This is a genomic window from Caldalkalibacillus thermarum (assembly GCF_014644735.1).
Classification (GTDB): domain Bacteria; phylum Bacillota; class Bacilli; order Caldalkalibacillales; family Caldalkalibacillaceae; genus Caldalkalibacillus; species Caldalkalibacillus thermarum.
On sequence record NZ_BMKZ01000026.1, the window covers coordinates 1 to 44,770 of the forward strand.

Annotated in this window: 35 protein-coding genes, 2 tRNA genes, 4 pseudogenes, 1 CRISPR repeat array and 1 riboswitch; of the genes and pseudogenes, 31 read left to right on the forward strand and 10 right to left on the reverse strand. The window is 48.0% G+C overall.

Annotated elements, in window-relative coordinates; all coding sequences use genetic code 11:
* Nucleotides 1-247 precede the first annotated feature (247 nt).
* A riboswitch (cyclic di-AMP (ydaO/yuaA leader) is annotated at nucleotides 248-379 on the forward strand.
* Between the two features lie 87 nt (nucleotides 380-466).
* Together IEW48_RS10790 and IEW48_RS10795 are read left to right on the forward strand one after the other, a co-directional pair.
* Nucleotides 467-1,141, forward strand: coding sequence for a potassium channel family protein (locus IEW48_RS10790; RefSeq protein ID WP_188623759.1), 675 nt, complete (start codon nucleotides 467-469; stop codon nucleotides 1,139-1,141).
* Nucleotides 1,142-1,266: 125 nt separating this feature from the next.
* Entirely contained in the window at nucleotides 1,267-2,706 is a 1,440-nt protein-coding gene (locus tag IEW48_RS10795) for an amidase (protein WP_229704018.1), read from the forward strand.
* 36 nt (nucleotides 2,707-2,742) lie between these two features.
* Here IEW48_RS10795 and IEW48_RS10800 read toward each other — a convergent pair.
* The 3 genes and pseudogenes from IEW48_RS10800 to dacB form a co-directional block, all read right to left on the reverse strand.
* A pseudogene (locus tag IEW48_RS10800) lies at nucleotides 2,743-2,958 on the reverse strand (peroxiredoxin); the annotation flags it as partial.
* Nucleotides 2,959-3,037: 79 nt separating this feature from the next.
* Nucleotides 3,038-3,604: a ferritin family protein gene (locus IEW48_RS10805; RefSeq protein WP_188623762.1), complete on the reverse strand. Its 567-nt coding sequence runs from the start codon at nucleotides 3,602-3,604 to the stop codon at nucleotides 3,038-3,040.
* A gap of 161 nt (nucleotides 3,605-3,765) precedes the next feature.
* The gene (dacB, locus tag IEW48_RS10810) at nucleotides 3,766-4,710 is read right to left on the reverse strand and encodes a D-alanyl-D-alanine carboxypeptidase/D-alanyl-D-alanine endopeptidase (RefSeq protein WP_188623763.1); all 945 of its coding nucleotides are present in this window, start codon (nucleotides 4,708-4,710) and stop codon (nucleotides 3,766-3,768) included.
* Here dacB and IEW48_RS10815 point away from each other — a divergent pair.
* Nucleotides 4,640-4,795: a hypothetical protein gene (locus IEW48_RS10815; protein ID WP_188623792.1), complete on the forward strand. Its 156-nt coding sequence runs from the start codon at nucleotides 4,640-4,642 to the stop codon at nucleotides 4,793-4,795. The two genes, dacB and IEW48_RS10815, sit on opposite strands and share 71 nt — an antisense overlap.
* A gap of 104 nt (nucleotides 4,796-4,899) precedes the next feature.
* Here the strand turns inward: IEW48_RS10815 and IEW48_RS10820 are convergent.
* Nucleotides 4,900-4,975 (reverse strand) — tRNA-Val (locus tag IEW48_RS10820).
* Between the two features lie 159 nt (nucleotides 4,976-5,134).
* On the opposite strand from IEW48_RS10820, the pseudogene IEW48_RS10830 reads away from it, so the two are divergent.
* A pseudogene (locus tag IEW48_RS10830) lies at nucleotides 5,135-6,421 on the forward strand (ISNCY family transposase).
* A gap of 644 nt (nucleotides 6,422-7,065) precedes the next feature.
* Here IEW48_RS10830 and IEW48_RS10835 read toward each other — a convergent pair.
* Nucleotides 7,066-8,307 carry an MFS transporter gene (locus tag IEW48_RS10835; RefSeq protein ID WP_188623765.1) on the reverse strand — a complete coding sequence of 414 codons (1,242 nt, stop codon included), beginning with the start codon at nucleotides 8,305-8,307 and terminating at the stop codon, nucleotides 7,066-7,068.
* Between the two features lie 644 nt (nucleotides 8,308-8,951).
* Between IEW48_RS10835 and IEW48_RS10840 the strand changes: the two genes are divergently transcribed.
* From IEW48_RS10840 to IEW48_RS10870, 8 genes are all read left to right on the forward strand, one after another.
* A complete protein-coding gene (locus IEW48_RS10840; protein ID WP_007504597.1) occupies nucleotides 8,952-9,632 on the forward strand; it encodes a zinc metallopeptidase in 681 nt (226 codons plus the stop codon).
* Nucleotide 9,633: 1 nt separating this feature from the next.
* Complete coding sequence (locus IEW48_RS10845; RefSeq protein ID WP_188623766.1) at nucleotides 9,634-9,927, forward strand: hypothetical protein; 294 nt, start codon at nucleotides 9,634-9,636, stop codon at nucleotides 9,925-9,927.
* A 55-nt stretch (nucleotides 9,928-9,982) separates the two neighbouring features.
* Nucleotides 9,983-10,105 (forward strand): hypothetical protein, encoded by a 123-nt coding sequence (locus tag IEW48_RS17440; protein WP_268236563.1) that lies wholly within the window; start codon nucleotides 9,983-9,985, stop codon nucleotides 10,103-10,105.
* A gap of 75 nt (nucleotides 10,106-10,180) precedes the next feature.
* A complete protein-coding gene (locus IEW48_RS10850; protein ID WP_188623767.1) occupies nucleotides 10,181-11,005 on the forward strand; it encodes a YihY/virulence factor BrkB family protein in 825 nt (274 codons plus the stop codon).
* A 163-nt stretch (nucleotides 11,006-11,168) separates the two neighbouring features.
* Nucleotides 11,169-14,669, forward strand: a complete 3,501-nt coding sequence (gene addB, locus IEW48_RS10855; RefSeq protein WP_229704019.1) for a helicase-exonuclease AddAB subunit AddB — start codon at nucleotides 11,169-11,171, stop codon at nucleotides 14,667-14,669.
* Nucleotides 14,653-18,534: a helicase-exonuclease AddAB subunit AddA gene (addA, locus tag IEW48_RS10860; protein ID WP_188623768.1), complete on the forward strand. Its 3,882-nt coding sequence runs from the start codon at nucleotides 14,653-14,655 to the stop codon at nucleotides 18,532-18,534. Before addB ends, addA begins: the two co-directional genes overlap by 17 nt.
* A 32-nt stretch (nucleotides 18,535-18,566) precedes the next feature.
* The gene (locus IEW48_RS10865; protein ID WP_188623769.1) at nucleotides 18,567-19,739 is read left to right on the forward strand and encodes an exonuclease SbcCD subunit D; all 1,173 of its coding nucleotides are present in this window, start codon (nucleotides 18,567-18,569) and stop codon (nucleotides 19,737-19,739) included.
* The gene (locus IEW48_RS10870; protein WP_188623770.1) at nucleotides 19,736-23,206 is read left to right on the forward strand and encodes an SbcC/MukB-like Walker B domain-containing protein; all 3,471 of its coding nucleotides are present in this window, start codon (nucleotides 19,736-19,738) and stop codon (nucleotides 23,204-23,206) included. Before IEW48_RS10865 ends, IEW48_RS10870 begins: the two co-directional genes overlap by 4 nt.
* Nucleotides 23,207-23,274: 68 nt before the next feature.
* Here IEW48_RS10870 and IEW48_RS10875 read toward each other — a convergent pair whose 3' ends face one another.
* A complete protein-coding gene (locus tag IEW48_RS10875; RefSeq protein WP_188623771.1) occupies nucleotides 23,275-24,597 on the reverse strand; it encodes a M28 family peptidase in 1,323 nt (440 codons plus the stop codon).
* Nucleotides 24,598-24,743: 146 nt separating this feature from the next.
* Between IEW48_RS10875 and IEW48_RS10880 the strand changes: the two genes are divergently transcribed.
* The 5 genes from IEW48_RS10880 (at nucleotide 24,744) to pcp (ending at nucleotide 29,369) form a co-directional block, all read left to right on the forward strand.
* Nucleotides 24,744-25,685, forward strand: coding sequence for a tetratricopeptide repeat protein (locus IEW48_RS10880; protein ID WP_188623772.1), 942 nt, complete (start codon nucleotides 24,744-24,746; stop codon nucleotides 25,683-25,685).
* A 268-nt stretch (nucleotides 25,686-25,953) separates the two neighbouring features.
* Nucleotides 25,954-27,618, forward strand: a complete 1,665-nt coding sequence (locus tag IEW48_RS10885) for a nuclease-related domain-containing DEAD/DEAH box helicase (RefSeq protein ID WP_229704023.1) — start codon at nucleotides 25,954-25,956, stop codon at nucleotides 27,616-27,618.
* Nucleotides 27,615-27,860 carry a helix-turn-helix transcriptional regulator gene (locus IEW48_RS10890; protein WP_188623774.1) on the forward strand — a complete coding sequence of 82 codons (246 nt, stop codon included), beginning with the start codon at nucleotides 27,615-27,617 and terminating at the stop codon, nucleotides 27,858-27,860. Before IEW48_RS10885 ends, IEW48_RS10890 begins: the two co-directional genes overlap by 4 nt.
* Nucleotides 27,860-28,129 carry a hypothetical protein gene (locus IEW48_RS10895; protein ID WP_188623775.1) on the forward strand — a complete coding sequence of 90 codons (270 nt, stop codon included), beginning with the start codon at nucleotides 27,860-27,862 and terminating at the stop codon, nucleotides 28,127-28,129. The genes IEW48_RS10890 and IEW48_RS10895 overlap by 1 nt, the downstream gene beginning before the upstream one ends.
* 607 nt (nucleotides 28,130-28,736) lie before the next feature.
* Nucleotides 28,737-29,369, forward strand: a complete 633-nt coding sequence (gene pcp, locus IEW48_RS10900) for a pyroglutamyl-peptidase I (RefSeq protein WP_188623776.1) — start codon at nucleotides 28,737-28,739, stop codon at nucleotides 29,367-29,369.
* A gap of 18 nt (nucleotides 29,370-29,387) precedes the next feature.
* Here the strand turns inward: pcp and IEW48_RS10905 are convergent, their stop codons facing one another.
* Both IEW48_RS10905 and IEW48_RS10910 read right to left on the reverse strand, forming a co-directional pair.
* Nucleotides 29,388-30,704, reverse strand: coding sequence for an aspartate aminotransferase family protein (locus IEW48_RS10905; RefSeq protein WP_188623777.1), 1,317 nt, complete (start codon nucleotides 30,702-30,704; stop codon nucleotides 29,388-29,390).
* A 15-nt stretch (nucleotides 30,705-30,719) separates the two neighbouring features.
* Complete coding sequence (locus IEW48_RS10910; protein ID WP_188623778.1) at nucleotides 30,720-32,114, reverse strand: YjiH family protein; 1,395 nt, start codon at nucleotides 32,112-32,114, stop codon at nucleotides 30,720-30,722.
* Nucleotides 32,115-32,446: 332 nt separating this feature from the next.
* Here IEW48_RS10910 and IEW48_RS10915 point away from each other — a divergent pair, with 332 nt between their 5' ends.
* From IEW48_RS10915 to IEW48_RS10945, 7 genes are all read left to right on the forward strand, one after another.
* Nucleotides 32,447-32,953, forward strand: a complete 507-nt coding sequence (locus tag IEW48_RS10915; RefSeq protein ID WP_188623779.1) for a hypothetical protein — start codon at nucleotides 32,447-32,449, stop codon at nucleotides 32,951-32,953.
* A gap of 223 nt (nucleotides 32,954-33,176) precedes the next feature.
* On the forward strand, nucleotides 33,177-34,148 hold the full coding sequence (locus tag IEW48_RS10920; protein ID WP_229704020.1) for a helix-turn-helix transcriptional regulator: 972 nt from the start codon (nucleotides 33,177-33,179) through the stop codon (nucleotides 34,146-34,148).
* Nucleotides 34,149-34,380: 232 nt separating this feature from the next.
* A complete protein-coding gene (locus tag IEW48_RS10925) occupies nucleotides 34,381-34,641 on the forward strand; it encodes a metal-sensitive transcriptional regulator (protein ID WP_007504567.1) in 261 nt (86 codons plus the stop codon).
* 64 nt (nucleotides 34,642-34,705) lie between these two features.
* Entirely contained in the window at nucleotides 34,706-34,852 is a 147-nt protein-coding gene (locus IEW48_RS10930; protein WP_268236564.1) for a 2-oxo acid dehydrogenase subunit E2, read from the forward strand.
* A 389-nt stretch (nucleotides 34,853-35,241) separates the two neighbouring features.
* The gene (locus IEW48_RS10935) at nucleotides 35,242-35,385 is read left to right on the forward strand and encodes a hypothetical protein (protein WP_188623781.1); all 144 of its coding nucleotides are present in this window, start codon (nucleotides 35,242-35,244) and stop codon (nucleotides 35,383-35,385) included.
* Nucleotides 35,372-35,860, forward strand: coding sequence for a glutathione peroxidase (locus IEW48_RS10940; RefSeq protein WP_188623782.1), 489 nt, complete (start codon nucleotides 35,372-35,374; stop codon nucleotides 35,858-35,860). Before IEW48_RS10935 ends, IEW48_RS10940 begins: the two co-directional genes overlap by 14 nt.
* 95 nt (nucleotides 35,861-35,955) lie before the next feature.
* Nucleotides 35,956-36,031: transfer RNA gene (locus IEW48_RS10945), tRNA-Arg, on the forward strand.
* A 144-nt stretch (nucleotides 36,032-36,175) separates the two neighbouring features.
* Here the strand turns inward: IEW48_RS10945 and IEW48_RS10950 are convergent.
* The gene (locus IEW48_RS10950; RefSeq protein ID WP_188623783.1) at nucleotides 36,176-37,240 is read right to left on the reverse strand and encodes a bis-aminopropyl spermidine synthase family protein; all 1,065 of its coding nucleotides are present in this window, start codon (nucleotides 37,238-37,240) and stop codon (nucleotides 36,176-36,178) included.
* 458 nt (nucleotides 37,241-37,698) lie between these two features.
* On the opposite strand from IEW48_RS10950, the gene IEW48_RS17075 reads away from it, so the two are divergent.
* On the forward strand, nucleotides 37,699-37,839 hold the full coding sequence (locus IEW48_RS17075) for a hypothetical protein (protein WP_192807185.1): 141 nt from the start codon (nucleotides 37,699-37,701) through the stop codon (nucleotides 37,837-37,839).
* 13 nt (nucleotides 37,840-37,852) lie between these two features.
* Nucleotides 37,853-37,951 (forward strand): annotated as a pseudogene (locus IEW48_RS17080) (hypothetical protein); the annotation flags it as partial.
* A gap of 81 nt (nucleotides 37,952-38,032) precedes the next feature.
* Here IEW48_RS17080 and IEW48_RS17085 read toward each other — a convergent pair.
* On the reverse strand, nucleotides 38,033-38,755 hold the full coding sequence (locus IEW48_RS17085; protein ID WP_229704021.1) for a PIG-L deacetylase family protein: 723 nt from the start codon (nucleotides 38,753-38,755) through the stop codon (nucleotides 38,033-38,035).
* Nucleotides 38,756-39,296: 541 nt separating this feature from the next.
* Here IEW48_RS17085 and IEW48_RS10960 point away from each other — a divergent pair.
* The 5 genes and pseudogenes from IEW48_RS10960 (at nucleotide 39,297) to cas6 (ending at nucleotide 42,587) form a co-directional block, all read left to right on the forward strand.
* Nucleotides 39,297-39,902: a hypothetical protein gene (locus tag IEW48_RS10960; RefSeq protein ID WP_188623784.1), complete on the forward strand. Its 606-nt coding sequence runs from the start codon at nucleotides 39,297-39,299 to the stop codon at nucleotides 39,900-39,902.
* Nucleotides 39,903-40,107: 205 nt separating this feature from the next.
* Entirely contained in the window at nucleotides 40,108-40,269 is a 162-nt protein-coding gene (locus tag IEW48_RS10965) for a hypothetical protein (protein WP_188623785.1), read from the forward strand.
* Between the two features lie 432 nt (nucleotides 40,270-40,701).
* Nucleotides 40,702-41,193: pseudogene (locus IEW48_RS10970) on the forward strand (RNA-guided endonuclease InsQ/TnpB family protein); the annotation flags it as partial.
* Between the two features lie 111 nt (nucleotides 41,194-41,304).
* A complete protein-coding gene (locus tag IEW48_RS10975) occupies nucleotides 41,305-41,592 on the forward strand; it encodes a hypothetical protein (RefSeq protein WP_188623786.1) in 288 nt (95 codons plus the stop codon).
* Nucleotides 41,593-41,846: 254 nt separating this feature from the next.
* Entirely contained in the window at nucleotides 41,847-42,587 is a 741-nt protein-coding gene (gene cas6, locus IEW48_RS10980) for a CRISPR-associated endoribonuclease Cas6 (protein ID WP_188623787.1), read from the forward strand.
* Between the two features lie 216 nt (nucleotides 42,588-42,803).
* Nucleotides 42,804-44,596: a CRISPR direct-repeat array (repeat unit 30 nt; unit sequence GTTTGGATCTTAACTATGAGGGATTGAAAC).
* Nucleotides 44,597-44,770: the final 174 nt, after the last annotated feature.

Below are 44,770 nucleotides of genomic sequence, written 5' to 3' on the forward strand. Positions count from 1 at the left end.
CAACATCCCTTACTTGAAAAATAAGGCCAATCTGCCAGTATACCGGGCGCTGAAGGGATTGGTTGGTTTTTAAAACAGGATAAGAAATGACCAAGAGAGTACCCTCAAACAATGAATCCGCTTACATACATGATGGGGATAAAAAACTCTGCCCGGAAATACTTGACTCACACGTTGGGGATATTGTAGTTGAATTTTTAACAGTAGGGGAGTATAATTTCGTTAAAATGAAATACGTTATAGGTAACACCTGCATGCGCTGAATTCCATTAGGAAGCGGGGGAACCATCTTTTTGGGGTGAACCTCATGGATTATGAGGAGGGAGACTCTTTCTTCCTAACCCGTCAGCTAACCTCGTAAGCGTTAAAGAGGGGTGGTTTTTTTGTGGGGCACAGAAATCCAACCCTTCTGTGCTTTTTTATTTTGGAAAGACTTTGGAGAAGAGACTGAGAAAAGGGGATTAAAATGAAACAAGCGAAACGTTCATTTCTGGTCATTGGCTTAGGCCGTTTTGGAGAGAGTATCACCAAAACATTGGCTTCACTTGATCATGAAGTGATGGTTATCGATAAAGATGAAGCTAAAGTAAATAAAGTGGCTGATTTGGTGACTCAGGCTGTCCACGCGGATGCCACCGATGAAAGTGTCCTGAAGGAACTTGGTGTCTCTAATTTGGACGAGGCCATTGTGGCTATCGGGGATGACATTCAAGCCAGCATCTTAACCACCTTGATCTTAAAGGATATGGGATTTGAGCGAATTGTTGTCAAAGCAAAAAATGACTACCACGGCAGAGTGTTGGAGAAAATTGGTGCTGATGTGATCATTCACCCCGAAAAAGACATGGGGATTCGGGTTGCTCACAGTATTTTGTCCGGTAATATCATAGATTTTATTGAGCTTTCTCCTGATTACAGCTTGATCGAGGTTGCTGCTTCTCAAACCATGAACGGCAAGTCTTTAAAAGAATTGAATTTGAGAGCGAAATTTGGTTGTACTGTGCTGACGATCAAACCAAAAGATGAAGAAAAGATCAATATCTCTCCAAGTGCCAATGATGTGGTCAAAGCAGGGGATGTTCTGGTTCTTGTCGGTACCAACCGGGCTCTCAGCAAGTTAGAACAGGAGCTCACGGATTAATTGGACCACCTCCACACTAAATGTGGAAAAAGTGGTGAATGATCCAAAAAAGCCGATTCAGCTAAATTCAGATAAAAATCTGTATCATATCTATATTTTTGCACATTCGATGAACAGTAACGGGAGTGATCGATTTGGATACATCCCTGTTGGAACTGGATGCGCTGGCACAAGCCGAATTGGTCCGCAACAAGCAGATTCATCCTGAAGAGCTGCTGGAAGCATACTTGAAGCGCTTTGAACAGCTCAACCCCCGTTTGAATGCTGTTATCACCCCAATGGTTGATGAGGCCAGACAGATGATTCGGGAGGGAGTTCCTCCAGGTCCCTTTCAGGGAGTGCCATTTTTGCTTAAGGATTCGGGCGTAGCTTATCCAGGCGTGCCCTTATCTTCAGGTTCTGCTATGTTAAAGCGCTACGTTCCCACGTATGAAAGTGAACTGGTGACCCGCTACAGACAGGCTGGGTTGGTTATTGTGGGCAAAACAAACACGCCGGAGTTTGGTCTGCTGGCCACCACTGAACCGCTGGCGTTCGGTCCCACGCTTAATCCATGGGATGAGACGCGGTCAGCGGGAGGTTCTAGCGGCGGTGCAGCAGCAGCGGTAGCTGTCGGCATGGTTCCCATGGCCCACGCCAGTGATGGAGGAGGGTCCATTCGAATTCCGGCGGCAGCATGTGGCGTATTTGGTTTCAAGCCCACCCGGGGCCGCACCCCATTGGGCCCGGCTGTTGGCGATGTAATGAATGGCTTGGTCAGCCACCATGCCGTGACCCGTTCAGTCCGGGACAGCGCTGCTTTGTTGGATGCCACCGCGGGTCCGGCGCCTGGTGATCCTTATTGGGCTCCGCCTGTTACGCGTCCTTATTTGCAAGAGACGAAGAGGACTCCCGGCCGGTTGCGGGTGGCGTTTACCCTGCGCTCGCCATTCGGGCATCCGATCCACGAAGAGTGTATCAAGGCGGTGCAAAGAGCGGCAAATTTGTGCCAGGAATTGGGGCATGAGGTGGAGGAGAGCATGCCCGACATCGACTATGAGGCTTATAAGGATGCTTTTCTGACCATCTGGAAAGTGGGGTGTGCGTTCAGTGTGGAAAGTTTGGCCCAGGCCAGCGGCTGCCGCCCAGCTGAGAACATGATCGAGCCGTTAACCCGGGCACTGTGGGAAGCTGGAAAACGAATCAGCGGTGACCAGTATTTGTCAGCGGTCACTGTCTTGCAACGCCTGGCCCGGCAAGTGGCTCACTTTTTCTCCCGCTATGATGTCTGGCTGACACCGACCATGGCCGAACCCCCCGTCCCTTTGGGAACATTTGATTCATCTTCCACCGACCCGGATAAGGTGATTAACCGCGGTTTTCATTATGTTCCGTTTACGCCACTGGCCAATGCGACTGGACAGCCGGCCATGTCCGTGCCATTGTACTGGAGTTCTTCGGGACTGCCCATTGGAACGCATTTTATCGGGCGGTTCGGCGACGAGGCAACGTTGTTCCGCCTGGCGGCACAGCTGGAACAAGCAGCACCCTGGTCTAACCGATTTCCTCCTTGTTTAGTGATGTAGAGAGCATCCCTATTCAGAATCCGAAATATATTAATTTTATATTCTCCCAATGTCTTCCGTTCGTCTTTGAATGCCGGGCATTCCTGGAACCCAGTTAGCTGGAATACCCAGGCCTGTTTGACGACTGAATTGCAGTCCTTGGATGAGGCGAACAATCTCATGGGTGTTTCGGCCGACTTCACGTGGATAAATAAGTTTGGCAACAATCATGCCGTCAGGATCCACAATGACAGTTGCCCGAAATGCCGAGCCAGGGAGGGGACAATGGTCCAGTTGTTCCACTGAAAGAGCTTCACTACGATTATCTCTTTCCAATTCAATTCACCCCAAATCATAACTTCTGGTCAAAAAACAAAAAGCTAAAACGGATCGCGTGTTCAATTTCGTCTGTAAAGGCTCTTAAAAAAACGTCTCTTACGCGCTGATCCATCGTGAATAAGTACACATTCCGGTATTCTTCATAAGCCTCTAATTCCCCTTCATAGGCCTTGTATAACCCTTCTTGATATGTCTGAAATTGAACCGGGTTAAATGTATATTGGGGTTGTTGACCGCTTAAGTCAGTATAAAGCTGAGAAAACAGTTCTAAATGCACCTTTTCATCATCTAATGCATGCTGAATTGCCTGTCTGTGTCTTTCATTTGGCGCCATCTGTATTAATCTCGAGTAAAAATCAATGGCTTGAGCTTCTCCTACAATTCCATTCATGATGGATGCTAACAAGGTTTGAAACTCGCCTTGTATCCTGTAGTCTGGCATGGGGTATGACATAGAAATGGGTTGCGAGGTTGAATAGGTCATTTGGGGATGTAACGGTTGAGAGGGATAATGGGACGGGTTCTGAGGACTTGAAGCAAGCCAATAGTTAGTGTTTGGATACGCATGTTGGTGGTACATCTGTATTCTCCTCCCCTGACTTAACATTTTCAATGCCAGTATATTCGTCTATTTCTATTATGTCCGCCCAATAATAGGCATTTGTGTTGATGGAATGACATGCCTCCGTAACATCTGGTGGAGGCATGTCAGCTTGGAAAAAAGTTATGGATGTTCACTGTTCATTGTTCAAAAGAAAACTCCGCCAGCCTGATCGCAATTTCATCTTCAAGATCCTTTGGACTACTGCCCATATAGTTATTCAATAAAATGGCAAACGTTAATGGATGTCCATCAGCTGTGGTCACATAGCCGCATAATGATGTTTTGGCCGTCAATGATCCTGTTTTGGCCCTCACATTGCCAGCAGCAGCTGTATCCCGCATACGATTGCGCAGGGTTCCGCCAACCATTCGTTCACTTATGCCAGCAACTGGCAACGACCCAAGAAATACATCGAACCATGGCTCCTCTTGCACCATATAGAGCAGATGAGTTAAATCTTTGGCCGCAATCATGTTCAAATGAGACATTCCAGAACCATCTCTGAGCCGGATCGCTTCATTTTTAAGTCCAATTGAGGCAATATAATTAGATACGACCTCTAATCCTTTTGACCAGCTTCCCTCATCATGGATCACTTTACCCATCTCTTTGACCAAAATTTCGGCATGTCCGTTATTGCTTAACTTCATAAAAGGAATAAAAAGCTCAGATAGAGGCATAGATTTCCTGGTGATTAAAGGAGTTGCATCTTCTGGAGTGGCTGCATAAACTTGATCATCTCCAAGTATGCGAATTCCAGTTTGTTGAAGAGACTGTCTGAGTAAATCCAAAGCATATCCAGTCGGCTCCCAAACGTTCACCCAGGTTCTGTACTGCAGACCGTTGTGCGGTATGGTTCCCTCGACTACGATGTGATTATGTCCGTGTTGCCGCTGGATTGAAATGCTCCTGGGTCCGCCTTGTTCTACCGTTTCAGTATTGTTTATGATGGTGACGTAATTTGTTTCACTTACCTCCGACAGAAGTCTCCCACTTCTAAGCGAAGCGAAAGTGGGAGATGAATGTCGGTTTGATGTAGCCCTCAAAATGAAATGTTTCGCTATCCTAACGACCATGAACATCTATGCCCATGCCTTAGAGGAAGCCGACAGGGCAGCAGCGGAAAAGTTTGACACGCTGTTTAAAACAAAAAAAGAACAGGCTTAGTGGTGGCAGCATTTTCTGCCACCAATTTGCCACCAATCAGCCTGTTTCACAAGATTTATGTAACTGTATTATAACAAAAAATCCTTGATATCAAGCGGTTTTTATGGTGACTCGGGGCGGGCTCGAACCGCCGACCCCCACCCTGTCAAGATGGTGCTCTCCCGACTGAGCTACCGAGTCACATCATTGATTTTTAATCTGCCTTGCGGCGACATTGAATATATTAGCACGCAAAAATGAAGTTGTCAACACCTTGACTAAGATTTGTTGTTCGTCTGTGATATTGTCATATTGTAACGCGTCAGTGAAAATGTCACTATGGGACAGGAGAAGATTACAATGAGCAAAAAAGAACTGATGCGTTACAAGGTCGTTAGTCGGTGGATTGATGGTCTCATAACAGGGAGTGAAGCTGCTGAACTGTTGAATTTAAGCTATCGCCAGGTTTGCCGCCTGAAAAAACGCATACTTGAGGAGGGAGAAACTGGGGTCATACACAAAAACAAAGGGCGCAAACCGGCTCATGCCTTGGATGATGAAGTCCGCCAAAGGATTCTATAACTTCATCAAAGTGAACGATACAAAAACTGTAATGATGTTCATTTTGCTGAATTATTGGCCAAATATGAAGGGATAGAGGTTAGCCCTTCTACCGTACGTCGCATACGCCTTGCGGCCCGGATCAAAGCCAAGCGCAAACGCCGGCCTGCAAAGGCCCATCGTCCGCGAAAAAGGAAACCCCAGGCCGGCATGCTGGTTCAGATGGATGGCAGTTTTCATCGTTGGCTGGAGGACCGGGCCGAACCCATGTGTCTTTTGGCCGCTATTGATGATGCCACAGGAAGAATTGTGGCCGCTGTTTTCCGTCCACAGGAGGACACTGAAGGATATTTCCTCTTAACCCGGCAAATGATTGAACGGGAGGGCATCCCAATGAGTATCTATTCCGATCGGCACATGATCTTCCGTTCCCCTCATGACAAGCTCACGATTGAGCAAGAACTGGCAGGGGAGTCCAAGCCATTGTCGCAATTTGGCCAAGCACTGAGAGATCTTGGCATTGAACACATCCAGGCCCATACCCCACAAGCCAAGGGACGGATAGAACGGCTGTTTGAAAGACTGCAGGACCGCTGGGTGATTGAATTACGTCTTCGAGGTGTGGATTCCATTGAGAAAGCCAATCGTGTTTTGCCCGAGCTCATCGAGGAACACAACCAAGCTTTTGCTGTTGAACCGACGGATCCCCATAGCGCTTTTGTTCCGCTGGAACAACCCCAACCAGATTTAGATCTGATTTTATGCTACCGTCATTGGCGCACTTTAGGAACGGGGCACACACTGTCCTTTGATCACAAAACCTATGTCGTTGCTGAGGACAGTCAGAAAACCGTTATTCCACCCAAATCACGCGTAGAGGTGCGCCAGACACTGGATGGAAGACTCTTTTTGTGGTACAAGGGCAAAGCCTGTGCGCTGAAGGAAATACCCAAACCTAAACGCCAGGCTGCCCCGTCAAAACAAAAAGCGGGCTCAGAGCGAAAGCCCCATAAGCCTGACGAAAATCATCCTTGGCGGAAACCACTGTTTAACTCAAATAAAAGCACCAGAGACTGCCAGGTGTAGTCAGACAGCGCCAAGCTGATACAGGGACCTTCATCCCTTAATGACCATACAGCCTGAGCAGCGAACGAAATCAAGGGCGAGTGCAACGAGGGCGAAAGCCTTTACCCTTGATTTCGTGAGCGTAACAGGCTAGTCTTGTGCAAGGGATGAAGGTATCAATATGACATTTTCACTGATGCTTGACACTAATCCTTTACTAGGGTAGTAAAAATTAAATGATTTAATAAAACAGTTATTTTTTTAGGAAGGCACAACCTTGTGTTTTCCCTTTAGATATATCTAGTCCTACGACGGGTTTCATCTTAATCTCCTTTCTGATTTATTGCCGGTAGGCCCACTCATAATTCCAGTTCCACAGATTCGCACTAGATACGAGATCATTGTCTCAACCAGCTCAAACATGGTAACTACAATAGTGAGTGAACAGTTTGTGTAACGGGATCTTGGTCCCTAATATTTTATCGTTCTGCCCGGCTATTGTAATCTTATATCAATTAATAAGGGTCAACCAGCATAAAACTGGTTAACCTGATGATACGAAAACATGTTTATAAACTCTTTATTGGTTACCATAGTTTGTTGTGGTCAAACACCAGTAATTTAAAAAACGGCTTCCGATTTTGGCAGTGTCTAAATTTTGAAAATTACATTGATGATGAAGCTTGTTGTTGGTTAAACTTGTATGAACGTAATGATTTTTGTTGGAACGCTATTAGTCCTGCAACTAGGTATAACACTCCGCAAAGTAAGTAGATATTTTGAACACCGATTAAATCTGCTAAATAACCAACGATAAGTACGTTAATGCTTTGCCATGGTGTTAAGAAAGCGTTACGTGCGGCCATAATTCCGGCTCTACGTTGAGCAGGAATAGCATCCTGCAATACTGTAACTTGGAAAATTGATCTTGCTTGGTATATTGGCCCCATAAGAACACATAAAAGTACAGCAATTATAGGTAATGAATTTATGGAGAAAAGAATGGTAAATACCCCCATTGATAAACCAGATAAACCAATCATTAATCCAATACTATTTGAGAACGTTCGCGCATTAAATGTTACAATGAAACTGCCTATTATAGCACCTAAAAAGTAGCTAGCATTGAGAAAACCCCACCACTCTTCTCCGGCATCTAGAATAACAGTTGCAAACGCTAATAGTAATGCCGAAGTCCAAATAGCATTTGAAAAGCCTTCTATGGTTTCCATTATAGTGATACTTCTAACAACCGGTATTCTCCATACCTCTATCCATGCAGGTACCTTATTTTCCTGGGATTGGTCTTTGTTTTCTTTTTCATCAAGCTTTATAAAGTAGACGGTAATCCCCGACGAAATATATGCAAGGCAAATTATTAAAATGATGTAGGGGAACCATATAAAAGCAATTAATATACCACCTAGTGCCCACCCCGCTGCCATTAACATTTGTTGAATCATAACTAACGTTCCATTGGCTTTTACATATTGATCGTTTGAAACAATTAAAGGTAGGAGGGCGAATCTAGCTGGATTATACCAGGCATTTATAAAAGAATTAATAATAATCGCCCCAAATAATCCTATCAATCCGACATATGTTTCAATAGTTAAGAAATATCCTATTAAAGCTGATAAAAACGCTCTCGCCCATCCAGCAAAATGAATTATGTTTTTCATTGAATAGCGGTCAATAATTTTAGACGCAATTAATCCGCTTATAAATAGTGATAGTGACATTATTGCAAGAACAGAAGCAGATCCCACAATTGAATTAGTCATTTTATAAACTTGTACCATTACAACGACTTGTAATAAAATATGTGCTAATGCATTAAATGTTTGTGATAACCACAATTTTACGAAGTTTACTTGTTTCCATATTGGTATTTGCGTGTTTTCCATCCATATCCTCCTAAAAGCCACACATGAATTTGGACAGCAGCGCATTCAATCAAGCAGCCGTTATATGTCTCCAGAGAAATTTTTGAGAAGCACAAACAAGGATTTAAACTCTGCACAAGAAGTGCATGATAATCCGCAATACAATCGTTTTGTTTCGTCATAAAAACCCTGAAGTTTGTCCGGGAGCTAATCAAGGACGTGGATACGTTACTCTTGATGAAATGGACTCCAGTATGACGAAACAATGTGAATTTCATGGACACATCTTAGTTAAGTCCCTTACAATAAAACTAGGAGAGGATGTGTCCGTGATTAAACGTAAGAAAAAACCATCGTTGATCTCTATACACAGGGACCCCAGTAAAAAGAATATATAGTCGTCTGGGATACTTAACTCCCCAGGCTGTTGAAGATCGATTGAAACAATCTGCTTAATACTTAACTTAATTGTATCCAAGATATTGACTCAATTCCAAGGTATCAATATGACATTTTTTCTGACGAATTAATATGACATTTTCACTGATGCTTGACAACACCTTGACTAAGATCTTTTTATTTCAATAGTCAACTGCTCTGACATATAATTCGTCAGTTTTGGTGTTATACTAACAAACAGAATGTTTGACAAAGGAGAATGAACGGTGATCTTTCACCCCTTGGATTTTTTAATCTTTGCGGCCTTTGGAGTGGCAATGTGGGCCCAAACACAGGTACAGGGCAAGTTTCAACACTACGCCAGAATACAAGCGTCTGCCGGATTAACAGGGGCGCAAGTCGCCCGCTACATTTTGGACAGGGAAGGACTCCAGCATGTAGCCGTGGAGCAATCCCCGTACGGCCCGCTTTCAGATCATTACGATCCCACTGTGCGCAAAGTGCGGTTGTCTGAACCTGTTTATCATGGCCGTTCCATTGCTGCGTTAGCCGTTGCAGCCCATGAAGTGGGACATGCGATTCAACACCGGGCCCGTTATCCCATGCTGGTCTTACGGCACCGGTTATTCCCCATAGCCAACCTGGGATCCAGAGTGGCTCCGTTTTTGCTTCTCGCCGGATTTTTACTGTACATCACTGAGTTAATTGGGCTAGGCATTATTTTCTTTTCTGGGGCAGTCCTCTTTCAAGTGGTGACATTACCTGTTGAGTTTAATGCCAGTGCCAGGGCAGAGAACAAACTGCTGGAAATGGGCCTGATTCGTCAGGAAGAAGTGCGGGGGGTCAAAAAGGTATTGCGCGCTGCAGCCTTAACTTATGTGGCCAGTACCCTCATCGCGGTTTTACAGCTGCTTAAATTTATTTTGATCTTCCGCGGCAGGCGGTAAAGTGCGCTTCATAAACTGTTTTTATTTATTCAAAGCTTTAGTCACTGTGATTCAGGACAAGCTGAACATCAGACTGGAAGGGATGTTTGATGCCGACAATGTATATCATGGTGGCATTGCCCCGTTCAGGAAAGTCAACCTACGTTGCCCAACATTTTCAGTCTTTGCCCAAGGTGTCGGCCGATCAGCTCAAAGTGTTGATTCATGGCCGACGGTCATCCAAACTGAGGTGGAGATACGTCAACAACGGGCCATACAAACGAACCAGGCAGACCTGATTCCCGTGATCGGGTGATAAGAACAACAAATGAGGCACATACTATTAGCACATAAAAAAACCAGAGGTGAGTATGTGGCGACCCAATGAACATTTTGCCCAGTTTGGGGGCGTTCATTTTATTAATAACGTTCCTCCAGAGGAGATTAACCGATTTGTGCGGGAACTTCCTGAAGCAAAAAGACAGCCTGTTTGAAGTGATCCTTTCAGAATCCAAAGCAGCCGGTTCTGGTATAAATTAAAGTAAGCTGATCAAGCCTTTAAAAGAGGAATGATCCCTATGTGGTCCTTTATCAAAACCCTGTTTGAGCGCTTTATGCGCCATGAGATTCCCGATCTGGCTGCCCAGCTCTCTTTTTATTTTTTATTGTCCCTGTTTCCGTTTTTGTTGTTTGCTATTACCTTGTTGGCTTACTTGCCCCTTTCAACAGACTATGTGCTGTTCATGATCGGTCAGTATCTTCCTATGGAGTCCACGGATCTGGTGGAAGAGAATATCCGGCGTGTCCTGGATGTGCAGCGACCCGAACTGCTCTCCTTCAGCTTGCTGTTTGCCTTATGGTCTGCCTCTCACGGCAGTTATGCCATTATGCGCGCCTTAAACAGGGCCTATGATGTGGAAGAGGAACGTTCGTTCATCAGGGCCAGAGTCGTGGCGGTTTTACTTATTTTAGGGATGTTTGTTGTTTTTCTTGTCGCTCTGATTCTCCCGGTCTTTGGCCGTGCGTTGGGGCTGGCTTTGTTCCATGTCGTGGGTTTGTCGGATGAATTTTTAAGGATGTGGCATGTGATCCGCTGGTGGATCAGCTTATTTGTCATCGTACTGGTTTTTATGTATTTGTATATACTCGCTCCCAACACAACCCTCCGTTTGCGTGAGGTGTGGATCGGAGCGGTGGTGGCTGCCATGGGCTGGCATCTGATTTCACTGGGTTTTTCCTACTATGTGGACAATTTTGCCAACTTTACAGCCATGTACGGCGGGATCGGCGGTGTTGTGGTCTTTATGTTATGGTTGTATCTGGCCGGGATGATGCTGCTCTTGGGTGGAGAAATTAATTCAACATTAAAGCTGATCAGAAGAAGCGGTTCATAACAAAGAAGATGAGACAGGGTCATGGTTTCCGTTTTTCCCCTTGCAGAGCAAGGGGTTTTTTTCGTTCGAAAATATGTTCCCTGACAAATTGGTGTCGTCATGGTATGGTTTAATATAGAAGGCTAAGAGATCGTCAAGGGAGGGAGCAGCCATTTCTCTGCGGTTGATTCTTGGCCGGGCAGGAAGTGGGAAAACCACATTTTGCCTGGAAGAAATCAAAGGAAAATTACTGGAAGATCCGGCAGGCAGTCCAATTATTTATCTGGTCCCGGAACAAATGACTTTCCAATCGGAGTATAAATTAATCCGCTCCAAAGCGGTCAAAGGAATGATCCGGGCCCAGGTCTACAGTTTTACCCGGCTGGCCTGGCGGGTGCTGCAAGAGACAGGCGGTTTGGCTCGTTACCACTTGAAGCAAACAGGAATACATATGCTCTTGCGCAAAATTGTAGCACATGAGCAAGAACGCCTGCACATCTTTGCTAAATCAGCTAAGACGAGCGGCTTTATCCAGCAGCTGGAGGAGCTCTTGACTGAGTTTAAACGCTACACCATCACCCCGGAGTTGCTTGAGGCACAGCGCGAAACCCTGCTGGCCAAAGAGGAACTGGCGCCCCATGAGGTGGCGCTGGCGGATAAGCTGCATGATTTATACCTTATTTTTAAACGTTTGGAAGCAGAGTTGCGAGGCCGGTATGTGGACTCAGAAGATTATTTGCGCTTATTGGCGGAAAACGTTCCCCGTGCCGCTGGTTTACAGCAAGCAGAAATCTACGTGGATGGTTTCCACAGCTTTACACCCCAGGAACGGCTGGTCTTAAAAGCGCTCATGGGCACGGCCCGGCGGGTGACCGTGGCATTAACCCTGGACAAGGTCCGGACAGAGGTCCCCGATGAGCTGGATTTGTTCCATATGACGGGCACCACCTGCTGCCAATTGCTGGACGCAGCGCGAGAGACAGATTGTGAAGTTGAGACGCCGGTGGTGCTTCCGGCTGGTTCGCGGTTCGTCAATCCTGCGCTGGCCCATGTGGAAGCGCATTACGACAGCCGCCCTGCCGTTCCGTTTACTGGCCGTGAACGGGTGGAAGTGCTGGCAGCAGTCAACCGCCGGGCTGAAGTAGAAGGGATAGCCCGGGAAATCTTACGGCTGGTGCGGGATGAACACTACCGCTGGCGAGATTTTGCAGTGCTGATTCGCAACCAGGAAGACTACTATCCGTTGATCGAAACCATTTTTGAAGATTACGGAATACCTGTTTTCCAGGACCATAAGCGGTCCATGCTGAACCACCCCCTGATTGAGTTGATCCGTTCCAGCCTGGATATTATTCACGGCAACTGGCGCTATGAGGCTGTGTTTCGCTGTTTGAAGACAGAGCTGTTATTTCCGGTAAATACCGACCGGCTGGCTATGCGGGAAGCGGTGGACCGGCTGGAAAATGTGGCCTTGGCTTACGGGATTCAAGGTGAGCGCTGGTACCGGGATGAACAATGGCGGTACCGTCTCAAGGCCATGTTGGGGGAGCAAGGCGGGCCGCAGAAGGAAGAGGAGCGGCAGCTGGAGGAAGAGCTCAACCGCCTGCGCTTCATGCTTGTCGAGCCCTTGCGCAAGCTGGAGCAGGAGATGGCACAGGCGGTTACCATCCGGCAGCGGTGCGGAGCCTTGTACCGGTTTCTGGCGGAATTGGACGTACCACGCAAAATTGAAATCCTGCGTGATGAAGCGGTGGAGCACGGGGAGCTGGACAAGGCACGGGAACATGATCAGGTGTGGGACGCTGTGGTTGACCTGCTGGATCAAATGGTGGAAGTGACCGGAGAGGAACCGTTGTCCTTTGATCTATTCCGCCAGATGATGGAGACTGGTTTGGAGAGCATGCGTTTTGCGATCGTCCCACCGGCCATGGATCAGGTGCTTGTGGCCAACATGGAGCACTCCCGTTTTTCCGATGTGAAGTGCACTTTCATTTTAGGGGTGAACGACGGGATCATTCCGGCCAAGCCTCAGGAAAAAGGCATCATCTCTGAAGAAGAGCGGGAATGGCTGACAGGACGGGGCATCGAACTGGCCTCCGGCAGCCGCAAGCAACTTCTGGATGAGCAATTTTTAATCTATCTGGCCCTGGCCAGTCCTTCGGAACGGCTGTATCTCAGCTATCCGCTGGCCGATGAGGAAGGGCAGTCGCTCCTGCCCTCCGTGCTGATCAAACGGATGAGAGATCTCTTCCCTGATCTGGAAGAGACGTTGATTCTGAACGAGCCCAATGAGGAGGGTGAACAGAAGCAGCTCACCTATGTCAACCATCCGTCTAAAACGCTGTCTTATTTAGCCAGTGAGTTGCAAGCCTGGAAACGGGGGTATCCGGTACATCCCTTATGGTGGGATGTGTACAACTGGTATATGGCCGACCCTGAGTGGCACAAGCAGGCCCGGCGGGTATTGGACAGCCTGTTTTACCGCAATGAAGCCAGACAGCTGTCCAAAGAGGTTAGCCGCTCCTTGTACGGCTCGCGCCTTTTGCTCAGTGTTTCGCGCATGGAAAAATTCCAGTCCTGCCCGTTCAGCCAGTTTGCCGCATACGGCCTTAAACTGGGTCAGCGGCAGATTTACCGGCTGGATGCGCCGGATATTGGCCAATTATTCCACGCCGCACTCAAAATGATGGCTGACGAGCTGCGGGAAAAGGGAGTCAACTGGGCTTCCCTGGACAGGGAACAGTGTGAAGAGCTGGCCAAAGAAGCAGTGGAGCGTTTGGCCCCTGTGATCCAGCGGGAAATCTTGTTCAGCTCCAACCGCTATCAATACATGAAAGGCAAGCTGCAAAAAGTGGTCGGAAGGGCTTCCTTTATCCTAAGTGAACATGCCAGAAGGAGCGGTTTCTCCCCTGTGGGCTTGGAAGTGGGGTTCGGCCCCCAGGAAACCTTGCCCCCCTTGCGCTTTACATTGAAAAACGGGATCACGCTGGAAGTGATTGGCCGTATTGACCGGGTGGACAAGGCAGATTCCTCCAAGGGGACGCTGTTAAGGATTATTGATTATAAATCAAGCCACAAAACACTCAATCTAGCCGAGGTGTTTTTTGGCCTGGCCTTGCAGATGCTTGCTTATCTGGACGTGGTGCTGACCCATGCCCAAACATGGCTGGGAACGGAAGCCTTGCCGGCCGGGGTGCTTTACTTCCATGTCCACAACCCCCTCGTTCAGGCGCAAGGCAGGCTGCTCCGTGACGAAATCGAACAGGAACTGTTCAAAAAGTTTAAGATGAAAGGACTGCTTTTGGCGGATACAGAAGTGGTGCAGCTGATGGACACCACCTTAACGAGGGGTTACTCAGAGATCATTCCTGTCGCGTTGAAAAAGGATGGCAGCTTTTACAGCAATTCATCTGTCATTTCCAGGGAAGATTTTGAACATGTGCGCGCCTTTATCCGCCGTAAGATAACGGAGATTGGTGAACGGTTGACGGAAGGGGAGATTGGCATTCATCCCTATAAATTGAAACAGAACACCCCGTGCACCTGGTGTGAGTACCGTCCCCTGTGCCAGTTTGATCCGTCACTGGAAGCCAATCAGTACCGGATCTTGGTGCCGGAAAAGGGAGATGACATTTTGAACAAGATTCGCAGTGAAGGCGGTGAATCGAATGAAGGTGAAAGCTAAACCACAAAGCAGCCAGTGGACCGATGAGCAATGGCAGGCGATTGCCGCCGGAGGGAACAATATGCTGGTGGCCGCTGCAGCGGGAAGCGGTAAAACAGCGGTTTTGGTAGAGCGGATTATTCAAAAAATCATTGATCCCGACCATCCCGTTGATGTGGACCGGCTGTTGATCGTCACCTTTACCAACGCGGCGGCCAGTGAGATGCGCAAGCGAATCGGCGAGGCCATTGAAAGGGAGTTGGACAGGCGGCCTGCCTCCCTGCATCTGCGCCGCCAACTTTCCCTGTTAAACAGGGCGATGATTTGTACCTTGCATTCCTTTTGCTTGAGCGTGGTGCGCAAACATTATTACAAACTGGATATTGACCCTCAGTTTCGCATTGCTGATGAAACGGAAGCGGAGCTGCTTAAGGAAGAAGTGCTGGAGGAACTGTTTGAAGAGGAGTACGGCAAGCCGGGGAATGAAAGCTTTTATGCCCTGGTCGACCGCTATACGTCTGACCGGGGGGATGCTGAGCTTTCGGCACTGATCAGTAAGGTGTATGAATTTTCCCGGGCCCATCCGGATCCTGATGCCTGGCTGGAGAGGATGGCGGCCAGTTACGAGGTTCACCCAGCTGCTTCTGTGGATGAACTGCCCTGGACCCAGGATGTGCTGCAAAGTGTCAAACTGCAACTGGAGGGCTGTCAAGCCGTGTTGGAACAAGCCTTGGCCTGGGCGGAAGCACCGGGTGGGCCCGCTCCCTATGTTGAGACGCTGGCTGATGATCTCCGCCAGATCACAAGCCTTCTGGAGAAACAGACTTGGACCGAGCTGTATGCTGGTTTCGGGCAGCTGGCGTTGGCCAAGCTGAAACCGGTCCGGGGTGATGAGGCAGACAAGACCTTGCAAGAAAAGGTGAAAGCAAGCCGGGAGCAGGTGAAGAAACAGCTTAATAAGCTCCATCAACAGCTGTTCAGCCGTCCACCGGAAGAGCTGGTGGAGGATGTGCGCCAGATGGCACCTGTGGTGTGCACGTTGGTACGCCTGGTCCAGGCCTTCGCCGAGCGCTACTGGCAGGTCAAAAAGGCCCGCGGGCTTGTGGATTTTAATGATTTGGAGCATCTTGCCTTGCGCATCTTGAGCAACAAAGACGGTCAGCCGGGCCACTCGGAAGCACGGTCAGTTGCAAAACACAGCAAGCCCCAGGACTATACGGGTGACCAGCCTGCCGGTGAATCCGTGCTGCCCAGGCTGTTTCCCTCTGAAGTCGCCCTGGACTTGCAACAACAATTTGTGGAAGTCCTGGTGGATGAGTATCAGGATACCAACCTGGTGCAGGAAGCCATTTTACAGTTGGTGACGAGAGGAAACAACTTGTTTATGGTGGGCGATGTGAAGCAGAGCATTTACCGCTTCCGCCTGGCAGAGCCCGGCTTGTTTCTGCACAAATACAAATGCTTTACCCCAACGGGGGAGGGAGCCGGCCTGCGCATTGATCTGGCCCGCAACTTTCGCAGCCGGGCCGAGGTGCTGGATGCCACCAACTATATTTTCCGCCAGATCATGGATGAAAGCATTGGTGAAATCGCCTATGACCAAGAGGCAGAGCTCAAGCTGGGGGCCTCCTATCCAGAGTATGAAGACACGGCAGCCGAATTGCTGGTTATTAACCGGGGGGAACAGGTAAGTGAAGGCCCTGCTGAAAGAGAGGAAAACCAAGCAGAAAGCAGCGGGGAGGAGCAAGCGGAGGAAGAGCTGGAGACGGCCCAGCTGGAAGCCAGGCTGATTGCCCGCAAAATTAAGACCCTGATCGAAAAACCACACCAAGTCATGGATAAACAGACAGGATGCTTGCGCAACATCACCTACCGGGACATTGTCATTTTGATGCGCTCCATGCCCTGGGCACCTGTCTTGATGGAAGAGCTGAAGCAGCAGGGCATCCCTGTCTATGCTGAGCTGTCCAGCGGTTATTTTGAGGCGGTGGAAGTGTCCACCATGCTCTCCTTGCTGAAAGTGATCGACAACCCTGACCAGGATATTCCTTTGGCCGCCGTGCTCCGTTCACCTGTTGTCGGCCTGACGGAAGATGAACTGGCCGAGATCCGCCTTGCCCACAGGCAGGGCACCTATTTCGATGCCTTGAAAACCGCCTGCCGCACGCTCGCCCATCAACCGCTGGGCCAGAAGCTGAACCACTTTTACAACCGGTTGCAAGTGTGGCGCACCCGGGCCCGACAGGGAGCCCTGTCCGAACTGATCTGGCAGCTGTACCGGGAAACGGGCTACTACGACTTTGTGGGGGGCCTGCCCGGCGGCAAACAGCGGCAAGCCAATTTGCGCGTCTTGTATGACCGAGCCCGCACCTATGAAGCCACCTCTTTCCGCGGACTGTTCCGTTTCTTGCGGTTTATCGAGCGGATCCAAGACCGGGGGGATGACCTGGGCACGGCCAGAGCCCTTGGTGAACAGGAAGACGTGGTACGCCTGATGACCATTCATAAAAGTAAGGGGCTTGAATTTCCCGTGGTCTTTGTGGCCGGATTGGGCAAAGGGTTCAACATGAAAGATCTGCGTGGAGGCGTATTGTTGCATAAGGAGTTAGGCTTCGGCTCCCGGTTTATCGATCCGGAGCAGCGCATCGCTTATCCCACCTTGCCCCAACTGGCCCTTAAAGAGCGGCTGCACCTGGAAATGATTGCTGAAGAGATGCGTGTGCTGTATGTGGCCTTAACCCGGGCCAAGGAGAAGTTGTTCCTGATCGGCACGGTGAAAGATGGGCAGAAAACCCTGGAGCGCTGGCAAGCCGCCCTGGAGCACCCAGACTGGCTTTTGCCTGCCCATGAGCGGGCCCAGGCCTCCTCATATCTGGATTGGATCGGGCCGGCAGTGATCCGCCACCGGGAGGCGCAAGCCTCGCTGGGGACAAAGCAAGCTGGCACAGGACAACAGGGTAGCGTGGCAGAGGGGATCCGGGGGGTTAATGAAGTGGCCCAGGATCCGTCCCGCTGGACAGTCACTCTGGTGGAACAGTCTGAGTTGACACAGCTGGATGAGGAGCAAAAAGCCCGGGAGGAAGCTTATCTTGAAGCCCTTAAAAAAGGTCTGCCGGTAGAGGAGAGCAGTCCTTTCCGGGATCGGGTCCAGCGGCAGCTGTCCTGGCAGTATCCCTACCGGATGGCCACCTTCCATCACTCCAAGCAGTCGGTGACGGAAATCAAGCGGGCTTGGATAGCAGCTGACGCCTATACCGACAGCGACTATATCGGCATGTTCCGTTCCTCACTGGCGGAACGGCCCCGCTTTGTCCAGGAGGAACAGCAGCTTTCGGCAGCTGAGAAGGGAACAGCCATGCATCTGGTCATGCAACATGTGCCCCTTCAACCCCCGGTGACTCATGAAAGCGTACAAAGACTGATCAAACACATGGTGGAACAGGAACTGTTAACCCAGGAACAGGCCCAGGTGATTGATGCACCGGCCATTGTCCGCTTTTTTGAAAGCGACATTGGCCAGCGCCTTCTGCGTGCTTCCTTCGTGCGCCGGGAAGTGCCGTTCAGCTATGGATTGCCTGCCCGTGAGGCTTACCGGGATTGGGAAGAGGATCTCCAGCAAGCAGGGGAAGAGGAAGTGGTGCTGGTCCAAGGGGTGATCGACTGTATGTTTCGTGATGACCAGGGACTGGTGTTGCTGGATTACAAAACGGATACCATTGAGGGCCGCTTCCAAGGCGGATTTGAGGAAGACAAAGCAGTTTTGCTGGAACGTTATCACGTTCAGCTTCAGCTGTATACGCGGGCAGTGGAAGAGATCTGGCAGGAAAAAGTGGCAGCGAAATATTTGTACTTCTTCGATGGTGGTCATTGGCTGGCTATCCCGTAACGAGACGTTCCTGACGAAAGGAGAGGAGTCGAGTGCGCTTACTGCATACAGCCGACTGGCACCTGGGCCGCACACTGGAAGGGCGCAGCCGGTTGGACGAACAAGCGCAATTTTTGGATGAGCTGTACGAGATCGTGGTCGCAGAAAAAATAGATGCCATTCTCATCGCCGGAGATGTGTTTGATACATTCAATCCGCCGGCAGCGGCAGAGCAGCTGTTTTACGACAGCCTGTCCCGCCTGGCAGATAAAGGAAAGCGTCCGGTGGTGGTGATTGCCGGCAACCATGATCATCCTGACCGTTTGTCAGCGGCGGTGCCCCTGGCCAGGGAGCAGGGCATCACCATTCTGGGCTATCCGACGGAGGAAGTGCAGCACATCTTCATCCCGCAGGCAGGGGAAGAGCTGCGCCTGGCTGCTTTAGCCTATCCGTCGGAATCCCGCCTCAATGAACTTCTGGCCCAAAACCACGATGAGACCGTGTTGCGGGACGAGTATGACCAGCGCATCCGCCAAGTGTTTGCCAATATGGCCCGGCACTTTGCCGCCGATACGGTTAATGTGGCCATGAGCCATCTGTATGTAGCCGGCGGAAGCACAACCGAATCGGAACGGCCTATTGAAGTGGGCGGCGCCTATACAGTGCGGGCCACCAGCCTGCCTTCTGCCGCCCAGTATGTTGCTTTAGGCCATTTGCACCGCCCGCAAGACGTGAAGAAAGCCCTGGCTCCGGCCCGTTATTCTGGCTCTCCCCTGGCCTTCAGCTTCTCAGAAACAGGGTATGCCAAGTCGGTCACCGTGGTGGATGTGAAGCCGGGAAGCCAGGCTCAGGTCCATGAAATCCATCTTTCCAGCGGGAAGCCCCTGGTGCGCTGGAAAGCTGAAGAAGGACTGGCGGCTGTGTACCACTGGATTGAAGAGGGACGTGACAAGAACGCCTGGATTGACCTGGAGGTGCACGTTGAACACGCCCTGTCCCTTGCGGAGATTCACCGCTTGCGTAAACTGCATCCCGGTTTGATCCATATCCGTCCGGTCTTCCCGGAACAGGAGCATAAGAGCAGCAGCCAGCGGGAGGCTAATTTGCCTATTGATGAACTGTTTAAACGCTTTTATCAGCACCAGACGGGAGGCCCACCTGAAGAAGGCTTGGTGCGTCTGTTCCTGGAGCTGGTCAATGAACAGCGAGAGGAGGAAGAGGCATGAGGCCGGTGGCGTTAACCGTGCAAGGTTTACATAGCTTCCGTGAAAAACAAGAAGTGGATTTTACCCGGCTGTGTGAAGGCGGGGTATTCGGGATATTCGGACCGACGGGAAGCGGAAAATCATCCCTGTTGGACGCCATGACGCTGGCCTTGTACGGCAAAGTGGAACGGGCGGCCAACAACACCCAGGGTATTATTAATCACGCGGAAGACAAGCTGGCCGTCTCTTTCACCTTTGAGCTGAGCAATGCACAGGAAACCAAACGCTACCGGGTGGAGCGCAGCTTTAGACGCAGCAGTGATTTAAGCGTAAAGACAGCGGCCTGCCGCCTGGTGGATGTGACCGCAGAGCCGGTAGTACTGGCCGATAAAACCAGCGAAGTGAACCGCAAAATAGGCGAACTGCTGGGCTTGTCCAGTGAAGATTTCACCCGGGCCGTGGTGCTGCCCCAGGGTAAATTTGCCGAGTTTCTGTCTCTTAAAGGGGCGGAGCGGCGGCAAATGCTGCAACGGCTGTTTAACCTGGAAAAATACGGCGACCAGCTGCGCCACACCTTGAGCCAGCGCTTGCAGGAGGCCAAAAGCGAACTGAATGAAGTGTGGGCTGAACAGGCAGGTCTGGGTGACGCTTCCCGGGAAGCCCTTGAAGCCGCTAAACACAAGCTGCATGCGTGCGAACAGGAGCTAAAGCAGGCTGTGGACACCCTGGCTGAACTGGAAAAAAAACATGCCATCCAGCAGAAAATTTGGGAATGGCAGCAAGAAAAAGATGAACTGGATCGCGAGCTGAAAAAGCTGGATGAAAAGCAGGAAACCATCCAGCAGCTAGAGCAAAAACTTAAACGGGCTGAACAGGCGAAGGATCTTTACCCTTATATGGAGGAATATGAAGCCAGCCAGCAGGCGGTCCAGGAGTGGAAAGAGAAGCAGGAGCAGGCGGAAGCAGCCCTTGGCAAGGCCCAAGGGGCATATGAAGCGTCCAAACAAGTTTATGAACAGGCCCAGCGCAGAAGGACCGCGGAAGAACCCCGCTGGACTGTGCGCCGCGAGCAGTTACGACAGGCTGAGGAAATTGAACAGCGGCTTAAAGTGCTAAGTATCGAACAGCAGCAATTAGAAGAGCAAATCAGCCAGCTGGAAGCCAAACGGCAACACACACAGCGCAAGTTGGAGAAGGAGAAGGATCTGCTCCGGAGGGGGGAAGAGCGCCAGCAAGAACTGAAAGCACAACTTGCCCAATGCCACGTCCCCGCAGAGCTTAAGGAACAGGTGTATCAGGCTTACCAGGACAAGCGGGAGATCAACCATGTGCAACAAACGATAAACGAACTGCGTCAGGAACAGGAGGAAAAAGCGAAACAATTACGTCAAGAGCGGCATAAGACCAGCGATTTGGATCAGAGCGTGCAGGCTGAAACCGAGCGGCTGGGGCAGCTGTTTAAGCAAAGCCAAAAACTGTATGACGAGGTTTGTGAGCGGGACAAGCAGCTGGAACACTTTACTGCTATATTGGAGCGGGAAGCGGAAAATAAGCAACAAGCGTTAGAACGGGAAAAGGTGGCCCATCTGGCCCGAGAGCTCGCCCAAAACTTAGAGGAAGGAAAGCCTTGTCCCGTCTGCGGCTCTACCCATCATCCGGCTCCGCAGACAGCTCCAACCGGCGCAGAATATGATCTGGAAAAAGACCTGAAGCAACTGACAGCGTTGATAAACGAGGCCGCCCAATACCGCAGCCATCTTCAACCTCTTAAGTGGCGCCTGGAACAAACAGCCGAACAGATAGTGGAGCTGCTTCCAAAACAAGAAATTGCTCCTCACGCACCAAGTGGCCAATATGACGCGCCAAGTGGCCAGCATGGCGCCCAACAGCCATGGCAAGATGAGATTGCGGCCGCAGGCAGCTTTAATTTATCCGCTGGACATGTTGTTTCCCACAAGTTGGAGCAGGCTTGGCAGGAACTTAAAGATCCTCTCACAGCTTTAAAGAGCCAGGTTGATGAATTGGAACAGCGGGTGAAACAGACGATTAAAACCCTGCGGGAAACAAAGCAAGCCTATGACGAGCAGCGCTTGTCCCTTAAAGCAAAAGAAGAGGAACATCAGGCCCTGACTGACAAACTGCACCAGGCTACTCTCCGCTTGGAAGCAGAAATCCGGCGCTGGAAAGTGCAGTATCCCCGCTTGTCGCTGGAAATCATAGAGGCCGAACAACAGCGTGTCAGCAAGCTGGAGAAAGATGCCGAGGAGCTGCGCCAGCGCTTGGAGAAAAGCATCCCATTTATAGAAGAAAAAGAGCGGAACATCAACGAACTGTCCCAATCGCTCAATCAGCTGGAGGTGGAGCTGGCCGGGCTTAATTCCCAGCGGAAAGAGAAGCAAGAGACAATCCGGGAGCGAAAAGTCCAACTGGAACAAATCACCCATGGCCGGGATCTCCAGATCTTGATCGCTGAGGCTAACAACCAGCTCGAGCGCCTGGCTAAAGAAGAACAACAGGCCCGGGAGGCATATGAACAAGCCCAGCGAGCCTGGCAAACAGCTGAGAAGCAACTGGCCAGTGCCACACAAGCATGGAATGAGGCCCAAAAGCGCCAGCAGGAGGCTCAAGCCAGATGGCAACAGCTTTTGTCCCAATCACCTTTTGAGGATTCCGCTGCGGTGAAGGCTGCTCTTTTGCCGGATAACGAACTGGACGCTTACAAACAGTCGATTGAAGCCTATTATGATGCCAGAAAGCAGCTTGTTTCCCACATTCAAAAACTGGAGAAGCAACTGGACGGACGGCATTTGAGTGAAGAAGAGTGGCAGGAAACCACCCGCAGGTTATACGAGGCCAAACAGAAGGTCGATGCGGCCCGGGAAGCCAGGGGAGCTGCGCTGAAAATGTTGAACGAATTGGAGAAAAAGCATGAGCGCTACCGAGAACTCCAGAAGCGCGAAGAAGAACTCACAACCCTGGTTGACCAGTACGAGCAACTGCAACAGGTATTGCGGGGCAATGCCTTCGTGGAATACCTGGCCGAAGAGCAACTCGTACAGGTCAGCCGGGACGCTTCAGAACGGCTGAAAAACTTAACCCGGGGTCGTTATGCCATTGAAGTGGACTCTGCCGGCGGTTTTGTGATTCGGGATGATGCCAACGGCGGGATCAAACGGCCGGTATCCAGTTTATCCGGGGGAGAGACGTTCCTTACTTCTCTGGCTCTTGCTCTGTCCTTGTCAGCTTCGATCCAATTGCGGGGACAATACCCCTTGCAGTTTTTCTTCCTGGATGAAGGATTTGGCACCCTGGACCAGGAACTGTTGGATACCGTGGTGTCAACCTTGGAAAAGCTGCAGTCTGCCCAAATGTCCGTCGGGGTGATCAGCCATGTCCCAGAACTCAGGGCCCGTCTGCCCCGTAAACTGATTGTTGAGCCGGCCGAACCTGGCGGGCGGGGCAGCCGCGTGCGCTTAGAAACTTTATGAGTTCTTCATCAGGGCGTACAAAAGACTCGAATCTGATGTCGTGTTGTTAATCGGTCTTACCAAGGCCGTTATGGCGTACATAACGCCTGTATTTTTGTGATTAATTGATGATGTAACACCGTTTGTATGAGTTGAGCAGTTTCAAAGGCGGCATAGTAGTCCAGCGTTTCACGATCCGTATGTTCGTTTTGGAACCCGACCGACAAATTCACGGTGTTGATGCGATACATTTCGGCAAAGACTCTGGCATCGCTGGAGCCGCCCGCCGTCATTTTCCAGCCGTCTTGTCCGGCAAGTTCACCCGCTTTCTCAAAAATTCGTCCGTATTCTTCAGTGCAGTATGGAATCGTTCCGTAACAAGAGGTGACGATATCCCGCGTTCCGCGGCGGTCAACCACGATGGCCGCATTCACATCTTCGAGAAACGCCGGCTCGATTCGCCGGGCCCCAATTAAGCCGATTTCTTCCTTTACCGTAAATGCAATTTTGAGCTTTCCTTTGAAGTCCGTCTGACGGATGCGGCGGCACACGTTCAGGATAACAGTGATCCCCGCCCGATCGTCGGCGCCCAGGATGCCCTTTGAGCTGGACAGCACAGTGCCGTTCTGGCTGATGATACGGTCTTCATCCAATTCTTGATAAATATCCATATGAGCCGAAAGCAGCACTGTCGGTCCATCACCGCAATCGATCGTGGCCAGCACATTGCCAGCTTGATCGATGGCAAGTTCATTGGCGAGCGGTCTCAACTTTCTGACGACAACGTGCCGTATCCGTTGTTCGCGGCCGCTTTCACCGGGGACGTTCAGCAGTTCAATCAGCTCCTGTTTAAACTGCTCTGCTTCCAAACGCTTCAGCGCTGAGCGATCCCGGGCGAGGTCATACAATCGTTCGGCATAGCGGAGAAGGACATTCTCAACATCATGTCCGACGTCAAACGACACCTTTTTTCCTCTGAAAAAAAGCTTAAATTCGTTCAGAGTACAGACGGTCATCAAGTGTTGCTGTTCTACGGTTGGCGTATTTAACAAGTACACGTACGGTCTTTTTTTACCGTGTCCGTCACAAGAATATGTCGTATAAATGCCGAGCGCGTTGAGCCAGCGGACGATACCGCGCATATAAAGGTCGATATCGGACAGAGGAAGTTCGCCTTGACGCGGATCGACGAGACATTCTTTGCCGGGGCCTTTCACCTGTGCAGAAGCTTGCTTTAAGGCAGTAACCCATTCTTGTTCCGCCACGGTGGAAAGTTGCGAGATTTGTTTACAGCGGAGTATCGCTAACGTTTCGTTCAACAACCGTCCCGCGTGGGATTCTCTTGCCCTGCCCTCTTTGTTTCCGTCGCTGAGTTGAAAACCGTAGCGGGCCAGTAATTTTTCTGTGTTCATGCGTCACATCTCCCTTACTCAAAATTTTCATCTTCAGTTTACAAATGAGAGTGTGACACCCTGTCACGCTGAGACGGTCATTTGGTATACTAAGGGAGGATCAATTTGGTTACTCTGGTTCAACACGGAGAGGAGAACAAGCGTAGATGGTCCATGTGTCGGAAACTTGGATAGAACCTCATCGCATCGAACGTGAATTGCTCAATGAAATCCGAAAAGCAAAGCAAGAGCGAGACAAAGAACGGGTAAAGCAGTGTGTGAAAGCATTGGTGCACCAGTATGTATATTACGGTGAGTATTATAAACTGTCTTCGGAAAAAGACCCCTATCTGGCCCAAAAACTTTTGAAAAAAGCACTTCAATACCAAAACGATCATCCCATTGCCCATTACCGGCTGGCTCACTTGTTGTTTGAACAAAAACAGTATGCTGAGGCTTTATATCATTTTCAAAAAGCCATTGAGGGCAATCCGAACGAGGGGTTAAATCAGACACAGACGATCATTGCACACTTATATACGTGTCATTGCGCCTTGTCAATCGCAAAAGAGGCCAAAAGTGAAGCGCAATTTTTGATGGATAATGCGTACGCGGATTATGACAGAGAATTCGTCGAAAAATACTTGGCTCGGGTAAATATAGATGAGGGCTTGTCCGAACCAAACATCTATACGAAAAAGACCCCGGAAGGGATCAAGTTCATTACCGAGGAACAGTTTTTTGCCTACGAAGAACATCTGCAACCGAATGAGGTTTTACTTAGGGTGACGCATCGCGGTTATGAAGTGATATATCAAGGGCAAAGATTGACCTTAAATCCACCTTCATTTTACGTCTTGGCATGTATCATCGGTTCCGATGGTTACATTAGTGTGGGGGACATTTACGACAAATTGGTAAATAGCTCCGTGGAATTGCATATCAATACTGTTTCGATACGCCAACATATTCATCGCCTGAGCAGACGAATGCCGTTTTGGGATGATATCATTGAAACACACAGCACAGGCAACCGAGCAGAACGAAGACGCCGGGAAGGCATCACTTACGCCTTGTTGTGCCATTCCAGCGTTGTGCTGCCGAAGTGAAGTGCGTAATTACAAAATCATCTTAGGTATTAAATATAGCAGCCATTGCCAAATCCGTCTTGGTTTAGTAGGACATCGTCCGGGAAGCGAATATGTTCAATGATGAACCCGCTGCGGGTAAGGGGGAGAGTGAAACACTCTCCCTTTTCTAACAGGTTAAATCAGACAGGACGAAAAATAGAAAACATAGTATCAATTTCAAAAAATCCCATCGATTATGGTAAACTATGAGTATCGTCAGTAGACGGGAGGGATTCTTGTGGCCGTAATGATTCCGGACCTTTTGCCGGAGATGATTGAAAACCGGGGAGAACGTGCCTTTTACGATAAAGCGAGGCAGTTGCCGGATCATTATACTGTCTTCTATTCCTATAAGTTTTCGATAGATGTAGAAAAAAAGGACCCGTACGGGTTGCGTGAAGCTGACTTTGTCATCGTGCATCGCCAGCTGGGGTTTGTGGTTGTGGAAGTCAAACAAGGCCACGTTTATTACCATAACGGGATTTGGCAAGAAGAGAAAGAGGGCCGGTATTACCCTTTGGCCAAAAACCCAGTGGAACAAGCCCGGACGGCGATGTTCGCTATTTTGGACCGTTATAAACAAGTGAGCAAACAGAAAGAATTCCCGCTTGCTTTCCGTTATGCCGTCTGTTTTCCGGACGCCACCCACAAAACGGGCGTATACCCTGAGGATTTACATGAACACAGCTGCTGGACGGCAGCCGATCTGGATAACCTCGAAGCATCCATACTGCGTCTATTTTCCAGTGTTGATACCCGGCCGCCGCACGAAGTGACGAGACAGCTCATCACGCGCGTTTTATCCCCGTCGTTCAGCGTATTTTCGTCTGTCGGTGATCAACTGGAGCGGTTCAATCACCAGGCTGAAATTGTTTTAACCGAAGAGCAGGAACGCATTTTAGAAGAAACGGAAGAAGACCATCGTAAAATCTTTTTCGGTGCAGCAGGGACAGGCAAAACTTTCATTGCCATGAAAAAGGCACTGGATTTGGCTGAGCAGGGTAAGCGGGTCTTTCTGACATGTTACAACAAGCATTTGGTAAGGTTATTGACACGTTGCCAGCATGAACTTATCACCGCAACGAATTTCCATGATTACTTATTGAAGGTGTTGGTCGAACACGATTATCCTGTGCAGGTACCCGGGCTCCCTGAAGAAGCCAGCCGGTTCTATGAAGAACTTTTACCGGAAATGGTTCTCGATCTGTTTGCGACGAAAACAGAAGAAGAGAAGTTCGACGCCATCATTGTGGACGAAGGACAAGACTTTAAAACCCATTGGTTTATTTGCCTTGATGAAATGGTCAAGAAAGATGGTCATTTTTATATCTTTGCCGACCGGCATCAAAACTTGTTCGGGCATGGTTTGGACACGTTGAAAGACTTTCAGATGTCCAAGCACAAATTGACGATCAACTTGCGCAACACACAGCGCATCAATGAATGGGCGGCACCGTTTTTAGGCGGGACAAGACTGCGGTACCGGCTGCACGGAGGTCCCGAGGTGGAATTTTTCTCGTGGAAAACGCCGGATGAAGAGCGGCGCTTGGTTGAAAAAGTCGTCCAGCAATTGGTCAGCCAAGGGATTAAGCCGCACAAGATGACTATTCTCTCACCACGGCGCCAAGAAAACAGCAGCCTCAGTGACATGGAAAAGGTGGGCTCCTGGCCGTTAATCGATCTCCGTCAAGGCGAAGGGCATGGGATCACGTTCAGTACGATAAGGGCGTACAAAGGGTTGGAAGCTGATGTCGTGTTGTTGATTGGGATCCGGCCGGACAGTCCCGTTTGCACGCCAGCCGACATTTATGTGGTTGGCACGAGAGCCCGGTTTATGTTAAAAATCTTTCATCAAAAAGATTGGTCTTACCAACGGTTTGTTAAACAGTTGGGAAGGGCGGGAGCAAGGTGAACGAAAAATTGATCCGGCTCATCAAAATCATCATGCTTGTTCAAGCGAGAGCAAGAATTTTGGCCCGGGAACTGGCCGAAGCATACGAGACGACCGAACGCACGATTTACCGCGATTCACAGACGTTGAGTGCGACAGGCCTCCCGATCATCAACGTCGGACATGGCAAAGGTTATGAAATCATCGATCGGTTCTCGATGTATCCATTGCATTGTACCGAGCAAGAAGCGATGGCCTTTTGATGTTGCCGAATATCCTCAAACAAACCAACATCTTGCTGCCGGAAGAGTTTGATTCCGTTTACGATAAAGTGCTCGCCACGTACCGCAAAGAAAAGAAAGAGCAGCAAAACTACCTCCAGGACTTGTTGCACGTGATCCAGATGGGCACACCGGCCTTTCATACACAAAAAACGAACTTTCTGTCCCCGGTGATCAAAGCGACATGGAGAAGAAAACACTGGATGTCGTTTATCATTCCCAAAGCCGTAACGTCACCACTCGCCGGCTGATCGATCCGTACTACTTGATTCCCCACCATCATCAGTTTTATGATCGCCTATGTACACGAAAAAGAAACTTGTCGAACGTTTCGAATGAGCTGTTTTCTGGAAGTTCACATCACGGACCGTACGTTTGAAAAAACAAACTGGATGTGCAAAGGTACACCCGTCCAAACAGCTTCCACCTGGTACGAGAGAAATGGATTCGATGAACAGCTCGGACGCACTTCTGATGAACATTTTTGTCACCCGAAAGTCGATGCTTGGATAAGCTTGAAAATGTTACTGAATATGGAATAGTTAACGGATATCGAATTCGGTTATCAACCCGGGGGCTTATAAGCGGACAGCCCGATCGCACCGAAATCGAGACTTAGCCGGCATTCCTCTTCATCCAGGAGCTGAAAAATACTATAAAGAAATAGGTGTGTTTAAATAAAAGGGATCTCTATGAGTTGGGCTCTTTAAGCTTTCAATTTTTTAATGTTTTTTTGCCTAGGCTTAAGCGTTGGCATGCCACAAGAGGCTTATCTATAATAAGCTTAAATTAATCTTATGAATTTAAACGACTAATATAAGACTAGTTTAAAAAATTTATAATGGAGGCAAAAAGGAAATGAACATTCTCATCACAGGATTTGAGCCTTTTGGCGGTATGCGCGTCAATCCAACCCAGCAATTAATTGAAGCGATTGAACATGAAGATTTGCCGCCTCACGTCCGTATCCATACGGCTTTGTTGCCGGTACACTATGATGAGTGTGTCCAACGGGTGATTGCACAGATAGAGCAGGTGGGTCCGGATGTGGTTATTTCTTGCGGACTTGCGGCAGGCAGAACAGCCATTACGCCTGAGCGGATCGGAATTAATATTAAGGATACTGCTCCTGGAGAGGCCATCCCCGACAACAGGGGAGTGAAACCGGTCGATGAACCGATTAACCCCGACGGTCCTGACGGGCTGTTTTCGACTTTGCCAAACCGCCGCATTGTCAATAAGTTGCGGGAACACGGGATACCTGCCTATATTTCCAACACTGCCGGCACCTATATTTGCAACAATACCTTGTACGGAACATTAGATTATATCCGGCGCAAACAGTTACCTATCAGAGCTGGATTTATCCATTTCCCAGCCTCCACAGAGATGAGTGTCGATAAGTCTTTAATGGCCAGTTTGCCCCTGGACACGATGCTAACAGCACTGCGCCTTATTGTTGAGACTGTGGCTGAAGATGTAAATGCCTAAGAGATTTCTTCCAATGGTCTAAATATAGCCTTTCTGCTGTTCATATTCAGTTATCGCTTCATCAAGCGCACGAAGGCCGGTGTCAATTACTTCTTTTGTCACTGTTAAAGGCGGAATCATACGGATGACTTCACTGTTGTTGCCGCAGAAATAGAAAAGGACCCCTTTTTGCAGAGCCAGATCGAGAATGGTAAACAAACCGTCGCTATCAGGATTTCCGGTATGGGGATGGATAATTTCTATACCAATCATCAGACCGACTGCACGCACATCCCCAATCACCGGATGTTTCTTCTGCAGTGCTTGTAATTGTTGGACGGCATAAGTACCCATTTGACGGGCATTTTCTAACAGGTTCTCCTCTTTGATGATCTCAATGACAGCCAGAGCTGCGGAACAGGCCAGTGGATTCCCGCCAAAGGTGGTTCCGTGGCTGCCAAGAGGCCATTGTTTCATCAATGCTTTGGAAGCGACCGTTGCGCTTAAAGGGAGGCCTGAAGCAATCCCTTTGGCTATGGCCATTATGTCCGGTGTGACTTCAAATGTATGGGCGGCGAACCAGTCACCGGTCCTTCCAAAGCCGGTTTGCACTTCGTCAAAGATAAGTAGTATATCGTGCCGGTGGCAGATCTCCCGCACCTTTTGTAACCAGGCCTTTGGAGGAACAACATAGCCGCCCTCACCCAGGACAGGCTCCACGATCACTGCGGCCACTTCTTCTGGCGTCACCTGGTGTTTAAACAATGTCTCAAAATCTTGTTCCAGTTTTTCTACACTGAAAGACACTGGGTCAACCCCTGCAGGGCAAGCCTTAGGATTGTAGTATGGAATTTGGTAAGTCAAGCCTGAAGGTTGTTGATACTTCCTGTACTTACTTTTGGAAGTGGAGACACTGAGCGACCCCATGGAACGGCCATGGAAACCCCCGATAAAGGATACGATGTACGGGCGTTGGGTGACATGTTTGGCCAGTTTAAGCGCCCCTTCAATGGCCTCTGTACCGCTGTTGGCAAAGAAGAAACAGTCCAGTTCACCAGGTAAAATGGCCGTCAGTTCATCGGCTAGCCGCAAAATTGATTCGTACATGATGACACCAGAAGGACCATGGAGCAGTTGATCTGCTCCTTTCTTAATGGCCTCCACCACTTTAGGATGCCGGTGCCCCACATTGGTTGTGGCAATACCGGATGTGAAATCCAGGTAGCGCTTGCCGTCCAGCCCGTAGTAGTAACAACCTTCCTCTTTAACAACAGGCAGATTGGGATGGTCTTTAGCCATGCTGGGGGCGAGACGGTCAGACATTTTGTCAACAAGATGTGACCAATCGTATGCCAAGATGATCAGCCTCCTTTAAAGCAACAAGTGGGCAACCAGTGCAATGATAGGCAGAGAAATGAGTGTCCGCTGGATAAAGATGATGACCAGATCCATAAAGTTGACTGGAATCTTAGATCTCAACAGCAGAATACCAATCTCAGACATATAGATCAATTGCGTTAAGGAGATACAAGCGATGACAAAACGTGTTAATTCACTTTCAATCCCACTGCCAATAACAGCAGGCAAGAACATATCGGCAAAGCCGACAATCATGGCTGGTGCAGCTGCCGTTGCTTCCGGGATTTGCAGCAGCGTCAACAGTGGGATAAATGGATACGACAGCCAGGTAAACATAGGTGTATACTCTGCGATCACAAGAGCAACCGTGCCCAAAGCCATCACCAAAGGAATCAGGCCAAACCAGATGTCTAGTACATTGAGGATGGACTTCTTAACCAAATCGCCCGTACTTTTTACATTTTTGGCTTTTTCAACAGCTTTTTCAAGCCCCCAGGACCAACTGGATTGTCCATGGGGCACTACCTCATCAATCTGTTTGCCGACAGGCCCGTAGTATACGTCCTTTTTCCGTGACAAGGGTGGAATGCGGGGGATAATCATCGCCGTAATAACCCCTGTTAAAATAACAGTAAGATAAAAAGGAACAAAGAGATGCCCCAAACCCATAAAATTAATAATCACAAAGCTAAAGGCAATGGAAGCGATAGAGAAATTGGTGGCAATGACAGCTGCTTCACGCTGGGTATAGTAACCCTGCTCATATTGTTTCATGGTGATTAGCACGCCAACGGTTCCGCTTCCCATCCAAGAAGCCAAGGCATCGATGGAGGAGCGGCCCGGCAGTCTAAACATAGGCTGCATGACTTTACGGACTAAAGTACCAATGAAATCCATCAAACCAAACTCCATTAAAAGAGGCATAAACAAAGCCGCCAGTAAAAACCAGACAGCTAACACGGGAATTAACTCATACAGAATGGTGCCTCCGGTATAATCGGAATGAATAAATTCAGGACCTAAGGAAAACAGAGTCAATACGCCAAAAACAGCACCGATGACCCGCAGGGAAACCCACAACCAACTGACATCAAATAATGCTTTAAACCAGCTCGTCCCTTCAGAAAAGTTCGGCCGAAGCAGTTTGCAAACAAGAGAAAACAACGCTGAGAGACACAGCACGCCCACCATAAACTGCGCAAGATACGCTCCGGCCACCCCTTTGATGGCGTCGGCCATAATACCAATGACGATTGTGGCTTTCCCATTATACGTGACTGGAATTAAAAAAAGAAGAACACCCAAAAGGGAAGGGATGGCGAATTTTAGTATTTCAGCAGTTGTTGGATTGTGTTGCAATGTAAGCTTGGTTTTAAGATTTCCAGCTGCATCGCTGTTTACTTTCATTGATGTCAATCCTTTCTAGCATTAGTGTGATTAAGCACAGTCTATGTTGATAGATTTAATTAGAGTGTATTTTTATACGATATTTAATTAAAAATATGCAAATTTTAGATTATAACTTGTATAAATATAAGGGTCAACAGCAAATTTATACATGGTGTTGGACAATCGGCGAACCGCCTAGTGCGGACCCGCATGCTGGGTGGGTGTGAGGGGACGGGGGTTAGCCGCTCCCTCCGTACTCGATTTTGTGTGTTTGGGGCCACGGACATGTAACGCAATTAACCATCAGTGCGACTGTATTATTGAAAACATTTAGTTAGGAGGTAAACGGGTTGAAACAAGGTATCTCGGTTGTGCTCGTTTTGATGTTAGGAACCCTCGCTATAGCGGGATGTGGCCAGGATGCTGTGGATCAGGCCGGCTCTTCTACAGCAGCAGCTTCCCCACCTTTTACCATTGAATTGCCTGAAGGCTGTGAACTGGTGCAGGAAAGTGAAACCAAATGGCTTATTATGCGCGGAGACACGGTTCAGGGCGGTATCGAAAAGGTGGAGCGTTCCCATTTGGCTCAGCTGCGGGGCGAGCTTGGACATGATGAAGCACAGACACCAGGCATTTATGAGAAAGAGACCTTTGAGGGTTTTCCAGTGACCACCCATTTTACCCGTGAACATGTCAAGCAAAACAACATCATTCAAACCCATCATTATCACTACGAAGTTGAAGGGGAGCCCGATGCCATGTTCTATTTCTACTGGCATAACAACGGACGACCCATTTCAGAGGAGACTGATCAAGAGATTCATGACATCGCTGCAACTTTTTCGTTTAGTGACTAAACGACGGTACCGCTTAGCAGAAAACTGAATCAAGGACATCTTGCCCGGCGGACATAACATAAGCCCTTGGAACGCCTTCATGGCATTTCCAAGGGTTATTTTTACCCCTATTCCACAACCAAGATTAAACAAATTTTTATATTTTTAAAAGGAAATTGCTTATTTACATAGAAGAGTTAATAACTAGGACTATTGTTGTGAAATGTATGGGCAGGTGAGGGGAATGAAGACAGACAGGCTGATCCGTTTAATACGTATTATTACTCTTGTACAATCCAAGCCGGGGATTATGGCTAAGGAATTAGCTGAACGCTGTGAAACCACGGAGCGGACCATTTACCGGGATATGGAGATTTTAAGCTTTGCTAACATCCCGATTATCAATCTGGGACATGGCAAAGGATATCAGTTTGTGGGGAATTTTGCTCTGTATCCCATGGACTTAACGGAAGAAGAGCTGATGGCCTTTGCTGTCCTGCCTTCCTTGCTGGAGCAGGTGGATCTGGTTCCGCCGGATTTGTATTCTGCCTATGAAAAGGTGATGGCCGCCGCCCGTAAAGAAAAACTGTTGCGCCAAGAGCTGCTCGACTCTGTGACTAATGTGATCCAAATGGGTACCCCAGCTTATAAGGATGTGAAGACCAACTTCCTGAGCACCATCATTCAAGCCATTCTTTCCCAACGGACCATTGAAGCCAGGTACCATACCCAGAGCCGCAATGTGACCACTGTAAGAGCCATCGATCCGTACTATTTAATTCCCCGAGAACATCGGTTTTACCTCATTGGTTATTGTCACCAAAAGAAAGCGATCCGTACTTTCCGCCTCAGCCGTTTCCTAGAGGTGAACATTTTGGACCAAACGTTTGAAAAAGATGATTTCAATCTGAAAGCTTATTTAAAGGATACGTGGTCCATAGAACGGGGAGAGAAGCGGATCGCATTTAAAGTCAAGTTTTCACCACGTGTGGCGCGCTATGTAAAGGAGGAGGAAATGTTTGTCAAACCGAAGCTGACCGATTTGGAAGACGGTTCCTTGTTATTTGAGGTGACGCTCAATCATGACCGGGAGTTTTTGCAGTGGTTGATGGGCTATGGCGCTGAGGCGGAAATCCTGGAACCCCAATCTTACCGGAGAAAAATGAAGGAGCTTTTGCAGCGGTGGTTGGGGGTGTATGACAGGGATAAAGTATAACGGGGGATGTGGAGGAAAGCTTGGTGTCCTAAGTGTCTCCAATATTAGTGTCTTTAAACCTCCAACCTGAACTGGCCAAAGCCACCGGGTGCCACCTGCTATAAAGGAAACGGCGCAAAGAGTTGAAGAAACATTGATCCGTGCCAAAGAAGAACCGGTTTAATGCTGTCAGATTTTGTTCTGTGCTATAATAAAACAAAAAACCCATACAGGTATCAGGAGATGGTCTGAGATGAAGTATACAGATGATATGAAAAACCGCCTGCGTCGCGTTGAAGGACAAGTGCGGGGCGTGTTAAAAATGATGGAAGAGGAAAAAGACTGTAAAGATGTGATCTACCAGTTATCAGCCATCCGGTCAGCAGTAGACAAAGCCACCGCTTATATCATCGGCAAAAACATGGAACAGTGCATGCTGGAACGGTTGAAAAAAGGAGAAAGCACGGAAGATTTGATCCAGGAAACGATCAATTTATTGGTTAAGAGCAGATGATGTGTAAATACATGTTTAGCTGTGATCATTTCCCATGTAAGCCTTCCATTTGAAGCCCCTCCCGGTGTACATTCATGATCAATTGGAGCGCCGAGACATCATGCCCTTGAGTCTTACCTTTGACCATCGTGTCTTGGGTGGCGCACCGGCGGCCAAGTTTCTGAGTGAGGTTAAATACAGGCTAGAACATCCGTATTCATTAGTGATTTAGTGCCCAGCCGGCTTAGCCTGTAAGGGGAATAATCTTGAGACTGAAGCTATGGTCAATCGGGGATGCATGCGTGACAAATAGTGCCCTGAGCTGGGAAAAAACAGTCATGATCATATGTATAACTAATATGGGGGAGCAAAAGGGCATCACGGACTTAATGTTCCCTGACCAAGCTCCTCCCTTTCTATGGAGTTATGTTCCGGTGCCATAACTGTTGGATATAATATCTTCCATTATTTCCACAGGAGGTTTTTTGGCACCCAAAAAAGGATCATCATATTTTTTGAAACCTCTCTCTTTGTAATCTATACTAGTATCATAAGGGTTAGTGTGACATGATCAATTAACAGGTGGATAGCGGAGTGATTTTAACTTTAAGGAGTGGCAACATGCGCCTCGAGGAACAGGAGATTGTCCGCAAAATGGAACAAGTACACGAGTGGAAGCGGGATGGTAAATGGATCGAGCGGAAATACCGTATGCCCAACATTCCAATCATCACCCTGGGGAGGGAAACGAATGAGTATCTATGATTATTCCGCGCGCTTGATAAACGGGACAAAGCAATCACTGGCAGCCTACAAGGGTCAAGTGGTGCTTATCGTCAATACCGCCAGCCGCTGCGGCTTCACACCCCAATACAGCGGATTGGAAAAGTTGTACCAAACATATAAAGACCGGGGGTTTGTTGTCCTCGGCTTTCCTTGCAATCAGTTCATGAATCAGGAACCGGGAAGTGAGGAAGAGATCCTCTCCTTTTGCCAAACCAACTACCAGGTCAGTTTCCCGATGTTTGCCAAAGTTAAGGTGAAAGGCCCTGAGGCACACCCCCTGTTTCAATATTTAACCAGCCAGGCCAAAGGCATCCTGTCTGATGAGATCAAATGGAACTTTACCAAGTTTTTGGCTGACAAGAACGGCCAGGTCGTTAAGCGTTATGCGCCCACAACAGCTCCGGAAAAAATTGCCCCAGACATTGAGCGACTGCTGGAGGAAAAGGGTAGGTGACTACAATCTGCGGCTCATGTTGATTGCCTTACCTTAGCTGACAAAATGGTAAAATCATGCTATAATAAACGCATCTCAAGCTATAGTCACAAATTGAGCCCGTAGCTCAACGGGATAGAGCAGCGGCCTCCTAAGCCGTCGATGCAGGTTCGAGTCCTGCCGGGCTCACCATGACTTCTAAAATGATCGCCATTGTACTTTGACCGAGTGCACACCGATTATTCGGAAATTTCAGCCTTTTTCAATTGTAGCGGAAACATAAAAAGTACCCTTGGTGGCCGAACATAGGCACCAAGGGCGCAATCGGCACTTTTCTTATTTAGGTACTTCAGGTAAGGTCACGCAAGCTTCATCATCGTAATAGAGATCTCGTCCCAGTTCAACCTGACCAGAGTAAAGGGGACGAGGTTCTTCGGTGAGTTCCAGCCGGTAAACTGTGCTCACGTAGAAATTGACGTCAGGCTCCTTAACTGGTACAGGTGCCATGCGGGCCACAGGGTAGCCACGGGCCACAATGTCTTCCAGAAGATAGTCCTGGAAGGCACCTAACATATCTGTAATGGCAAATCCCATGTCGAGGATGCCCTTCTGGATCTGACGCCATTTCTGCCAAGAAGCCTCCATGTAAGACAGACCAAAGTAACCGGCAGCACCAGGTTCCCGCAAGCCCTCCGTGCACCGGCTTAAAAAGAGGAAAATCCCCTTGAGCGTTTCTACCGGGTCGGTGAAGAACACATCAAACTTGCCCCGGAGATGAGAGGGGAGGGCTTCCCGTACATCGTAAACCTCCGCGTGAACATGGTCGTATCCGCGGTCCCGGGCCACGTCCCGGATAAAGTTGACGATACGTTCATCAACGTCCAGTACGCAAATGCGCCGTGGCAGACCTGAGAGTGCTGCTGCTATGCTGGTGAGGTCATCGTCACCCAAAAGGAGCAGGTCACGGCCAGCTAAGTCACCCCGTTCGGCCATTAAAGCCAGCCGCAGCACGGTGGTTTCAGCTGTGACATATCCCTGGTCAAAATCAGGGGTTGCCTTGGGACGCATGGCCACAATCTCTTTAAAATCTTGAAGCAAACGGTCAAAAGGAGGCTTAAGGGTAATTCCGCGTCCTGCGCAGGTCTCACAGCGCTGTTCGGCCACCCGGTTCAATCCCAGGGCTTCAGCTTGACTGCGGCCTGTATCCGTCAGCATGAAGCGGTCCTCTTCATAGGCAACCAGCTTATCTTTCATCAACTTTTGCAGGGCCTCCAGCACCTGGCGGGTATGGGCTTGTCCCGCGCGCATCAGTTGCCAGTAAGATTTGGGACCGTTATACAGTTGACGGAGCAACAGCATTTGGATCCGATTAGGTTCTACAATGATATTGGTTGTAGACATTGTCACCCCTCCTTCTTAAGTATGGTGGCTTTTATACTGAATTCCTCCAATGGGAGATGAGGAATCACTAAAAAAAAATTATACCGTTAACCATTCATTCTGTCCACTCTGCGCAATCAGTCAGGAGGTAAAGTATAAGTTCTTTGCAACAAATCTGCGTTGGACATCCGTCTTATCTGTCGGTTTAGCCCTTGTACTCGTGCTTACATTAATACCTCTTCAGCTGCACACTCAGGCACAAAACGAAACACACGAGGCCATTATTGATCAGAAGATATGGTCCGCATTTGAAACCGGTCTGGAAACGGTGGAAGCCATTGTCACCTTCCGTGTTTTTAATCCCCCAGGAGAGCATGAAAATCAATTGCTCAAAGATGTGGGGATATCCGCCGGGTTTACGTTTCAATCTTTGCCCATGGCCGCGCAACCTTATTCAAAATGCCCTAGGATCAACCAACTTGAATGCATACAGCCAATTGTTGCCCATTACTTATGTTGAAGGGGTCCAAAATACCGATACGAATTCAGGGCACGGCACCCATGTCGCTGGCACAGTAGGAGGAACGGGGGCCATGTCCGGACCCGGAACACCCGATTAACATTGCCAGCCGCATGGCATATAAACGTAACATTGTCGTCACCTTTGCGGCCGGAAACTCTGGGCCGGGTGAAAATACACACAATCCATACGCGAAAGCTCCTTGGGTCATATCAGTGGCTGCCGGAACCAAAGATAGAAAATTAGCCAATTTTTCCTCCAGAGGTGTAAGAGGGCATAAAGACTTTTTCCTTTCAGACATCGGGCAAGCGTTCTGTCAAATCAGACAATACCGGGTCAAAGTCTTCCCCGTACAGCTCAAAGTAGAGACGGTCGCCCACCTTCTCTATCACTCCCGATTCCTTGATGGTCTCCTGGTAAGTTTCATAACAGGACAAGCATTTGACTAACATGTCCATATCCTCTTGGGATAAAGGCACAATACAGTCAATCAGATCATGCTCAGTATGTTTGAGCCGGAATCCGCCATCCTGGAAGACCGGTTGTCCGTTGTCAGGAAGGGTCAGCATGGCTAAACGGCGCAGATAATGGGCCCCTTGATCCTTCAGTTCCACAAAAACACGCTTGACCACCGCGTGGGTGACCAGATGATCATGGAAACCGCTGATGCCGTGGACGGGGTATGTCACGATCACCTGGGGTTGAATGGTTTCGATGTGGGTACGCACCGCTTTCTCCAGAATGCGTGGATCAAGCTCTTTCAGCCCGCTATCGGGAAAATCCAAAACCGTCATCCCGTGCAGGCCCAGGGTGCGTTTGACGGCCAGCATTTCTTTGTAGCGGATCTCCCCCATTTCAGCAATGGATAAGCCCAGCTTGTGCCGCTGTTTGGTCGCTCCGCCCTTGGTCAAGGTGAGCAGGAACACCCGGTGTCCAGCCTGAATCTGCTGGTGCATTACCGCCGCAGGTCCAAACGATTCATCATCAGGATGGGGAAAAATATACAGGATGTTCATGGGTGATCCCTCCAGGAAAAAGTGTAGGAAACAGTGTATTGAAGATTACGTTCCTGGTTCTTTATTCGTTATTTCTGCTCATCGTCCTTCCGGGTCTTGGGAAAAGATGAGCCACGGGACAAATCTGCCATTGCCAAATCTATAGTCAGTTTGGACTTGGATTATGTATAATGTGGTCGAACGGTATATCAGAAACATCTGGATTGGGATTGAGGAGATCACGGAGGAAACCAACCAAGTTTGATGTAAAAGCCTTAAGACCTGCAAATCTGCAGAAACATTGGCAGCAGCTGCGAACCTTGGAACAAGCCTTAAATCAGGCGGCCATTATTGCTATCACAGATCAGCGGGGCACCATCACCTTTGCCAATGATGCCTTTTTAAGGGAAATTGGTACATTTTAGAAAGCGATAATGTTTATCTTAAAGTTGTTTGTAAATGTGCTGAACTCTTTGTGGTTGCTACGTTTTTGATAAATGTGGTATACTAACAATAACAGAACATTTGTTCTATTAAATCTTTTATGAAAGAGGAGACTGTCATGGATAAACTGGATATTATTTTAAAAGAGATTGAGTCAATAAAAAATGTGATGGCTACTAAGGATGACATTGCCAACATGGCTACTAAGGATGACATTGCCAACATGGCCACGAAAGATGACATTGCCAACATGGCCACGAAAGATGACATTGCCAACATGGCCACGAAAGATGACATTGCCAACATGGCTACTAAGGATGACATTGCCAACATGGCCACGAAAGATGACATTGCCAACATGGCTACTAAGGATGACATTGCCAACATGGCTACTAAGGATGACATTGCCAATATGGCTACGAAGGACGACATTGCCAATATGGCCACCAAAGATGACATAGTTAACATGGCCACAAAAGAGGATATTGCCATCATAGATGACAAAGTTACTAAGTTAGAGAAAAAAGTGAAAGAGTTAGGAGAAACGGTTAAAGACTTTCCTTTTGTCCGCCGAGCAGTTTTGGAAATCGGGGAACGTACAGCAAGGATGGAAGAGCGGTTGGCGAAAATTGAAGAAAATATGGCAAGAAAAGAAGATTTGAAGTTCTATGACTATAAAATATCTCAACTTGAACGGGAATTATTTGAATTAAAACATCGCTAAGTGTTTCTGTTTTTTCTTTTCATCAGGCGAGGAACAAGGAGTTAACGAAAGAACGTCATTCAGGCACGGATGATCCCGCGTCTTTTTTTTTGGACAAAATTAGAACATTTATTCTCTGACAGACAGTTGTCAAAACGGTGTGTTAATCTAGAATTAAACTGAACAGGGAAGACGGCCAAGAACAAAAGTTCAGGAGGGATGTTTTATGAGTCTGCACAATTTCAGATCATTTTTGTACACACTGGCCAAAATATTAGGGGATATACAAGCAATAAAGTCAGGAAGTCCCAAGAAAATAGCCAAACGGGTTGGCCGGCGGGCGGCAGGAAAGGCGACCGGTCGCATGCTGAGAAAATTGTTTAAGTAAGTACGCAGGGTTTGATCCCCTGTCCGCCTTGCGGATACAGCATGCTGTTTCCATTGAAAAGCGGATTTGGATGGCAAGCTACTGCACCTTATAATTTTATAAGATTTTATAATTTTTCTTAATTCCTTCTTGTCTTAAAAATAGTAACAAACACATATTCCCGGCTCTGTCTCTTTAAGAACGAATATCACGGAGGCCGATTTATGCCAATTACATAACCGGGCTGTTCCAGATCCTATTGGAGAAGAAAATGACAAGTATATTTTAACTTACCTCCGACAGAAGTCTCCCACTTCTAAGCGAAGCGAAAGTGGGAGATGAATGTCGGTTTGATGTAGCCTCAATATGATGAGTGTGGTAAAATAAAATCAAACAAACGTTCGTATTGTGGGCAGGTGATGCGGATATGGCCCACAAAGCCTACAAATTCTGTGGCTTAAAGAAGTCGATAGCCTTGCCTTAGCCAACGCTCAATTAAACTTGCAAAAAGCATTCACCAACTTCTTCTCTTATGAACACCAACCGGTGCCAAAAGAAATAGAAAACGTTGTTGGGCTCGATTTTGCCATGAATACGCTGTATGTCGATAGCGAGGGTAAGAGAGCCAATGATCCTCGATCCTATCGGCAAGCCTTGGAAAAACTGGCTCAAGCCCTCCATTTCGGTCAAAGCGTCCACGACAACGGCTGGGGCCTGTTCACTACTTTCCTTCAATACAAGTTAGCAGAACAGGGAAAGCAGCTGATCAAAATCGACAAATGGTTCCCCTCATCCAAAACGTGTTCATGTTGTGGTCGAGTGAAGGTGTCTCTATCGCTTTCCGAACGTCTATTTCGTTGTGCATGCGGTTTTGTGGCAGACAGAGACACCAACGCCGCCATTAATATCCACAAGGAAGGCCTGAAACAGTTAGGGATTGCCTAAATTCTTGCTCGAACCGTGGGGCACACGGGGATCGCTCGGTCAACTTCCCATCATGAGATGGGATTACCCGAGAAGCCCCCACCTCTAAGCGTTAGCGTAGGTGGTGGGAGTATGTCACCAATTTTTATTTATCTGCCTCAAACCAAAATTGAACGGGCGGGTGACTTGGATCATTTCATTACCGGGATATGTGACGGGCTACGGGCTGCCCATCCAAGGGTACAACCTCATCCAGTGTTCAAAACATCCGTGAACAAAGAGATTGATCCATTCCGACCTCTGCTGATTGAGGATGCTCGCAAAGTGATGGCCATTACGGCTTGGAAACAGAAGTTAGGTGAAAACTGCCGTCCGTATTATAAAGTGATGATTGAGGAAATAGAATCGGATCTAGGGTGATATACAAGGTTTTAAACGTCTGCCCATATGTTTGTCAGCAAATAGAACACAATTTTGCAAGTTAATATGTTTTGTTCTATTATAGGAAATTGGTGAAATGGGGAAGGGATTTAAACAGTGATGTCGAAAGAGGTACTGTCAGGCTGCTTCGTCTCGCCTCACGGCCTACGCTGAAGGTAAATTTTTGTGGAACTACTTCCGGTCATATACGGTTTGCCAGGTAGGCATAATCAGATGGGAGTGGGTTTTAAAAGATGAGATTAAAAGTGACCTTTTATACACCTGACGCTGTATCGATTCCGGTCAATTATCATCATTTGATTTCTGGCTTGCTATACCGCTCAGTGGGGGATAAAGCATTTTCTCACTTCCTCCATGATGTAGGCTACCAGTATGAGAAAAGAAAGTACAAGCTGTTTACATTCAGCCGCCTGTTAGGCAACCACCGCTATAACCCAGACACCAGGACACTTTCTTTTCAAGGGGATATTGACCTTTATGTCAGCTCTGTAGCGGCAAAATTTATTGAAGAGATAGGCCAAAGTTTGATTCATACCAGTCTTGTACAAATCGGAGAGGCTCACCTGGAAGTGAAGGAGCTGATCTATACTGACAGACCGGTTTTGCCCCAAGATAGCTATATGATCAAGATGCTTTCCCCCATCACGGTCTACAGCACTTTCAAGTCCACAACTGGGCAAAAGATCACACACTATTTTCATCCTGATAACCGTATGTTTGCCCAGCAGGTGGAAGATAATCTGTTAAGGAAGTATGAGGCTTTCTACGGTCAACCAGCAAGCGAACGCTTTTTGATCCGTCCTGTCCGCATCCGTCCCATAGACAAGGTGGTGACCCGGTTTAAAGGTACGATTATCAATGCTTGGTCTGGCATCTACGAAGTACAATCCTCCCCTGAATTGATCAGTTTTGCCTATAAAGCAGGATTAGGAGCGAAAACATCACAAGGTTTCGGTATGTTTGAATTCATCTGAATTCAGAACATGAGAAAACATGATTTTCATCAGACTGTCTTGTCGTCGATCCTTAATAGCGCAAAATTCCCGGGGGATCGACGACACAGAATATTCTGATAAATAAACTCCAAACCATTGCAGGTCAAAGAATGTATATGTTTTTAGAAATATTTTGAGTCCATACAGGAATTTTAGAGTAAAATGTCGTATATTTATATATCAGCATTTTTTGGGGTTTGGATCTTAACTATGAGGGATTGAAACGACTGACCTCCTAACGCCTGGTCAACCAAATGAGCAGCGTTTGGATCTTAACTATGAGGGATTGAAACGTATTATACCATGGTAGCAACTTGGTAGCAAGTGTTTTGTTTGGATCTTAACTATGAGGGATTGAAACTCAAGCCAATCTGAAAGAGCCACCACAACTTTTGTCATGTTTGGATCTTAACTATGAGGGATTGAAACTCAAGCCAATCTGAAAGAGCCACCACAACTTTTGTCATGGTTTGGATCTTAACTATGAGGGATTGAAACGGCGCTATTTTGTCCAGTTCAACTTTGATATTGAAGTGTTTGGATCTTAACTATGAGGGATTGAAACATCGCAAGCTCTATGACATCATTTGACGTAACCTTTCGTTTGGATCTTAACTATGAGGGATTGAAACCTGGGCACATGTAACGCCCAATCAATTACGTGAGCAAGTTTGGATCTTAACTATGAGGGATTGAAACTCCTTTTCGTTTAATTTATTAAGTCCATTATTTATCTTTGTTTGGATCTTAACTATGAGGGATTGAAACTGATATAGACGTTATGAATAATAAAGTGTGGGTAAAGTTTGGATCTTAACTATGAGGGATTGAAACGCGCTTGTAGACGTAAAAGAACAAGGCGGTTTCCGTGGGTTTGGATCTTAACTATGAGGGATTGAAACTCCTACTTGACGGTTGACCAAAGTATATTGTATTTCCCCGTTTGGATCTTAACTATGAGGGATTGAAACCGCGAAAAACACAACTTATCACAGTTAGCGTTAGCAAAAGTTTGGATCTTAACTATGAGGGATTGAAACCAACAAATCACATCTCTTCTGCAGGTTTGGATGCAGGGGTTTGGATCTTAACTATGAGGGATTGAAACCAATACTCGAGAGCGTACCAGGTTCCACAAACAGACGTTTGGATCTTAACTATGAGGGATTGAAACCAATACTCGAGAGCGTACCAGGTTCCACAAACAGACGTTTGGATCTTAACTATGAGGGATTGAAACCTATATAATTGAACCCAACGGAAAGTTGGGAAAACAAAGTTTGGATCTTAACTATGAGGGATTGAAACATAACGTTATCCAGTTGATTGCGGCCAGCGAAAAAAATGGCTTGGATCTTAACTATGAGGGATTGAAACGATTCCCCTGGGTCATTCCGTTTCCCCTGGGGAACTGTTTGGATCTTAACTATGAGGGATTGAAACATTTTTTTATGCAATTCATCTGCTTAAATGTGAATAAAGTTTGGATCTTAACTATGAGGGATTGAAACCACGGATAGACCTGGCTTGTGACGATTTGAAGGGATATGTTTGGATCTTAACTATGAGGGATTGAAACTTATTCAACTCCTCCGCCACCTTGTGTTGGTTTCTGGATAGTTTGGATCTTAACTATGAGGGATTGAAACTTGAGTTTGTGATGCCGGCTGTTTTGTTCATCATCAAAGTTTGGATCTTAACTATGAGGGATTGAAACAATCAATTATGAAAGGTCGTACTGCGCAAGTGACCGTTCGTTTGGATCTTAACTATGAGGGATTGAAACTATTGACTGCTATGAAGCCCGCGATAGGTCATGCCTGGTTTGGATCTTAACTATGAGGGATTGAAACTTTTACTGACGATTGATTCTCCCATCTCTTCTGTGATAGGTTTGGATCTTAACTATGAGGGATTGAAACTCGCCAGAAATTCATTGCTACTGCTGTAGGTGAAACGTTTGGATCTTAACTATGAGGGATTGAAACTTTGGTCTCAGGAAATGAGCCGTACACAGCTGTTGACCGTTTGGATCTCGGATTAACCCCCTAAATTTGGACATAATCACAACTTTTTAAGTTATTTCTCAAAAATGCTCTTTGTTTCGTCTTTTTGTAGTATAGCCTGTCCGTCCATTTCATCAAGGGTAAAGGCTTACGCCC

What these genes read in the sequence shown, in the direction of transcription:
- IEW48_RS10790 (WP_188623759.1), top strand. Translation starts at nt 467, where the DNA reads ATGAAACAAGCGAAACGTTCATTTCTGGTCATTGGCTTAGGCCGTTTT.
- IEW48_RS10805 (WP_188623762.1), bottom strand. Translation starts at nt 3,604, where the DNA reads ATGTACCACCAACATGCGTATCCAAACACTAACTATTGGCTTGCTTCA.
- dacB (WP_188623763.1), bottom strand. Translation starts at nt 4,710, where the DNA reads ATGTTCATGGTCGTTAGGATAGCGAAACATTTCATTTTGAGGGCTACA.
- IEW48_RS10835 (WP_188623765.1), bottom strand. Translation starts at nt 8,307, where the DNA reads ATGGAAAACACGCAAATACCAATATGGAAACAAGTAAACTTCGTAAAA.
- IEW48_RS17440 (WP_268236563.1), top strand. Translation starts at nt 9,983, where the DNA reads ATGTGGCGACCCAATGAACATTTTGCCCAGTTTGGGGGCGTTCATTTT.
- IEW48_RS10850 (WP_188623767.1), top strand. Translation starts at nt 10,181, where the DNA reads ATGATCCCTATGTGGTCCTTTATCAAAACCCTGTTTGAGCGCTTTATG.
- addA (WP_188623768.1), top strand. Translation starts at nt 14,653, where the DNA reads ATGAAGGTGAAAGCTAAACCACAAAGCAGCCAGTGGACCGATGAGCAA.
- IEW48_RS10870 (WP_188623770.1), top strand. Translation starts at nt 19,736, where the DNA reads ATGAGGCCGGTGGCGTTAACCGTGCAAGGTTTACATAGCTTCCGTGAA.
- IEW48_RS10875 (WP_188623771.1), bottom strand. Translation starts at nt 24,597, where the DNA reads ATGAACACAGAAAAATTACTGGCCCGCTACGGTTTTCAACTCAGCGAC.
- IEW48_RS10880 (WP_188623772.1), top strand. Translation starts at nt 24,744, where the DNA reads ATGGTCCATGTGTCGGAAACTTGGATAGAACCTCATCGCATCGAACGT.
- IEW48_RS10885 (WP_229704023.1), top strand. Translation starts at nt 25,954, where the DNA reads ATGATTCCGGACCTTTTGCCGGAGATGATTGAAAACCGGGGAGAACGT.
- IEW48_RS10895 (WP_188623775.1), top strand. Translation starts at nt 27,860, where the DNA reads ATGTTGCCGAATATCCTCAAACAAACCAACATCTTGCTGCCGGAAGAG.
- pcp (WP_188623776.1), top strand. Translation starts at nt 28,737, where the DNA reads ATGAACATTCTCATCACAGGATTTGAGCCTTTTGGCGGTATGCGCGTC.
- IEW48_RS10910 (WP_188623778.1), bottom strand. Translation starts at nt 32,114, where the DNA reads ATGAAAGTAAACAGCGATGCAGCTGGAAATCTTAAAACCAAGCTTACA.
- IEW48_RS10920 (WP_229704020.1), top strand. Translation starts at nt 33,177, where the DNA reads ATGAAGACAGACAGGCTGATCCGTTTAATACGTATTATTACTCTTGTA.
- IEW48_RS10925 (WP_007504567.1), top strand. Translation starts at nt 34,381, where the DNA reads ATGAAGTATACAGATGATATGAAAAACCGCCTGCGTCGCGTTGAAGGA.
- IEW48_RS10935 (WP_188623781.1), top strand. Translation starts at nt 35,242, where the DNA reads ATGCGCCTCGAGGAACAGGAGATTGTCCGCAAAATGGAACAAGTACAC.
- IEW48_RS10940 (WP_188623782.1), top strand. Translation starts at nt 35,372, where the DNA reads ATGAGTATCTATGATTATTCCGCGCGCTTGATAAACGGGACAAAGCAA.
- IEW48_RS10950 (WP_188623783.1), bottom strand. Translation starts at nt 37,240, where the DNA reads ATGTCTACAACCAATATCATTGTAGAACCTAATCGGATCCAAATGCTG.
- IEW48_RS17085 (WP_229704021.1), bottom strand. Translation starts at nt 38,755, where the DNA reads ATGAACATCCTGTATATTTTTCCCCATCCTGATGATGAATCGTTTGGA.
- IEW48_RS10960 (WP_188623784.1), top strand. Translation starts at nt 39,297, where the DNA reads ATGGATAAACTGGATATTATTTTAAAAGAGATTGAGTCAATAAAAAAT.
- IEW48_RS10965 (WP_188623785.1), top strand. Translation starts at nt 40,108, where the DNA reads ATGAGTCTGCACAATTTCAGATCATTTTTGTACACACTGGCCAAAATA.
- IEW48_RS10975 (WP_188623786.1), top strand. Translation starts at nt 41,305, where the DNA reads ATGTCACCAATTTTTATTTATCTGCCTCAAACCAAAATTGAACGGGCG.
- cas6 (WP_188623787.1), top strand. Translation starts at nt 41,847, where the DNA reads ATGAGATTAAAAGTGACCTTTTATACACCTGACGCTGTATCGATTCCG.